The organism is Variovorax sp. 05T418, from assembly GCF_056396385.1.
On the sequence record NZ_JBFTLJ010000001.1, the window covers coordinates 438390 to 493236 of the forward strand.

The window sequence follows — 54847 nt, forward strand, 5'->3', positions numbered from 1 at the left end:
CATCGGGGCACGCAGCCGCCCGAAGCCACCAGTGGCGACCCGTTATCGCAGCGTCTTCAGGTACTTGACGAGTTCCGCAACTTCACCAGGATCGGGAACCCCCGCGAAGGGCATCCTGTTGCCCGGCACGGCTTGCTGCGGATCGCTCAGGAAGGCCGCCAGCGATTTGTCGTCCCAGGTGAGCTGTGCGTTCTTCATGGCTCGGCTGTAGCCGAACCCCGGCGACGAGCCGGCCTTTCGGCCCACCACGCCCGCAAGCGGCGGCCCGATGGCGGCTGCGCCTCGCGCCGCGTGGCATGCCGCGCATGTCGTCCAGGTCTTAGGCGGTGGCACGGCCGATTGGCCATGCGCCATGTTCAAGAAAGCCGCGGCGCAAGCGGCAAGAAGGCGTGTTCGCATGTCGGGCCCTCTCAAAGCATGCGCGGTTGCCTGGCGTAGCGCACCAGGTCGTCGCCCAGGCGCAGCGCCAGTGCCGCGAGCGGACCGGTCGGGTTGTAGCCCGCGTTGTGCGCGTACACGGATGCGCCGACCACGAAGAGGTTCTGCGCGTCCCAGTGCTGCAGGTGGGGCGAGACCACGCTCGTCGACGGGTCCGCGCCCATGACGGTGCCGCCGGTGGTGTGCGTCGTCTGGTACTGCCGTGCGTCGAAGTCGCCGCGCCGGGGTTGCGCAGCGCCGACCGTCGTGGCACCCATGGCGCGCGCGATGCCGGCGGCCTTGTTCGTGACGTATTCGCTCATGCGATGGTCGTTCTCGTGGAAGTTGAAGGTCATGCGCAACAGCGGCGAGCCATAGGCGTCGCGGTACGTCGGGTCGAGATCGAGGTAGTTCTGGCTGTGCGGGTAGTTGCTGCCGTGCACCGCGACGTTGAAGGCGTGCGCATACCAGTCGGCGTTGGCCTGCTTCCAGGCCGATCCCCAGCGCGGCGTTCCGGCCGGATGGAGCCGGGCATTGATGGGGCGCCCGTTCGTCATGTTCGAATAGATGTAGCCGCCGCCGAAGAAGCCGAGCCCGGCATGGTCGAAGTTGTCGCCGTTGAACTCGTCCACCACCATCTGCGAGGCGCCCGAGGCCATGAACGGATTGATGAAGCGGTCCTTGAAGAACACCGGCACCGACGACATCACCTGGTAGCAGAAGTTCTTGCCGACCACGCCCTTGCCCGTCTTCGGGTCGTAGGGGCGCCCGATGCCGCTCGTGAGCAGCAGCTTGGTGTTGGTCATGGTGAAGCCGGACAGCACGACGACATCGGCCGGCTGCTCGTACATTTGCGCGGTCTGCAGATCGATGAACTGCACGGCCGTCACGCGCCTGGCGTGCTTGTCGTAGACGAGGCCGGTCACCTGCGAATGGAGCCGGATCTCGAAATTGCGCTGTTTCCGCAGCAAGGGGTACAGCAACACCGCCGGACTGGCCTTGGCGTTGGCTTCGCAGAAAAAGCGCTCGCAGTGGCCGCAGTACTGGCATGGCGCAAGGCTTGCGCCATCGGGGTTGGTGTAGGCGCGCGGTGAGTTGGCCGCGGGCAGCGGGAACGGCTTGTAGCCAAGGCTTTGCGCGGCGGCCTTGAAGATGCGGCCCGACTCGAGGATCTCGAGCGGCGGCTGCGGAAAGTCGCGTTGCCGGGGCGCCTCGAAAGGGTTGCCGCCGTCGATCAGCCGTCCGCCCACATTGCCGGCCTGCCCCGCGATGCCGAAGAGCTGCTCGAACAGGTCGTGGTAGGGCTCCATCTCGGCGTAGCTGATGCCCCAGTCTTGCACCATCATCTCGCGCGGAATCGCGGCTTTGCCGTAGCGGGACTCGAGGCGGGTGCGCAGGGCCGGGTCGTACTCGGCCCAACGCCAGGTCTGGCCGTTCCAGTGGTTCGCCGCACCGCCCATGCCTTCGCCCGGGAGGAAGGCTTCCATGCGGCGCACGGGCAACGCGCTCTCGCTGGTGGCGTGGCGCAGGGTGTAGGTTTCGTTGGCCCAGTTCTGCACCAGGCCGTTGCGCACGCCCCAACGCAATTCGTCGCGCTGGTTGGGCAGTGTGGCGGCTGCGCTGCCCGCGAGATCGCCGCCGCGCTCGAGCACCAGCACGTCGATGCCGGAGTCCATCATCTGCCGCGCCGCCAGGCCCGCGGTGAGGCCTCCGCCGACGAAGACGACGGCGCGTTTGGGAAGTTTGTGAGTCATGGGTGTGGGGCCTTCAGCTGAAGTCCTCGATCGATTGCGGCTTGGCTGCGCCGGGGAAGGGCAGGCCGCGGAACTGGACCACGTTGCGTCCGTGAAAAGCGGGCAGGCCGGGGAAGCCCACGGCGCGCCAGAAAGTCTTGTCGCGGTTGCCTCCGTACATCGGGTCGGCAAAGCAGGCCTGGACGAACAGCGGATAGAAGAAGTCGTTGAACCATGCGCCGAGCGCAAAGCGCTCGTCGTCCATCTGGCCAGCTGCGACCTCCTGCAGCAGGGCGTCGAGCGGGCCGGCCTCGAGCTGCTCGACGGCCTTGCCCGTGCGTTGCCGGGCCTCGCGACGCAGCACCGCGAGGCCGGCCTTGAAGTGCTGCTCGGGGGTGAGGGGCGACTGGTAGCCGTGCTGCGGTTTGCCGGGGCGCCAGGGGCCCTGCCGATAGAGCTGGTCGCCACGCCCCCAGCCGCCAGCGAGCTGACGATCGATGTAGAGATGCAAGCCGCAGTCGACACCGTTCGGTGTCATCGCATCGGCTGGGCACATCACGTTGACGAGGGCCTCGACGCAGGCGGCTTCCTGTGGGCCCAGCGACAGGTAGCCCGAGGGGTGGGCGTCGTCGGTGGGGCGGGCTGCGCTGCCCTGCTGCGCCGAAGCGAGCGGGCTGGCGAGGCCACCGAGCAGTGCGGGCGCCGCGAGTGCGGCGACGCTGGATGCGCCGCCGATCTGGCGCAGGAAGAGCCGCCGTGCGGGCGGTTCTTGGTCATTCAAGGACATGGGGGTCTTTCTTCGGGGGGGCAGGGTTCGTGCAGGCGCGCCGCTCAGAAGGGCTCGTACTTCGCGGCACCCACTGTTTCTGTCGGCGTGATCGGCGTGAGGTCCAGGGGCTCTTGTGGCGCCGGATACGAAATATCGAGTGAGTGGAACGGGCTTGCGACCGGGGCCTCGGTGGTTGCGGCGGGAAGCGCGACAGCAATGGCCGGCTGGATCGCATAGATCGAGATCGAGGTCGCGAGACTGGTCAGCAGTGCCGCAAGAATGATTCTTTTCGTCATCAACTACTCCTGATAATTTGAGGGAGCCATCGAGCGGAAAAACCGTTGAAGGCGGATGAACAGCCAGGGCGTGCGATGAGAAAAGATGGTTCACGCGTTCTGCATCTGTCGCACTCGAATCTAGGTTCCGGCCGGCCGGTGCGGTAGGCCTGTCGAGAGAAACGCCGCAGTGAGCCAACGGCATCAATGGCGGCGCGGCGTCGCTTCAGTACGGGCGAAAGCGCGGCCTGCAAGCGCATGGCTGCGCCACCGCGGCATGGCGGGAAGCAACTCGAAATGGGATGGGAGGGGAGGGACTGCGAGGCGCAGCCATCAATGGCGAGGGAAGGCTGCGCTCCCGGCAACCATCACGCAGAAGCAGCAGGCAAGCAAGCAGCCCGCGGCATCGCCACTGGCGGTGCCGCGGGCTGCAAAGGCTCAGGAGAGGTTCGCCTTGTCCAGGCCGAAGGCCTTGTCGGACGAGCCGGGCACGGTCTGGAACGCGACGTTCACGCGGTTCCATGCGTTGATGGCCATGACGCTGAAGCTCAGGTCCGAAAGCTCCTTTTCCGACAGCTGCGTGCGCACGCGCTCGTAGATGTCGTCGGGCACGCCGTGTTCGGGCAGCCTGGTCAGCACTTCGGTCCAGGCCAGCGCCGCACGCTCGCGCGGAACGAACAGCGTCGATTCGCGCCATGCGGCCAGGTGGTGAATGCGCAGCTCGCGTTCGCCATGGATCCTGGCCTCCTTGATGTGCATGTCCAGGCAGAACGCGCAGCCGTTGATCTGCGACGCGCGGATCGCGACAAGGTCCCGGATCGATTGTTCGATGGTGCCGCTGTCCACGAGCGTGCTGAACTCGATCAGCTTCTTGAAGAGCTCGGGCGATTGCTTGATGTAGTTGAGACGGTTGGTCATGTGTGCTCCGGCCTCAGTGCGGCTGAGGTACCCGTTCGCGGAGGCCGCGAGAGAGGAGAGAGGGAAAAAAGATCCTGGGCACCGGCGATGCGGTGCGCGCTCAGAAGTCCCAGATGATCGGAACCCAGCGAAAGATGTCGCCTTCCGCCGCCACCCGGCCGATGGAGGGGAAGGGCAGGTGGGCGGCCACCAGCAGTCCGCGGCTTTGCACCAGTTCGCGGAACAGGGCGAGGCGAACGCGGGTCGCCTCCTCGGGGTCGTGTTCGAAGCCGTTCTGCCAGTCGGGGTGGTCGAATGCGACCGGGAACATGGCATCGCCCGCGAACATCAGGCGCTCGTTGCCCGACACCAGGTCGACCACGCTGTGCCCCGGGGTGTGGCCGCCGGTACGGCGGACCACCACACCCGGCGCCACCTCGCGCCGCTCCTCGAAGATCTGCAGCCGGTCGCGGTATTCGTTGTAGAAGCTCTTGGCGGTCGAACGCAGCACCTCGGGCACCGGATTCGGCATCACCGTGCGGGAGAAGTCGGGCGACATCCAGAAGTCGACTTCGGCCTTGGCCACATGGATGCGCACGTCCGGACGCAGGCGTTCCTTGATGCCGGGAACGAGCAGCCCGCCCACGTGGTCCATGTGCATGTGGGTGATGATCACGTCGGTGATGGACTCGAGCTCGATGCCGGCCGCAGCCAGCCGCTGGGGAAACTGCCCGGCCCTCGGAAAGCCCGGGAACTGGCCGCCCAGGCCCGCGTCGATCAGGATGGTCTGGTCGCCGCTGCGGGCCACCATCACGTTCAGCGGCCAGTCGTACTTGTCGGGCGGCATGAACATCTGGCCGAGCCAGTTGGCCAGGTCCGCCGGATCGGCGTTGGTGGCCATCGTCGTGGTGGGCAGCGGCAAGGGGCCGTCGCTGACCACCATCGCATCGATGTCGCCGATGCGCAGCGCGTAACGGGAGGGCACCAGGTCTTTGGGCTTCTCGCTCGTGGGTTGCAAGGTGTCATCAGTGAGGAACATGGCGGAATCTCCAAGAATGCGGCCCGGTTGCGCGGGCCAAACCAGCCGGGCGACTGGCAGCAAGTTGCCGTTCAACACCGAAGGGTTGTCGGGCTCGGATCACGGCTGAGTGCCGTATGCCATTGATCGTAGGGAGGCGGGGCGCGAGCCGGTAGGCCTGCAAAAGGACTCACGGTGGTGCCCGATATGCACCAAACGCGCGGGAGATCGAGGGGCGAGCCTTGCGTCGCAGGTCGCGCCCACGCACCTCAACGCGTATCAACCGCGAATGAGGTCGGCCGCCGTGCGATCCCTTCGATCGCGCGCCTGGAGTTTTTTGCGTAGCCGCTTGATTGGCACATCGACCAGGTGCAGGCAGATAGCGGCCAGCGGGAACGACACGAGGATCACCTCACCCAGAAGCACCCACGGGGGCAGCGAGCGTTCGAAGTCGATGATGTCGATGAACAAGAAGTGCCAGAGGTAGATGCCGTAGGAAAGGCGGCCGATGCGTGCGCTGTCGTCGGGCCGGGCACATTACGCGATGCAGTTCGACCACTACGAAGTGGCGTCCGCTCGTGAAATGGCGACGCTCTTGCAGAGCTAGTCTTGAAGGGCGCGGTCCGCGGGGATCGCGCCCTCATTTTTTTGGAGTCCGCTTTGCAGCGGTGGCTCTCGGCGGCGACCGGACGTTGAACTCACGCTCTTTGCCCCTTAATGATCATAGCGGTGCCGCGACGTCGGCGGCTCCCTTTGTACGGCGGCTTCCGCTGGCAAAGCAGGCGAGGACGAGCGAGAAAATCTCGGCACTGCTGAGATAAGTCCCTGGCATAGAGCCGTCAGTGGGCAGCAAGGGCGACTCCCTATGACAGCGCCCTGGCCGAGACGATCAACGGCCTCCGCAAGGCCGAGTTGATCCATCGCCGTGCGCCGTGGAAGACCAAGGAGGCGTGGAGTTCCAATTGCACATCTTCGATGCAGATACGGGCGAGATCCAATGGCGCCAGATCAAACGCGCGAGACTCACCGAATTCTTCGTCAAGTGCGTTCCAAGCCTGGTCGCAATGGAAGCGTGTGGCGCCTCCTGCTGGGGTAGAAAAATCGGCAACTGGGTCACAAGGTCACAAGGTCACGAGGTCACGAGGTCACGAGGTCACGAGGTCACGAGGTCACGAGGTCACGAGGTCACGAGGTCATCTGGGCAGCAGGATCACTGCAACATCAGCCAGAATGAAGGTCGCACGCCTTCCTGAATCTCGCAGTGCAAAAAGCCTGTTGCTCTTCTCGGGCGGACCACGTAGACGTTTCAGCTCGGCTTCCGGGTTAACTCCCTCATTCAGGGCTGCTTGTCCCTAAATGAAGGATGACTGCCCCTCGCAAAGGGATTAAAGTCCCTTAAAGCAGTAGTACACTCCTCGTTTAAGGGCCTTGGCGGGAACTTTATCCCTGAATGAGGGACATATCAGTATGAGTTCTGCCGACTTTTTATTCACTCCGACAGTTCAGCGCGTTCTGGCGGCCACCCTGGCCAACCCAGACCGGTCATTCCTGCTGAGTGAGCTCCTGGACCTGGCAGCAGGCGGCAGAGGCGGCGCTCAGCAGCAGATTGAGCGGCTTTTGCAAGCTGGAGTCCTCACTGAGGAGCCTCGGCGGGGGCGTCAGCGCAGCATCCGAGCTAACAAGGACTTCTTCCTGTTTGACGAGCTAAGCAGCATTGCGCGCAAGTCCTTCGGGGTCAAGGAGCCCCTGATGCGAGCTCTTGAACCGTTTGGCGATAGCATACGGGAGGCGTTCGTCTTTGGCTCTGTGGCCAAAGGCTCTGACAACGGCCGAAGCGACATCGACCTGGCCGTCATCGGGCGTGTGGCTTTACGTGAGGTGACCAATGCCCTTCTGGACCTCGAGCAGGAGCTCGGAAGGCCCATTCATCTGAGCTTGTATGACCCAGAGGAGTGGGAAGAACTGATTTCAAGTGACCAAGTCATGGCTCAGATTGCAAAAGGGCCAAAGTTGGAGCTGATTCGCAATGATGAGACCGTCTGAATACGACAACCTCATTAGGACTCGCGCGCTCGAAGAGGTCCCACAGACTCCTGGAGCCATCGAGGGCTTCCTGAAGGATGCGGCAGAGAGCCTCGAAGTGGCTCGGACCGTGGATGTGAAGCGGCCGAAACAGCGCTTCATCCTCGCTTACGAAGGCTTTTACTCGCTAGTCCAGGCAGTGCTCGAGTTCTATAGCGTCCGAACCAAGGAATCTGGCCGCAACTGGCCATTCTTCGAGCCGCAGCGGACTTGAACCTCGACGCGGACGAAATTAAGCTGGTGAGCGTCGCTCATGGCCGGCGCAACGACACCACGTATCGTTCGCCTTTCCCGCCAATCTCGCGAGCGGAAGCGCAGGCGATGATTGACATCCTTGGCAAGACTCTCCCGGTTGCCCACACGCTCACCGGTGTTCCGGCTCCGGCGGCTGGCCAAGCCTGACTGCGAATGCGTCCGCGAAGGTGAGGGCTGGGCTCGAAGTCAACGGGCGCGTCGCTAACGTCTGGGAGGTACTCTCGTATATGCCCGATTTATTTAACATAACATACATTGCTTAAATTTGGCGTGTAGCGGTAGCGGCCGAGCGAATGGTTGTCGAAGAGTTCGCGGATGCCAGCATCGCTGGCACCCGCCCAAGTCTCATCGCGACATGAAAGGCAGCCGAAGCTTGAGCAATTCGACGAAGGCGCCAATCGCCTCCGAATCCTTCGTGCCCCGCTTCGTGATGCTGTAGAACGCGAGCTCGACCTTGGGTGAGCTCAGCAGGTCTGCGTTGACCTGATGGCGCTTGCATGCGGCCATGGCGAAGGTGGGCATCACGGCCGTGCCGAAGCCTGCTTCCACCATCGAAATCAAGGTGCCGAAGAAGCTCACCGACTGGCCTTCCGGGTTCACGATGTTCAGCTTGCCGAGCTGCGCATCGATGACCTTCTGGATGGGATTGCCGGCGGGCAAGCCGATCAGCTGCGCTGACTTCAAGGCCGACCACGGCACCCGTCCCACGGCCCTTCGCGTACCTTCGGCAGCGGTCACCCGCATGAGCTGGAAGCTGGCGACTTCGGTGCGCACCAGCCCCGGCGCGGCCTTGAAGAAGAAGCCGAGCCCCAGGTCCGCCTCGTCCGCCAGCACCGCCCTTTCCACGTCTTCCAGCGCGGCATCGAGCAAGTGCACCTGAACGTGGGGCTGCGCCTGCCTGAACATCGCCAGCAATTGCGGCAGCAGCTGGGATGAAACCAGCGGCGTGGCGGCAATGCGCAGGTTCTGGCGCGCCGCATCGCCCAGGATGCCGATCTCCTGGGTCACGCTGTCGAGCTCCGCGAGCACGCGCTCGACCACCGGGGCCAGCCGCCGCCCGGCCGCCGTCAGCTGGACCGCGCGCGTCGTGCGGTCGAACAGCCGGGCACCGAGCTGCCGCTCCACTTCGCGGATGAGGATGCTCAGCCCGGCCTGGGTCATGTGCGTCAGCTCCGCCGCCCGGGTGAAGCTGCCGGTGCGAGCCACCTGCCGGAATGCCCGCATCTGCCGCGTCGTCAGGTTCATACCAAGTTCTTATAAATGCATGTCAGATCTAAATTTCCAATATTTTTGCAGATTGCGCCTAATGACGGACTCGGCATCCGCGGGCGCCACGCCGCGGGCACTTCAAGAGAATCGAACATGAGCAGCACCCACCAAGACGTCATCATCCTGGGCGCCGGCATCGGCGGCCTCACCCTGGCCCTGAGCCTGCACCAGGCCGGGATTCCCTGCCGTGTGTACGAAGCGGTCCCCGAGCTCAAGCCGATGGGCGTAGGCATCAACCTGCTGCCGCACGCGGTGCGCGAGCTCAGCGAACTGGGCCTGCTGCCCGCGCTGGATGCGATGGCAGTGCGCACCAAGGAGGCCGTCTTCTTCACCGAGCACGGCCAGCTGGTCTTCACGGAGTCGGCCGGCACCGCGGCCGGCTACGACTGGCCCCAGTTCTCGATCCACCGTGGCGACCTGCAGGCCGTGCTGCTGGCCGCGGTGCGCGAGCGGCTGGGCGATGGCAGCGTGCTGTGCGGCCACCGGTGCGTCGATGTCGACCAGGACGAGGCGGGTGTCACCGCCCATTTCGCGGATGCCTCGGGCGAGGCCGTTGCCAGCGTACGCGGCGCGGTCGCGATCGGCTGCGATGGCATCCATTCGGTGCTGCGCAAGAAGTTCTATCCGGACGAAGGCGCTCCACGCTATTCGGGCGTCAACATGTGGCGCGGCACCACGCGCTGGAAGCCGATCCTGTCGGGCGCAAGCATGATCCGGGCAGGCTGGCTTGCCGTGGGCAAGATGGTGATCTACCCGATCCGCGACGCCATCGACGCCGATGGCAACCAGCTCGTGAACTGGGTCGCTGAGATCGAAGCCGAGCAGCCGGCCGTGCGCGACTGGAGCCGCGAAGGCCGCCTGGAGGATTTCCTCCCGGCGTTCGAGAACTGGCACTTCGACTGGCTGGACGTGCCGGCGCTGATCCGCGGCGCCGACTCGATCCTGGAATACCCGATGGTCGACCAGGATCCTTTGCCGCGCTGGACGCATGGACGCATCACGCTGCTTGGCGATGCCGCGCACCCGATGGTGCCGCGCGGCTCGAACGGTGCCGGCCAGGCCATCCTCGACGCGCGCTGCCTCGCCGGCCGCCTGAAGAAGGAAGGCGTGGGCCCCGCGGCCCTGGAAAGCTACGATCAGGAACGGGTGCCGGCCACGGCCAATGTCGTGCTCACGAACCGGCGCACGCCGCCCGACGCGATCCTGCGCGAGGTCTACGAACGCTCCGGCGGCAAGCCGTTCGCCCGGATCGACGACGTGGTGCCCCGGGCCGAACTCCAGGCGATTTCCGATGCCTACAAGCGCGTGGCGGGCTACGACCCCGCGCAGCTCAAGAATCGCCCTTCCTTCGTCTGAACCCGATCCAGAAGCAACCCTGAAAACTTGAAAACTATTGAAGGAGACCTCCCATGTTCGCCAGATGGATCAAGCCACTGCTGTCCGCAACAGCGCTGTGCATTGCCGCGTCGGCGGCGTCGGCCGCATGGCAGCCGACACAGCCGGTCACGCTCGTCGTGCCCTACACGCCCGGCACGGGCATCGACCTGATCGCGCGCCAGCTCTCCGCGCACCTGCCGGGCGCGCTCGGACAGCCTGTGATCGTGGAGAACGTCGCGGGCGCCAGCGGCAACATCGGAAGCGAACGGGTGGCACGGGCCAAGCCCGATGGCCACACGCTGCTGGTCCAGGTCAACACCCTCGTCATGAACAAGAGCCTGTACAAGACCTTGTCGTATGACCCCGTCGGCGACTTCACTCCCGTTGCCCAGACCTCCTGGGGAACCCTGCTCCTGGTGGCCAACCCGAACGTGCAGAAAACCGCGACCGTGAGCGAAGTCGTGAACGCCGCGAAGGCGAAGCCCGGGCAGCTGACCTACGCCACGCCAGGCGTCGGCACGCCCCATCACCTGTCGATGGCGCTGTTTCTCCAGCGCAGCGGTGCCGAGATGCTGCATGTCCCCTACAAAGGGACGGCAGGGGCCGTCACCGACCTGCTCGGCGGGCGGATCGACTACATGTTCCTGCCGGTGCACGTCGCGCTGCAGCACATCCAGGCCGGCAAGCTGAAGGCCATTGCAACCGGCAGCGCCAAGCGGTTGCCGCAGCTTCCCGATGTTCCGACGCTCGCGGAGGCCGGCGTCACCCCGGACAACATCGACATGTGGTACGGGGTGCTGGCGCCGAAGGGAACACCCGCGGACGTGGTGGAGCGCCTGAACCTGGAGATCGGCAAGGTCCTCAGGCAGCCTGAGGTCGCGAAGTCCTTCGAATCGCAGGGCATGGTGCCGGCGGTCTCCACGCCGGCTGCCTTCGGGGCGCTGGTTGCCAAGGACGCGCAGCGCTGGGCGGAGGTGGTGAAGAAAGGCAACATCACCGCGGATTGAGGCAGAGGACGCCGCGGGCGCTACGCAGCGCCGAACCAATCGCCCGCGGATCGACCCTGGTCCGGACCGAGCATCGAAAAGCCGCCGTCCACCGGAATGTCGGCGCCGGTGACGAAGCGCGCCGCGTCCGAGCACAGGAACAGCACCACCTGCGCCACGTCGTCGCCGTCGCCCACGCGGCCCAGCGGGTGCATCGGCGCGCCAACGCGGTCGGCCCTTGCACGGTCGCCGTCCGCCATGCGCGACAGCGCGTCCGACCAGGTCCAGCCCGGCGACACCGAGTTCACTCGTACGCCCCGGGCCGCCAGCGTGGCGGCCTGGTTGCGCGTGAGTTGCAGGATGGCCGCCTTGGCCGCCGGGTACAGCGCCCGCCCCGCCGCGCCGAACTTGCCGCCGACGCTGCCCATGTTCACGATGGCGCCGCCCTGCGCGGCCAGCGCGTCGGCGCTCTTCTGCACCAGCATCGCGCCCGAGACCAGGTTGACGTTCAGCGCGCTCAGCCAGTCGGCGCGCGCGGCGCCGAGCCCCGCGTCGCCGTAGACCACGGCGTTGTTGACGAGGCAGTCGATGCGGCCTTCGGTGCGCAGCACGCCGGCCACCAGCGCATCGAGCGCATTGTCCGAGGCGATGTCGCAGGCGACGAAGCGGCAACCCTCGCCCAACCCGGCCGCCAGCGCCTCGCCGCGCACCGCGTCGATGTCGACCGCCACCACGCGCGCGCCGGCCTGCACGAAGGCCCGCGCGATGGCGTTGCCCAGCAGCGCGGCGGCGCCGGTCACGACGGCGACCTTGCCTTGCAGCGGGGTCATGGCCGGCCTCCCCTCTCCATCTGTGCCACGGCATCGTCCACGCGGACCACGTCCGCGAGCATCGACAGGGTTTCGAGGCTGGCGGCCTGCAGGTGCGCCTGCGCGGTGCTGCAGGCGTCGGCGACCACCGCCACGTCGTAGCCCAGGTCGCTCGCGTGGCGCGCGCCGTGCTCCACCACATGGTTGGTGGCGATGCCGGCCAGGTACAAGCGGCTGGCACCGGTGGCGCGCACCACCTCCTCGAGCCCGCTGGCCCAGAAGGGGTTGTTGCGCTTGTGGGTGACGACGGCTTCGCCCGGCAGCGGCGCGAGTTCGCCGTAGAACCCGGCACCCCAGCTGCCTTCCTGCACCGCGCCGCTCTCGGCCACGCGCCGGAACAGCGCGCAGTTGCGCAGGCAATCCGAGTAGTCGGGCGCGAAGGCGATGCGCACGAAGATCACCGGCACGCCGTTCGCGCGCGCAGCGGCGATCAGCCGTGCGGCCGAGGCGATGAGGCGCGGGCGTGCGGGGTCGTCGGCGGCCACGCCCACGCGCACCTTGCCGTCGACGTGCAGCACGTCGTTCTGGTAGTGCATGGCCAGCAGCGCGGCCTTCACATGAACACCTGCAAGGCTTCGTGCGGCGCGTCGCAGTTGACAAGGTCGATGCGCTTGGTCTGGATGCGCCAGCCGTCCTCGGCGCGGCGCAGGGTGTGCAACACGCTGCCGCCGAAGCTGCGCTGTTCGGTCTTGCGCCACTCCAGCAGCAGGAAGGTCGAGCGCACGGTGCAGCCCGCGTCGTCGTCGCGCGACTCGAGCGCGATGTTGCCCAGCACGTGCACGGTGCGCGTGGGCGGCTGCTGCGAATAGGCGCGGGCCTGCTCGAGCCGCCGCGCGCGCATCGAGCGCAGCAAGGCATCCTCGCAGAACAGCGAGGCGTGGTTGAGGTGATCGGCCTGGCCGTGCACCAGCGGCACCCAGTACAGCCCGTCGGGCGTGAAGAGCTTCTGCCATTCGTCCCAGCGGTGCTCGTCGAGCAGGCGCGCCTCGTGGTGCAGGAACTGCGTGAGGTCCTGCTGCTCGTTCCAGTCGCGGAAGTTCATTCGGCGCTCCCGGCGTGTTCGTTCGCGTGTTCGTTCGTCTTGACGCCCATGTAGCCGGCCCAGGCCGCGAACATGTTGCGCGATGGCATCTCGCTGTTGCCGTTGGAGGCGCGCCCGCCCGGCAGCGGCTGGTCGCGCCCCGCCGCGCGGTGCATGCTGACCCAGTCGCCGCCATTGGAGCCCAGGCCTTCCTGCACGCGGTTGTAGGCCTCCAGGTCGTCGGGCATCACGTTCGACGAAGGCGAGTTGACGATGTTGGTGTACTTGAGCGTGCGCTGGAAGGTGGCCTCCGGCGCACCCTTCAGCCGGAAGCTGAAGATCTCGACCAGCGTGCGGTCCACCGACAGCGGCCGGATCACGCGGATCTGCTGGAACGAGGTGTGCGGCGAACAGCTCGGGTACACGATGGTGTTGTGCCGGTTCACGCGCAGGATCTCTCCGGCGCGCTCGGCACCCTTCGCCGCTTCGAGCGACGCCACATACGCCAGGCTCACCGGATCGGTCGGCGGCACGAAGATGCCTTCCATGAAGCCATGGCCGTGGTCGTAGCCCTTGAGTTCGAGCTTCTCCCAGAACTCCAGCGGCTCGCCGTTGCCGTCGACGATCACCACCTCGAAGGGCTTGGGCGTGCCGGCCGGCATGGCTTCGTACTCTTCCTTGGCCGCGCGCCACGACGATTCGTGCGTGGCCACGGCGTGGATGGTGTCGTGCAGGTTCTCGAAGAAGATCTTCCAGTTGTTGCGCTGGATCACGCGCTGCACGCCGCCCGCCACCTCCACTTCGCCCTCCGGGGCGCGGTCGCAGAAGTTGTCGAGCGACGTGGCCACGCCGCCCAGGAATTCCTTCAGTTCCGGCCCGTCCGCCGACAGGCTCGCGAACACGAAGCCGCGGTGCGTGGCCACGCGCGCCACCTTGCGCACGCCGTACTGCGGGTCTTTCAGGTCGAGCGCGGTGCATTCGTAGCCGCTGCGCAGCGGCACCGACAGCAGGCTGCCGTCGCATTTGAAGGTCCAGCCGTGGTACAGGCAGCGCAAAAACTTGCCGGCGCTGCCGCTGCCGTCGGGCACGATCCTGGCGCCCTTGTGCGGGCAGCGGTTGAACATCACGTGCACCTGGCCGTCGGTGTGCCGCACCATCACCACGGGCTCGCGGCCCAGGCGGGTGGTGAAGTAGTCGCCGGGCTTGGGCACCTGGCTTTCGTGGCCGACGTAGATCCAGGCCTGGCCGAACACGCGGTCCATCTCCAGCTCGAAGATGGCGGGGTCGGTGTAGACGCGCTTGTGCACGCGGTCGGGCTGCACGAGCCCTTGCAGGTCGATGGTCATGGGGTGGGTCTCCTGGTCAGATGTCGAGCACCAGGTGCGGCGTCTTCGCGCGCGACACGCAGGTGCACAGGGTCTTGCCGTCCGCCTTCTCGCGCGGACTGAGGTTGTGGTCGCGGTGGTCGGGCACGCCCTCGACCACGTCCACCACGCACACGCCGCAGTCGCCCTGGCGGCAGTCGTACAGCGGGTCCAGGCCCGCGGCGATGAGCACGTCGAGTAGGCTCTGGCCGGGCGGCACGCTCAGCGTCTTGCCCGAGCGCAGCGTGCGCACCTCGAAGGCCGCGTCGCCCGCCTGCGCGATGGCACCGGCGAAGAGCTCGAAGTGCACGTGGTCGCCAGGCCAGCCCAGCGCGCGGGCGGTGTCGACCACGGCCTGCACCATGCCGCGCGGGCCGCACACATGCAGGTGGCGGCCCGGCACGGGCGCGGCCAGCAGCGCGTGCAGGTCGAGGCCGCGTGCCGGGTCGCCGCCGTCGTGCACCACGGTGCCGCCCAGCGCGCGCACTTCGCCGAGGTAAGCCGTGGCTTCTGCGCTGCGCGTGGCATAGACGAATTCGAAGGGCTGCCCCTCGGCCGCGAGCGAGCGCGCCATGCACAGCAGCGGCGTGATGCCGATGCCGCCCGCAAGGAGCAGCGGCGGCGCGCTGCCGGCGTGCAGCGCGAAGTCATTGCGCGGCGGGTGCGCGGCCAGCGATGCGCCGGGTTGCAGCGCATGCATCCAGGCCGAGCCGCCCTCGCCTTGTGGCTCGCACAGCACCGCGATCTCGCAGCGGTCCGAGCCGTCGTGCGGCCGGGCGAGCGAGTAGGCGCGCTGCCCCGCGCGGCCGTTGGCCTGCACCACCCGCACGCCCAGGTGCGCGCCCGGCGCGAACGGCGGCAAGGGCTCGCCGTTCGCCGATCGCAGCACGAAGGCCTTGATGCCCGGCGTGAGCGGCGTGGCCGAGTCCACGACCAGCGCGAGCATGTCGGAGTCGCCGCTCATCCCAAGGGCAGCGCCGGATCGGCGATGGTGAGCGCGGCCGATTTTTCCCAGCGCGGCATCAGCGTGTTCGACGGCTGCGTTTCGTCGACCAGCTTGCGCGCCGTCCCGGCGCCGGCCACGGGCAGGCCCTTCGGATCGAGCAGGCCGATCTGCACCAGCACGCTGGCCTGGTCCCAGTAGATGTGCTCGTGGTAGAGCTTGTCGCCGCGGAACTTCACGATGGCCACGAGCGGAATCTCCACCGGCTTGCCGGTGGGCGCGATGCCCGGGAGCAGCCAATCGATCTCGACCGTGTGGGTGAAGCTGAACAGCATCTCGTCCACGATCTGCGTCGCACCCACCGTGCGCGAGATGGGCGTGAGCCGCGTGTCGGGCGGCGTCGTCGGAATGAAGTGGTGCTTGTAGAAGCGCGACAGCTCCCTGGCGCCGACGCCGCCGGTCATGGTCGGAATGTGGTTCACATAGGGCTCGCCCACCATCGTGGCCATGGTGGCGACCACGTCGCGCGTGGCGAACTCGTACTCGCAGTGCTTGTCCCACAGCGCCGAGAGGTCGTACACCGGGCCGATCGCTTCCTTGAACAGCGCCATCGAGCGCTGGTGCGCCATGAGCGTGGAGGGCTTGTCGAAATGCTCGCCGCCGGTGCGCGCGAACGCATGGTCGACGCCCGGGTAGACATACATGTGCGCAGCGGGCTTGCCGGCGAAGGCCGCGAGCACCTGGGCGCGGGCCTCGGGCGGGCAGAACTGGTCGAGCTCGGCAAAGTGCAGCGCAATGGGGCAATCGATCTTCGGCACCAGGTCGAGCGCGCCCTCGATGCCCACGCCGTAGTAGCCCACGGCCGCGTCCACGCCCGAGTGCGCGGCGGCCAGGTAGGCCAGCTTGCCGCCGAGGCAGAAGCCCAGCGCGCCGACCTTGCCGGTGCAGGCCGGGTGCGCACGCAGCGCCTTCACGCTCGCCGTGACGTCGGCCACGCCGGCCTCGATGTCGAACTTCTGGAAGAAGCCGAAGGCGCGCTGCCAGTCCTCGGGCGAGTAGCCCAGCTCGACGCCGGGCTCCATGCGCCAGAACAGGTCGGGCGCTAGCACCACGTAGCCCTCTTCGGCGTAGAGGTCGGCCACTTCGCGCACGTAGTCGTTGATGCCGAAGATCTCCTGGCACAGCACGATGCCGGGGCCGCGCCCCGAGGCCGGCAGGGCCAGGTAGCCGCGAAAGGTCTGGGTGCCGTCGCCGGCCGGGATGTCGATGGTGTCGCTCATCGGTTCGTCTCTCGAAGTGGTGGGGTCGGCGGCGATTCTGTGGAGCGTGCCGGGCCGTTGTCTGTCCATTTCGTGCAGCGGTTTGCGCCGCACGAAACGGATAGCGAGGCGGCGCCGCCGCACAGAGACTGCGGCCTGCATTTGCTGCCCCACCCACGTTCAATGAACCCACTCCCGAGGAGACTTTCCATGCCGCAGGCCACGCCCCGATCCGTCTTGTGCGCGCTCACCGTCCTGGTGGGCGCGCTGGCACTGCCGTCACAGGCGCAGACCGTGAAGGTCGGCCTGGCGATGGACCTGTCCGGCCCGTTTGCCGTCGGCGGTGCCGAGGCCAAGGCCGGCTTCGCCGTCGCGATGAAGCAGCTGGGCGGCAAGCTCGGCGGCGTACCGGTGGAATTTGTCGAGGCCGACACGGCAGGCAACCCCGAGATGGCGCGCCAGGTGGTCGAGCGCATGCTGCTGCGCGACAAGATCGACCTGTTCACCGGGCCCGTCGGCTCGTCGGTCGCGCTGGCGGTAGGCCCGCCGCTCTTTGCGGCCAAGGTGCCCTACCTGTCGAGCAACACCGGCCCGAGCGACTATTCGGGCGCGCGCTGCAATCCGTACTTCTTCGGCGCCTCCTACCCGAACGATGCGTACTATGAATCGGCCGGCAAGTTCGCCTCGGACAAGGGCTTCAAGAAGGTCGCGATGATCGCGCCCAGCTATCCCGGCGGCAAGGACGCCATCAACGGCTTCAAGCACACCTTCAAGGGCAGCGTGAGCGACGAGCTGTACACCAAGCTCGGGCAGCTCGACTACTCGGCGGAGCTGGCGCAGATCCGCGCGTCGAAGCCCGATGCGCTGTACTTCTTTTTGCCCGGCGCCATGGGCGTGAGCTTCATCAAGCAGTTCGTCGGCGCCGGGCTGTCGAAGGACGTGGCGCTGATCTCCACCGCGTTCTCGGCCGACGAGGACATGATCCCCGCCGTCGGCGAGCCGATGCTCGGCCTGTTCAATACCGCGCACTGGTCGTTCGACCTCGACAACGCCGCCAACCAGCGCTTCGTGGCGGCTTTCCGCCAGCAGAACAACGGGCGCAATCCGTCCTTCTATGCCGGCCAGGCCTACGACGTGCTGATGGCGATGGATGCGGCCGTGCGCGACGTCGGCGGCAAGCTGGCCGACAAGCCCGCGCTGCTCAAGGCGATCAAGGCGGCCAACTACAAGTCGGTGCGCGGCGATTTCCGCTATGGCCCGAACAACTTCCCGATCCAGAACTACTACCTGCGCGTGATCGCCAAGGACGCGAACGGGCGCATCGCCAACAAGGTGATCGGCACCGTGCTGGAGCGCTACCAGGACCGGACTGCCGCCCAGTGCGCGATGAAGTCCTGAGGATGCGTGCGCTTCAGTGCCGCGCGGCCGGCAGCGGTGCGGGATCGCGGGAGGTGTCGCGCGGCAGCTGGCCGAAGCGCTCGCGGTAGCAGGCGGCAAAGCGGCTCAGGTGCGAGAAGCCGCAGCTCAGCGCCACCTCGGTGACGCTGGCACCGTCGTGCCGCGCCAGCTGCGCGTGCGCGGCGTCCAGCCGCATGTTGCGCAGCACCTCGCCGGGCGAGAGGTCGCGATAGCGCTTGAAGAGCAAGGCGAGGCTGCGGCGCGTGACGCCCGCGGCCTGCGCCACGTCTTCGAGCGACAGCAGCGTGTCGAGCCGCTCGCGCATGAACTCCTCGGCTCGCCGCAGCTGCCGCAGGCCGGCTTCCTCGCAGCCGCGCCGCACGGCGGCATGCCGTTGCAGGGCTGAATTCGGCCGGTGGCACAGCAGGTAGAGCATCAGGTTGTCTTCGCAGTGCGCCATCCACCGCGGGTCGTAGGTTCCCAGGTCGCCCGAAGGCAGCAGCGAGGCCAGGCCGGCCACCATGCGGCACCACTGCGTGCCGGCGGCGTCGTCCAGGCAAAAGGGCATCGCGAAATCGATCTCGCCCACGTCGTCGGTGCCGCGCAAGGCGAAGGCATGGCGTGCCACCTCCTGCAGCCGGCTGAGCTCGATTTTCAATATCAGCTGTTCGCAGTCGGCATGCCAGTGCAGCCGCACCGGCTTGTGGGCGGAAATGACCGCGCCCTGCCCGGGATGGATCTGCAGGGTGTGCCCGCCGGTATGGACGTCGGCATGGCCGCGAAGCGGCATCTGCACCAGCACGAAGTTGCCGAGCGCGTCGGGCTCGATGTCGACATCGCAGCCGTAGCGCAGGATGCACAACGACAGTGCGCTCAGCTCCGCGCGGCAGAAGATGGCGTCGACGTCGCCGCGGCCCCACACGCTGCGGTGCGGCTTGAGCTCGCGGGAGACACGCGCATGCGTCTCCTCTGCATCATGCGAACGGAAGAGTTCTCTCTCGTACAAGGGGGAAAGCTGCTCGTTCGACCACGCGTCCATAGGCATTTCCTCACTCAGGTTCAACGTTGAGACAGTTTTGCTCTGCGCCGCGTTGTACCGCAATTTGTGGGCCCGTTCCAGGATTACGATCGGACATCATCCGCAGGCCCTCCATGCTCCTCCACGTCGACGAAGAGATCACCTTCCGCAAGCTCGAGATCCTGCTGGCCTTCATGGAGACCGGCAATCTTGCGCGCGCGGCCGAAAAGCTCGAGATCAGCACCGTGAGCGTGCACCGCGCGCTGCATTCGCTGGAAACCGGCCTGCGCTGCGCGCTGTTCCGGCACGAGGGCCGCAACCTGCATCCGACCGATGCGGCACAGGCGCTGGCAGACGTGGCGCGCGATGTGCTGCGCACCATGTCCGAGGGCATCCGCGCGACACGGGAAGTGGCCGGCTACTCGTCCGACCGGATCCGCATCGGATCGCTCTATTCGCTGACGAGCCGCACGGTGCCGCGGCTGATCATGGGGCTGAAGCTGCGCAGGCCCGAGCTGCACACCGAGCTCGTGCTCGGCTCCAACGCCGACCTCCTGCAGAAGCTGCGCGACGGCGCGATCGATGCCGCCCTCATGGCGGTGCCCGAGGGAACGGCGGACGTCGAGTCGGAGCCGCTGTTCGAGGACGACATCCGGTTCGCCGCCCCGGTGGGCTCCCCCTATTCGGGGCAGAAGGAGATCGACCTGGCCGCCTGCGCCGGCGAGCGCTTCGTGAGCCTGAGCGAAGGCTTCGTCACCTACAGCGGCTTCGTGGAGTCGTTTCGCGTGGCCGGCTTCACGCCCAACGTGGTGATGGAGACGGGCGACATCTTTTCGCTCATGAACCTGGTGAGCGGCGGCGTCGGCTACACGCTGCTGCCGGGCCGCGTGTGGGGGGTGATGCCGCAGAACGTGCAGCTGATTCCGCTGCAGCCCCGCTACCTGATGCGCCAGACCATCGCGCTCAACTTCCTGCGCACGCGCGAGCGCGATCCCAACCTGCTCGCGCTGCTGGCGCTGTGCCGCAGCTCGAAGGCCGAACTGGCCTAGGGTTTACCCGCGATCGTTTCACGCGCCGTAAGCGTCGCCGTCCCCCGTTAATTGATCGCGCGCAGGGGCGCCGATACCGTACGTCTCCAGAACACCGCGCATCTCGCGCGGCACACAACGGAGACGCCCATGATCATTTTCGGAACCGCCCTGCTGGCCGTATGCCATCTGCTGGGCATCTTCCTGGGCGACCTGCTCGGGCAGGCGCTGGGCGTGAAGACCAACGTCGGGGGCGTCGGCATCGCGATGCTGCTGCTGATCTTCGCGCGGCTCTACATGCAGAAGCGCGACTTCCTGCCCAAGCTCACGGAGCTCGGCGTCGAGTACTGGGGCGCGATGTACATCCCCGTGGTCGTGGCCATGGCGGCGCAGCAGGACATGGTCGCGGCGCTGCGCGGCGGACCGGTGGCGCTGCTCTCGGCCATTGCCGCCGTCGCGGTCTGCGCCTGCGTGATCGCGGTGATCAATCGCGCGGAGCGGCCGCAGGTGGAAGCGCAGGGCGCGCCCAAGCTGCACGACAACCCCCTGCTGGCCGAAGCGGAGTGAACGGCATGATCGAAATCCTCGAAAAAGCCGCGCTCCAGAACGGCCTCGTGACCGCCTTTGCGGTGGTCGGCCTGGTGATCCTGCTGTCGGGCCAGATCTCGCGCCGGCTGACCTTCGGCCGCGTGCACGGCTCGGCCATCGCGATCGTGATCGGCCTGGCGCTCGCCTACTGGGGCGGCACACAGACCGGCGGCCACAAGGGCCTGGCCGACATGTCGCTGTTCGGCGGCATCGGGCTGATGGGCGGCGCGATGCTGCGCGACTTCGCGATCGTGGCCACCGCCTTCGAAGTGCAGGCCACCGAGGCGCGCAAGGCCGGGCTGATCGGCGTGGTGTCGCTGCTGCTGGGCACGGTGCTGCCCTTCATCGTGGGCGCATGCATTGCACGCGCCTTCGGCTACTCCGACGCAGTGAGCATGACCACCATCGGCGCCGGCGCGGTCACCTACATCGTCGGCCCGGTGACGGGCGCGGCCATCGGCGCGAGCCCGGACGTGATGGCGCTGAGCATTGCGACGGGGCTGGTCAAGGCCATCATCGTGATGGTGGGCACGCCCATCGCCGCGCGCTTTCTCGCACTGAAGACGCCGCGCTCGGCAATGGTGTTCGGCGGCCTCGCAGGCACCGTGAGCGGTGTTTCCGCCGGCCTTGCCGCGACCGACCGCAAGCTGGTGCCCTACGGCGCGCTCGTCGCGACCTTTCACACCGGCCTGGGCTGCCTGATGGGGCCGTCGGTGCTGTTTTTTGCCACCAAGGCATTGGTGGGTTGAGGGATCTCCATGGACCGCATGAACTGGAACACCAAGGCCGAGAATCGCGCGGCACGCCTTGCGCGGGCGGCCAACGCGCTCGGCGCCGAACTGGCGGGCAAGCGCGTCGCCACCGAGGCCATCGGCCAGCTGCTGGAGGCCGTGCTGGAGCCGGGCGACCGGGTCTGCCTCGAAGGCAACAACCAGAAGCAGGCCGACTTTCTCGCGCGTGCGCTGGTCCAGGTCGATTCCACGAAAGTGCATGGGCTGCACATGGTGCAGTCGGTGCTGGCGTTGCCGGAGCATCTGGACCTCTTCGAGAACGGCGTGGCCGCCCGGCTGGACTTCAGCTTCTCGGGTCCGCAAGGCGCGCGGCTGGCCAAGCTGGTGTCGGCCGGACGCATCGAGATCGGCGCCATCCACACCTACCTGGAGCTGTTCGCGCGCTACTTCGTCGATCTCACGCCGCAGGTGGCGCTGGTGACGGCGCACGCGGCCGATGCCCAGGGCAACCTCTACACCGGCCCCAACACCGAGGACACGCCCGTCATCGTGGAGGCCACCGCCTTCTCGGGCGGCGTCGTGATTGCCCAGGTCAACGAGCTGGTCGACGGCCACACGACGACGCTGCCGCGCATCGACATACCGGCCGACTGGGTGAACTTCGTCGTGAAGGCGCCGCGCCCCAATTTCATCGAGCCGCTGTTCACGCGCGACCCGGCGCAGATCAGCGAGGTGCAGGTGCTGATGGCGATGATGGCCATCAAGGGCATCTATGCCGAGTACGGCGTGCAGCGGCTGAACCACGGCATCGGCTTCGACACCGCGGCCATCGAGCTGCTGCTGCCGACCTATGCCGAGTCGCTCGGTCTCAAGGGCAAGATCGGCAAGCACTGGGCGCTGAACCCGCACCCGGCATTGATACCGGCCATCGAGGCGGGCTGGGTGGAGTCGGTGCATTCCTTCGGCTCCGAGCTGGGCATGGAGGACTACATCCGCGCGCGCTCCGACGTCTTCTTCACCGGCCCCGACGGCAGCCTGCGCAGCAACCGCGCGCTGTGCCAGGCGGCCGGCCACTACGCCTGCGACATGTTCATCGGCTCGACCCTGCAGATCGACCTGGACGGCAACAGCTCCACCGCGACGCTGGGCCGCATCGCCGGCTTCGGCGGCGCCCCCAACATGGGCGCCGATGCGCGCGGCCGCCGCCATGCGAGCCCGGCCTGGCTGAAGGCCGGGCGCGAAGCGCGCGACGGCCGCAGCGGCGCGGCCGGCACGCCGCGCGGGCAGAAGCTGGTGGTGCAGATGGTCGAGACCTTCCGCGAGCACATGCAGCCGGCCTTCGTCGACCGGCTCGATGCCTGGACGCTGCAGGAGCAGGCCGGCATGGCGCTGCCGCCGATCATGATCTACGGCGACGACGTCACGCACATCCTCACCGAAGAGGGCATTGCCAACCTGCTGCTGTGCCGCAGCGACGCGGAGCGCGAGCAGGCCATCCGCGGCGTGGCGGGCTACACGGCAGTGGGCCTGGCGCGCGACCAGCGCGCGGTCGAGAACCTGCGCGACCGCGGCGTGATCCGCCGGCCGCAGGACCTGGGCATCGACCCGCGCCAGGCCACGCGCAACCTGCTGGCCGCACGCAGCATGCGCGACCTGGTGCGCGCCTCCGGCGGCTTGTACCAACCGCCCAGGCGCTTCAGAAACTGGTAGCAGGAGATCCGACGATGAGCGACGTTCCCGCAGGGCTCGAAACCCTGGACTTTTCTTTCTCCGGCGGCCGGCCGGCCGGCGCCTTTGCGCCGGTGCTGGTCGGCGTGGTCGGCTCGGGCAACCTCGAGGTCATGCTCGAGCCCGCCGGCGGCGATGGCTGCGCGGTGCGCGTCGAAACCTCGGCGCGCGGTTTCGGGCCGATCTGGCAGGCCGTGATGAACGACTTCCACGCGCGCCATCCGCTGGCCGGTGTGCGCATCTCGATCAACGACATGGGTGCCACGCCCGCCGTGGTGAGCCTGCGCCTGGATCAGGCGGTGGCCGAGATCGACGGAGGCCGGCCATGATCAGCTATGCCGAATGCTCGGCGCGCGAGCGGCTGGCGCTGCTGCTCGACGCCGGCAGTTTTCACGAATGGCTGCCGCCGAGCGAGCGGGTCATGAGCCCGCACCTCGCGCAGCTTGGCGTGCCCTCGGCCTTCGATGACGGCGTGGCGATCGGCCGCGCGATGCTGGGTGGCCGCGAGGTCTTCGCGGCTGCGCAGGAAGGCGCGTTCATGGGCGGCGGCGTGGGCGAGGTGCACGGCGCCAAGCTGGTCGGCCTGCTGCAGCGCGCGCTGCGCGACCGGCCGGCCGCGGTGCTGCTGCTGGCCGAATCGGGCGGCGTGCGGTTGCACGAGGCCAACGCCGGCCTCATCGCGGTGTCGGAAGTGATGCGCGCCGTGCTCGACGTGCGCGCCGCGGGCATACCGGTCATCGTGCTGATCGGCGGCGCCAACGGTTGCTTCGGCGGCATGGGCATCGTGGCGCGCTGCGCCGACCACATCGTGATGAGCGATGTCGGGCGGCTCGCGATGTCGGGCCCGGAAGTGATCGAGGCCTCCCACGGCGTGGATGAATTCGACTCGCGCGACCGGGCGCTGGTCTGGCGCACGACCGGTGGCAAGCACCGCTGGCTGACCGGCGATTGCGATGCGCTGGTCGAGGACGACGTCGCGGAATTCCGCGCAGCCGCCATCGCGGCGCTCGAACGGCAGCAGCCGCTGACCCAGGCGGCGCTGGAGCAGGAGCACAGCCTGCTCACGCAGCGCCTGCATGCGCTGCCGGACGGCGACGCCGGCGGCGACGAAGCGACGCTGCTCTGGCGCGCGCTCGGCATTGCCGGCGCGGAAAACGTCCCGGACCTTCCGGTGGAAGCGGTGCGCGCGCTGCGCACCCTGTGAGCAAGGAGCATCAGATGCAATGGAATTCCCTGGTCACCCAGCTCTTCGGCTCCTTCCACGGCCTGCGTGCGGATGGCGATTTTCTGCAGGGCGAAGTGATCTTCGAACGCGAGCCGCTCACGGTGATCGGCACCACGAACCACGCGCCGATCGGCGTGCGGCTCGCGCTGGCGCAGGCGCGCGCGGTGCTCGACACCGTCAGGCAGCATCCGGGCCGTCCGATCCTGCTGTTGATCGACACGCAGGGCCAGCAACTGCGCCGGCGCGACGAACTGCTCGGCATCAATCGCGCGATGGCGCACCTGGGCGCGAGCATCGACCTGGCGCGGCGCCGCGGCCATCGCGTGATCGGCCTGGTGTACGACCAGGCGCTGTCGGGCGGCTTCATCACCTCGGGGCTGATCGCCGACGCCTGCTACGCGCTGCCGGAGGCCGAGATCCGTGTGATGCGCATTCCCGCGATGGCGCGCGTGACCAAGCTGCCGGAGGACCGGCTCACCGAGCTGTCGAAATCCAACCCGGTGTTCGCGCCCGGCGTGCAGAACTATGTGGCGATGGGCGGCGTGCGTGCGCTGTGGACCGGCGACCTGCAAACCCGCCTGCGCGATGCGCTGGCCCACACGCCGACAGAAGACAGGCGCGCACGCGACGGCGCCGAACGCGGTGGACGCCGGCTCGCCGCCGCGGTCGTGCAGCGCGTGCTGGACGCTGCCTGAACGCGGGCTGAGTTCGGATGACCGCCATGGTTTCGCTGCATCGCCACCAACTCGCCTGGCTCACCCGGAGCGGGTGGGCCGCCGTGCTGGGCCGGCCCTGGGACGAACAGGCGCGCGGCTGCCTCGCGCATTGGGCCTTGCATCGATTGCCGCTGGTCGTGACGCGCCAGCCGGCCCATGCCGGCGCCGATGGATGGATCGCGCTGGGTTTGCCCGCGCCTGCGTGCTGGGGCCGGCGCCGGCTTGTGCTGCAGGTGCCGCGCGCCGCGGTGGATGGCCTCGGCGAGTTCCCGCGGCTCGCCGACGTGCAGGACCTGCTGCCGCCGCCAGCATGGGATGTGCTGCGCGAACTGCTCGGCAGGCTCAGCCAATGCCACGCGGCGGCACGCGTGTTCGGCAGCTACGGCTGGCAGGCGATCAGCGGTCTCGACCATGTGCGCGCGGGCTCCGATCTGGACCTGTCGATCGCGGTCGAAGGAGCGATCCATGCGGATGCCGTGGCGCGCGCGCTCGGCTTGTTCGAGGCACCGCAGCTCCGGCTGGACGGCGAGCTCATGTTCGGCGACGGCGCAGCGGTGGCCTGGCGTGAATGGGCCGAATGGCGCGGCGGGCGTGCGCGGGCCGTGATGGCCAAGCGGCTCGACGGCGTGCACCTGCATCGCGATGCCGCCTGGTGTGGCCACACGGAGCCGATGGAGATCGCCGCATGAGGAACTTCGCGCGCTTGCCGTCACCGGATTCGCGCCTGGCACCGGCGGCGATCGGACGCGCGGCCACGCTTGCGCTCTACGACGAACTGTCGCTGTCGCCCAAGCCCGGCCTGGTCACCTTGATCGACTGCGGCAGCCACGACGACATGGACGCACACACCTTCATGCGCAGCCTGTTCTCGCTGCGCCGCTACTTCGTCCGGATCGCCGAGGCCGGCGCCGCAGGCGCGGATTTCGCAGTGCTCGAGCGCCACGGCATTGCGGCGGAGGCGCGCATGCTGGCCGCCACCGGCGGCGTCAACACGCACCGGGGCGCGATCTTCATGCTCGGCCTGCTGTGCGCCGCGGCCGGTGCCGCGTTGCGGGCGCATGGCAGTGCATGGGATCCGGCGGCACTGCGCGATGCGCTGCGCCGGCACTGGGGCGAGGCACTGGCCGGGCGCAGCCAGCGCGCGCCCGTGCTGCCGGGCGGCATCGCGGCACGGCGCCATGGCCTGCGCAGCGCATCCGAAGAGGCGGCGCTGGCGTTTCCGGTGCTGTTCGAGACGGCGCTTCCTGCGCTGAGAAAGGCATTGGCCCGCGGCCTCGCGCCCCGCCTGGCGCGGCTCGATACCTTGTTCCACATCATTGCGGTGCTGGACGACAGCAATCTTGCGCACCGCGGCGGCCTGGCCGGCCTGCGCGGCGCCCAACGCGCGGCGCAGGGCTTTCTCGATCGGGGCGGGATCGCACGGCCCGAAGGGTTGCAAGAGGCGCAAGCCATTGCAGACGATTTCGTGCGGCGCCGCCTGTCGCCCGGCGGCGCGGCAGATACGCTGGCCGCCGCGTGCTGGCTCCAGCGCGTGTGCCCAGGCTCATGAGCTTCGCACTGCTTTTCTCCGGGCAGGGCAACCAGCATCCCGCGATGCTGCCATGGCTCGCGGACGACGCACTTGTGCATGACATGTGCGCGCAACTCGGCGTCGACGACTGGCGCCGTGCCCTCGCGGATCCGCACTGGGCCGAACGCAACGACAACGCGCAGACGCTGCTGACCGGCCTTGCCCTCGCGGCCTGGGCACAGCTTGCGCCCATGGTTTCGCCGCCCGCCGCGGTCGCCGGCTACAGCGTCGGCGAACTCGCTGCCTTCAGCGCGGCCGGCGTGATCGACGCGGGCGCGGCCGCAGCACTCGCGCCGCAGCGGGCCGCGGCGATGGACCGCTGCGCCGCACGCGCGCCCGGCGGCCTGCTGGCCGTGAGCGGTTTGCCCGAGCAGAAGTGGGAGCAGTTGCGCATCGATGCGGGGCTCGAACTCGCGATTCGCAACGGCAGCGCCAGCGTGGTCCTCGGCGGTCCGATCGCGGCATTGAACGATGCCGAGCGCATGGCAATCGCAGCCGGTGCGCAGTGCACACGCCTGCGGGTCAACGTCGCGTCCCATACGCGCTGGATGCGCGAAGCGGCGGAGAGCTTTTCACTGGTGCTGGCGCAGGTGCCGTTTCAGGCGCCCCGCGCCGTGCTGTTCAGCAATGCGGGGGACCGCATCCGCGATGCACGGTCTGCCCGCACGGCATTGGCTGCCCAGATCGCCCAGACGGTTCGCTGGGACGAATGCATTGAAAACATCATGGCGCGGCAGGTGCGCTGCGTGCTGGAAGTGGGGCCGGGCCAGGCGCTCGCGCGCATGTGGAACCAGCGCTACCCCGGCGTTCCCGCGCGCGCCTGCGACGACTTCCGCAGCGCTGCAGCGGTTGCAGCCTGGCTGAACAGCCATGCGGACCCGTGAAACAGCCACCAGATCCGCGACGCCTCGCATCAAACCATCAGGAGACCCATCGTGAGCAGCAACGAAGCAGCAAGCCCTCTCATTCCAGCCCCGGACATGAAGGACGCCCATGTGTACGGCATGGACGCCTATGAAAAACTGGTGGCCGAGGCAGAGGCCGACCACAGCGGCTACTGGTCGCGGCTCGCGCGCGAGTTCCTGGGCTGGAAAACGCCGTTCACCCGGGGGCTCGACGACAGCCAGGCGCCCTTCTTCAAGTGGTTCGAGGACGGCACGCTGAACGTGTCCTGGAACTGCCTCGATCGCCAGGTCGAGCGCGGCCTGGGCGACAAGACCGCGATCATCTTCGAGGCCGACGACGGACAGGTCACGCGGGCCAGCTACCGCGAGCTGCTCGCGCGCACCTGCCGCATGGCCAATGCGCTGAAGGCGCGCGGCGTGAAGAAGGGCGACCGCGTCGTCATCTACATGTCGATGAGCATCGAAGGCGTGGTCGCGATGCAGGCCTGCGCGCGCATCGGCGCCACGCATTCGGTGGTGTTCGGCGGCTTCTCGGCGCAGAGCCTGCGCGACCGCATCCAGGATGCCGGCGCCGTGATGGTCGTCACCGCCGACGAACAGGTGCGCGGCGGCAAGCCGCTGCCGCTCAAGGCCATCGTCGACGAAGCCATCGCGCTGGGCGGCTGCGAGAGCGTGAAGAACGTCGTCGTCTACCGCCGCACCGGCGGGCCGATCGGCTGGGTGCCCTCGCGCGACCGCTGGCTGCATGAAGAGACGCAAGGCCAGCCCGAGACCTGCGAGCCCGAATGGGTGGGCGCCGAGCATCCGCTCTTCGTGCTCTACACCTCCGGCTCGACCGGCAAGCCCAAGGGCGTGCAGCATTCCAGCGGCGGCTACCTGCTGCATGCCGCGCTGACGACGAAGTGGACCTTCGACCTGAAGCCCGCCGACGTGTTCTGGTGCACCGCCGACATCGGCTGGGTCACGGGCCATACCTACATCGCCTACGGTCCGCTCGCGCTGGGCGCCACCGAAGTGGTGTTCGAGGGCGTCCCCACCTATCCCGACGCGGGCCGCTTCTGGAAGATGATCCAGGACCACAAGGTGAGCGTGTTCTACACCGCGCCCACGGCCATCCGCTCGTTGATCAAGGCGGCCGAAGGTAACCCAGAAGTGCATCCCAGGCGCTACGACCTGTCGAGCCTGCGCATCCTGGGCTCGGTCGGCGAGCCGATCAATCCGGCGGCCTGGGAGTGGTTCCACCAGCACGTCGGCGGCGGCCGCTGTCCGATCGTCGACACTTTCTGGCAGACGGAGACCGGCGGCCACATGATCACGCCGCTGCCTGGCGCCACGCCGCTGGTGCCGGGTTCCTGCACCCTGCCCTTCCCCGGCATCGCGGCGGCCATCGTCGACGAGACCGGCGCCGACGTGCCGAACGGCCAAGGCGGCATCCTCGTGGTGAAGAAGCCCTGGCCGAGCATGATCCGCACCATCTGGGGCGACCCGGAGCGCTTCAAGGCCAGCTACTACCCGCCGGAACTCAAGGGCTTCTACCTCGCGGGCGACGGCGCCATCCGCGATGCGAAGACCGGCTATTTCACGATCACCGGCCGCATCGACGACGTGCTSAAYGTCTCGGGSCAYCGCMTGGGCACGATGGAGATCGAATCGGCGCTGGTGTCGWGSACCGMSCTSGTGGCCGAGGCCGCGGTGGTSGGSCGSCCCGACGACRYSACGGGCGAGGCGRTSTGCGCCTTCGTSGTGCTCAAGCGCGSGCGCCCCACGGGAGACGAAGCGAAGAAGATCGCGAACGAGCTGCGCAACTGGGTCGCAAAAGAGATCGGTCCGATCGCCAAGCCCAAGGACATCCGCTTTGGCGACAACCTGCCCAAGACGCGCAGCGGCAAGATCATGCGCCGCCTGCTGCGCTCGGTGGCCAAGGATGAGCCGATCACGCAGGACACGTCGACGCTGGAGAACCCGGCCATCCTGGCGCAGCTGTCGGAGCGGAACTGAGGGGGCGATGCATTGGAGCATCACATCCGGTTTATGTTTTGGCGATGTAGATGCAGATATTGAGTCGAGCAGATCGCCGATGGCCATTCAGAACGACTCCCGCTCCTGGGGCGCGCTATCGGTGCGGCCACCGGCCATGAAGCCGGGAGGCATTCCGGCGAGCGCATCGAAGATCGCGGTTGCGCTCGCGGGCCGCTCACGCAAAACAATGTCGTTGCCTTGGCGAAAGATCTCCACCTGCTCGGAGGTCAATCGAAACTCCTTCGGCAAGCGCACTGCCTGGCTGTTGCCGGATTTGAAAACACGGGCGTAGATCACCGGAGCCTCCTGATGCTGCGTATGTACAAAATGTATATGCATCGAAGATGGATCCGTCAACCGGCTGCCCTGCCCTCCTTGCCCGCAGGCTTGAGCCGCACCGCCAGAAAATCCAGGAACGCGCGCTGCACCGCCGTGCTGTGCCGGCGCTGCAGATAGACGGCCGAGAGCCACATGTCGCTGCGGACGAACTCCGACAGCACGGGCACCAGCCGCCCGCTCTCGATGTAGGGATCGAGCATCACCGACGGCAGGTAGACGACGCCTGCGCCCAGCAGTGCCGCCTGGATCAGCGGGCTGGCTTCCGTGGCGTCCAGCCGGCCGCGGACCGCCACCTCGATCGGCTGGCGGTCGGCCTCGAAGCGCCACTTCGGCAGCGGATTCAGTTGGGTGCTGATCAACGCGGCGTGGTGCGCAAGCTCGTCCGGGTGGGTGGGCACGCCGTGCTTGCGCCAGTACATGGGCGCGGCGCAGACGCTGAGCGCCATCGGCATCAGTTTCCGAACGATCAGGTTCTCGTTGGCCGAGGGGGCGAAGCGAAGTGCGATGTCGACGCCCTCTTCGGTGAGGTCGACCAGGCGGTTCGAGAGCACGAGGCTGATGCTGACCTCGGGGTAGTGGCCGAGGAAGTCGTTGATCAGCGCCGGCAGCTGCGTGAGGTCCATGCCGTGCGGTGCCGAGACGCGCAGGCGCCCGCTCGGGACGCGCGCGCGGTCCTGCAGCTCGGCGCGCGTCACATCGGCCAGTTCCAGTATCGGCCTGCTCCTGTCGAGCAGCAGGAGGCCTGCGTCCGTGAGGCTGACGGCGCGATTGGTCCGGTTCAGCAGCCGCACGCCGAAGCGGTGCTCGAGGGCCGCGATGTATTTGCTGACGGTTCCCCGCGACAGCGCCAGGTGCTTGGCGGTGCGGGAGAAGCTTCCGGAAGAGGCCACCTCGCTGAAGGTGCGCAGGAGATCCAGGCTGTCCATGATGTTCTCCTTCGTTGCCGGACGGGGCGAGCGTTCAGGAGGAACCGAGCCCGAGCTTTTTCCTGAGGCTCGCGTCCACCGGTCCCGCGGGCATGAAGCGGCGCAGCTTCGTCAGCAAGGACGCCTCCCCCGGCGGCGTGCAGCGCATGCGCCAGGGGCCGAGCGCCGCCTCGACGATGGTGCCCGCCACGCCGTGCGGCTCGGGCGCACTGCCCACGCTGTCGGCCACGGAGAGCGCCACCAGGTCGCGTTCGCGGTCATAGCCTGCGATCCGCGCCTTGGTGCGCGGGGCGTTGGCATCGAGGTTGGTCCGGGTGAAGGCCGGCTGCACCAAGGTCGCGCGAATGCCGAACTGGCGCACCTCGTGGTCCAGCGACTCCGACAGCCCTTCCACCGCATGCTTGGTGGCCGCATACAGGCCCATGTACGGGGCCGGGAGCACGCCGAGCACGGAGCTGACGTTGACGATCCGCCCGCGGCGTTTCTCACGCATGTACGGCAGCACCGCGCGCGTCACGCGCAGCAGGCCGAAGACGTTGGTGTCGAACAGCTCCGCGGCCTCGGCCGTCGCGGTTTCCTCGACCGCGCCGATCATCATCATTCCCGCGTTGTTGACCAGCACGTCGATGCGCATGGCCTGCTCGATGATGGAGTCGATGGCCGCCTGGACCGAGCCTTCCTCGCGGACGTCCATCTCGACGAACTCGACGCCGGGCAGCGCGGGTGCCCTGCGCAGGTCGCGCGCTGTGCCGAACACGCGGCAGCCGCGCGCCACGAACATTTCTGCAGCGGCGCGTCCGATGCCCGAGGATCCGCCCGTCACGACAACGACTGATGAACTCGACATGGCAATTCCTTCGATCTCTTGATGAATGGTGATGCGGCGCGTCAATGCGCGGGCTGGTCGGCGTTGCCGGGTTTGATCCTGAACCAGATCGAATACATCGCCGGCAGGAACACCAGCGTGAGGATCGTCCCCGCGAAAGTGCCGCCGATCAGCGTGTACGCCAGCGCGCCCCAGAACACCGAGTGCGTCAGCGGAATGAACGCGAGGATCGCCGCCAGCGCCGTCAGGATCACGGGCCGCGCACGCTGCACGGTCGCCTCGACCACCGCATGGAAGGGATCGAGCCCCTCCTGCTGGTTGTGGTGGATCTGCCCGAGCAGGATCAGCGTGTTGCGCATCAGGATGCCCGACAGCGCGATGAGCCCCACGAGCGCATTGATGCCGAAGGGCTGCTGGAACAGCAGCAAGGTCGGCACCACGCCGATCAGCCCGAGCGGGCTCGTGAGGAACACCATGACCATCGCCGAGATCGAGCGCACCTGGAAGATGATGATGAGCAGCGTGGCCGCCAGCATGATGGGGAAGAGCGGCAGCATCGCTGCGGTTGCCTTTTCCGATTCCTCGATCGAGCCGGCCTCGGCGATGCGGTAGCCGGCCGGCAGCTTCTGCACCAGGGGTTGCAGCTTCGCGGTGATCGCGTTCGATACGTCGGGCGGCTGCAGCCCCTCGGCGATGTCGCCCTGCACCGTGATCGTGGGCATGCGGTCGCGCCGCCGCATCACGGGTTCTTCCATGCGCACCTCGACCTCGCCGACCTGCGACAGCGGAATGCGCTGGCCGCCGGCACCGGCGAGCGTGAAGTCCGCGAGCTTGGCGGGATCGAGCCGGGTGCTGCCGGCCGAACGGGCCACCACCTGCACGGTGCGGATGTCCTCGCGCACGGTGGTCACCGGCGCGCCGCTCAGGAGGAACTGCAGTTGCTGCGCCACCGCGCTGGAGCTCAGCCCGACGGCCTGCAGGCGGTCCTGCTTCAGGGTGAAGTGCAGCGTGGGCGTGCGGGTGCCCCAGTCGGTGCTGACGGTGCGCATCATCGGGCTGGCATCCATCACCTGCCGCACCTCGGCCGCGATCCGGCGCAGCTCGTTCGCATCGGGTCCGCTGACGCGGTAGGCCACGGGGAACGGCGAGTACGGCCCGAACACCAGCTGCGTCACGCGCACCCGCGCCTCGGACGCGAGGCCATCGGCAATAGCCTGGCGCAGGCGGTGCTTCAGTGCCTCGCGCTCCTCCTGGCTGGCCGTGCGCACCACGATCTTGGCGAACGAGGGGTCGGGCAGTTCCGGCCCCATCGCGAAAAAGAAGCGGGGCGCGCCCTGCCCGATGTACGACGTGACGATCTGCGCCTCGGGCTGCGTGGACAGCCAGGTCTCGACCTTGGCCGTGGCATCGCTGGTCTGCGTGATCGAACTGCCGTAGGGCATCTGCACTTCGACCAGCACCTCGGGACGGTCGGAGATCGGGAAGAACTGCTTCTTGACCACGCCCATGCCGAGGATGGCCGCCACGAAGAGCCCGACGACCGCGCCCGCCACCAGCCACTTGCGCGCGATGACGCGCGCCAGCACGCCGCGCAGCCGGTTGTAGCGCGGCGTGCCGTAGATCGCGGCATGGCCGCCTTCGATCTTCTTGAAGTTCGGCAGCAGCTTGACGCCCAGGTAAGGCGTGAACACCACCGCGACCACCCAGGACGCGATCAGCGCAATGCCGACGATCCAGAACATGTTGCTCGTGTACTCGCCCGCGGTCGACGGCGCAAAGCCGTTGGGCATGAAGCCGACGGCAGTGACCAGCGTGCCCGAGAGCATCGGCGCCGCCGTGTGGCTCCAGGCGTAGGCGGACGCGGCCACATGGCTGTAGCCCTCCTCGATCTTCACCACCATCATCTCGATGGCGATGATGGCGTCGTCCACCAGGAGGCCGAGCGCGAGGATCAGCGAGCCGAGCGTGATGCGGTCGAAGTTCTTGCCGGTCGCGGCCATCACCACGAAGACCACGGCCAGCGTCAGCGGCACCGCGGCGGCCACCACGAGGCCCGCACGCCAGCCCATGCTGAGGAAGCTCACGAGCATCACGACCAGCAGCGCCGCAAAGAACTTGACCATGAACTCGTCGACCGACGCGCTGATGTTCACCGACTGGTCCGTGACCTTGGTGAGGCGGAGGCCCAGCGGCAGCTCGGCGTTGATGGCTTGAGCTTCCACCTCCAGCGCCTTGCCCAGGTCGAGCCCGTTCCAGCCCTCGCGCATCACGACGCCGATCAGCAAGGCAGGCTCGCCGCCGTTGCGGATCATGAAGGTGGCCGGGTCTTCGTAGCCGCGCCTGACCGTGGCCACGTCCGACAGCTTCAGGGTGCGGCCCTGCGCAACCAGGGGCGTGTCGCGGATCTTCTGCAGCGTGTCGAATGCGCCGTCCAGCCGGATGAACACCTGCGGGCCGCGGGTTTCCACAGAGCCGGCCGGGCTCAGCGCGTTCTGGCCGTTGAGCGCGGCGAACACGTCCTGCGGCCCGATGCCCAGGGTGGCCAGCCGGTCGTGCGCGAACTCGACGTAGATGCGCTCCGACTGCTCGCCCGCGATGTTGACCTTCTTCACGCCCGGCACATGCAAGAGGCGCTGGCGCAGCGCCTCGGCGTCGCGCACCAGCACGCGCTGCGCTTCTCCCTTGGCCTTGAGCGCGAACAGCGCGAAGGTGACGTCCGCATACTCGTCGTTGATCATCGGCCCGATCACGCCGGCCGGCAGGCTGCCCGCTTCGTCGCCGACCTTCTTGCGCGCCTGGTAGAACTCTTCCTGGACCTTGGAGGGCGGCGTGCTGTCCTGCAACGTCAGCGTGGTGAACGCGAGGCCGGGCCGCGTGTAGGTTTCGGCGCGGTCGTAGTAGCGCAGCTCCTGCAGGCGCTTCTCGAGCTTCTCGGCCACCTGGTCCTGCATCTCCTGCGCGGTGGCGCCCGGCCAGGCCGTGATGATGGTCATCACCTTGATCGTGAAGGCCGGGTCTTCCGCGCGGCCGAGCTTGAAGAACGCGACCAGCCCCGCGAGCGAGATCAGGCCGATGAGAAACAGCGTGATGGATCGCTCGCGTACCGCCAGCGCCGACAGGTTGAAGCGGCCTTCGCTCATGGGCGCGCTCCGCCCGCCGCGGCGGGCGCGGCCGAGGCCGCGACACGCACCTTCTCGCCTTCGCGCAGCAGGTGCGCGCCCAGCGCGACCACCTGGTCGCCCTGCTTGAGCTGCCCGGCCACCAGCGCGCGCTCGCCATCCAGGCGCTCGACGGCCACCGGCTGCCAGCGCACCGTCGACGGATCGCCGCCGATGACCCACACGCCCGTCGCCTTGCCTGTATCGAACAAGGCGCTGATGGGCACCTGCACGCCTCCTGCACGGGCCGGCTTGCCGTCCGAGATGTCGACGGTCACCGTGGCGCCCAGCGGCGCATTGGCGAGCGCGCCTTCGAGCACGTAGCGCGCCTCGAAGGTGCGCGTGAGCCTGTCGGCCGCATCGGAGAGCTGCCTGAGCTTGACGGGCACGGCAACGTCTTCCTTGCCGAACAGCGTGGCCTGCCCGCCGGAGCCGACGGCCGGACGCAGCGTTTCGGGCAACTGCACCACGGCCTCCCTGCGCCCGGCCTGCGCCACGCGGACCACCGGCTGCCCGGCGTTGACGACTTGGCCGGGCTCGGCCAGCGTCTCGAGCACCGTGCCATCTGCGTCGGCAACGAGTTCCGAATAGCGATTCGAATTGCGCGCGACTTCCGATTGCGCTTCTGCCGCAGCGAGCTGGGCCTGCGCGGCATCCGCCGCCGCCTTGGCCTGGTCGTACGCCGAGGCGGAAATCGCGCCGGTGCCGCGCAGGTCGCGAAAGCGTGCTTCCTCGTCGCCGGCCTGCTTCGCGCGCGCCCGTGCGGCGCTCACGGCCTCCTGCTGCGCACGCGCCGCCAGCCTCAGGTCGACCGGGTCGATGCGCATGAGCAGCTGCCCGCGCTTGACCGCCTGACCTGCGTCGACCAGGCGCTCCTGCACTTTTCCGGAGACGCGAAAGCCCAGGTCGCTCTGGACCCGCGCGGCGACGGTGCCGGTGAACGAGCGCGATGCCGGCCCGGCGGCCTGGACCGTGGCGGCGCGCACCAGCGGCGTCTGGGTGCGTGGATCGGGCGGGGCCTTGTCGTCGCAGGCGGCCAGCGCGAACGGCAAGGCGCAGACCAAGGCGGATGTGAGGAAGCGGCGCGTGTGCATGAGGGGCCCATTGACGAATCGATCAGAGCCCGATTCTGATAACAGTGACCAATTTAGTCAATAGTCACTGGGAACTTATTCGGCTAAGGCGACAAGCTGCGCAGCACCAGGCCCGACAGCTGGGCCGGCGCCTGCTCCGTGTAACTGGAGCTGAGCTGCAGGATCACGGGGTTGACGTAGGGGTGCATGACCAGGTAGATGGCCGCCGCCGTCTCGTCGATCGGCGTCTTGCGCTCGAAGTCGCCGGACTCGCGCCCCTGCTTCAGCAGCTCGAGCAGCATCTGCCGGATGCACTCTTCATGGGCGATGGCCGACGGCCAGCGCTCGCTGGCGGCCGAGATGGCGATCTCGTAGAGCTTGCGGTCCTGGAAGAACAGCCGAAGGCCCGAATCCACGATGGCCTTGAACATGCGGCGCAGCTTCTCGGGCGGGCTGCCGGCCCCGTCGACCGCGGCGCGGATCTCCAGCTGGATCTCGCGCAGGCAGTTCGCGCAGATCATTTCGCCGATCGCCTGCTTGGACTCGAAGAACTTGTAGATGTAGGCCTTGGAGAAGCCGATGGCCTTGGCCAGGTCGGAAACCGTGGTCTTCTCGTAGCCGTACTGGCTGAAGTGCTCGGTGGCCGCCACGACGATCTGCGCGCGCACGTCGTGGTCGGCCGGCCCCCGCGCGGCCGGCGGGGAAGAGGTTGCGTTGTTCATGCCGGGAGCTTAGCGCCTGGACAAACAAACAACAACAAGTGACCAAATTGAATTATAGTCACTCACTTCTTTTGCTTTTTTCGCCCGTCGCCCGGAGCACTCCCATGTCCCCACGCACGCTTGCCCTGCCCCTGCTGTTCAGCCTCCTCGCAGGCTGCGCCGTGGGGCCCGACTATGTCCGGCCGGCCCCGGCCCTGCCCGACCGCTTCATGGGCGAGGCGGCGCTCGGCCAGCGATCGGCCACCGCCAACGCCGAGCTCGCGGCATGGTGGACCGGCTTCGGCGATGCGCAGCTGGCCGGCTATGTCGAACAGGCGTTGAAGCAGAACCTCGATCTTGCGCAGGCCGCCGCGCGCGTGTCGCAGGCCCGGGCCGGGCTCGGTGCGGCGAATGCGGCGCTGCTGCCTTCGGGCAATCTGGGCGCGCAAGCGGCCAGGGCCTACCAGTCGGTGGAAACGCCGCTGGGCCAGGTGCTGAACGCGCAGCCGGGTTTCGACCGCTACGGTAGCGCCTACGAAGCGAACCTCGGCGCCAGCTGGGAGCTGGACATCTTCGGCGGGCTGCGCCGGGGACGCGAGGCCGCGCTGGCCGACTACCAGGCCTCGGAAGCCGGCGCGGCCGCCACGCGCCTGGCCGTGGCCGCGCAGACCGCCGACATCTACATCACGCTCCGCGGCCTGCAGGCCCGCCTGGACATTGCGCGCCGGCAGGTCGCCACGCAGCAGGACCTGCTCGCGAAGATCGGCCTGCTCCACGGCAAGGGGCTGGCCACCGAGCTCCAACTGCACCAGGCCGAGGGCGCACTGGCGCAGGTTCGGGCGTCGGTGCCGGCGCTCGAGGCCGGCGAGTCCGCGGCCATGAACGCGCTCGACGTGATGCTGGGCACAGCGCCGGGCGCGCACCGCGCCGAACTGGCGGCGGCCGCGGCCATTCCCGTTGCGCCCGGCATCGGCGCCACCGGCTCGCCCGCCGAGTTGCTGCGCCGCCGGCCCGACCTGATCGCCGCCGAGCGGCGCCTGGCGGCATCGAACGCACGCATCGGCGTGGCCGTGGCCGAGTACTACCCGAAGCTGTCGCTCGCGGGAACCATCGGCAGCGCCACGTCGGTGGCCAGCGGCAACCTGTTCACCGGCGGCGCGAGCCAGGCCGCGGCCCTGCTCGGGCTGCGCTGGCGGCTGTTCGACTTCGCGCGCATCGATGCGCAGATCGAGCTCGCCAAGGGGCAGGACGCGGAGCTGCTCGCGGCCTACCGGCTCGCCGCGCTGCGTGCCACCGAAGACGTGGAGAACGCCTTCTCGGCCCTGGTCAAGCGCGAAGAGCAGGCCGCGCTGCTCGCGCAGGGTGAGGCCTCATTGGGCCGTGCGCGGGGCGCGTCGTTCGCGGCCTACCAGCGCGGCGTGGTCAGCCTGATCGAAGTGCTGCAGGCCGACGAGAGCATGCTGCGCGTGGCCGATGCCAGGGCGCAGGCGCAGACGGAATCGGCACGCGCGGCGGTCGGTGCATTCAAGGCGCTGGGCGGCGGCTGGCAGGCCGAGCCCATCCGGGCGGCGGCCATCGAACCGCGTCGGGATTGACCACCGCGTTCATTCGGCCGCCGCCGACATGATCGTCAAGCATTGGCCGACGAGCGCATGCAAGGCACCGACCTGCCGGCTCCCGATCAACCGGTGCACCTTGGCCTGTGCCAGGCTCCAGCGAGGCCGGCCCTCGGCACACTTGCCGCGGCCCGCAGCGGTGATGCACACACTGCGGGTGCGTCCGTCCAACCCGGGCCCAAGATCGACCCATCCCGCCGCGATCAGCGGCTTGAGATTGCGCGTCAGCGTCGAGGGAGAGAGCGACATGCGCTCGGCCAGGTCGCAGGGGCGCACCGGCCCATGTGCGAGGATTTCCACCAGCAGCCGGTACTGCGTGGCCCTGAGACCGATGGCGCCCAGTTCCGCGTCGTAGTGCTGCCTGACGAGGCGGGCGAGCTGATGCGCCGTGGTGTAGGTGCAGGCCGGCCGCTCGGGGCCGGCGGCATCGGCCGCCTGCGCCTGCGGTGCGGGAAGCGTTGGCATCAGCGCAGGTGCTGCAGTGGCGCGCCGGGGCAGCATCGGCTGCGGCCGTCAGGAGGCCTTGGATGGCTTCGCGGGCGCCGCGTCCAGCGCGTGCGTCTGGTCGATGAAGCGCCGGCTCGAGGCCAGGATTTCCTTGCGCGTGCGCTCGGATTCGACCGCGCGGGACAGCACCAGCGCGCCCACGCACTGGGCAATCAGCGCCCATGCGGCGTCGGGGTCGCCGATGCGCGAGCTCCAGCTTTTCTGCAGGCGCTTCAGGCCTTCTTCGACCGAGGCACGCACCTCGGGCCCGGCCCTGGCGATCTCGGGTCCCAGTGCCGGCAGCACGCAGCCGGTTTCCGGATGCAGCGCGTGGTACGAGCTCAGGTAGCTGCGCAGCCGCTTGGCGACGTGGTCGGGCGGCGAGTCGCGGTCTCCGGCCAGCATGTCGGTGCTGTTGGAGATCTCGTGTTCGAGCAGTTCGGCGAACAGCGCCTCCTTGGACGGGAAGTGTCCATAGAAGGCGCCCCCGGTCAGGCCGATGCTCGCCATCAATTCATCGACGCCGGTGGTGCCGAAGCCGCCTTTCTTGGCGATGGCGCGGGCATTCGCGAGCAGCTTCTTGCGGGTTTCCTCTTTGTGGGTGGACGGATAGCGCATGAGTGGGCCTCTGCAGATCGTGGAGGTGTTCATCATAGCATGCCACTCGTTTGATAAACGGTCGTGATTCCATTGCGCTACCTGGACTCCGCATCAAGGGTTTCCCCCTGCTGCAAACCCGCTCCAGCGTGTTGACGCTGCCGTGGGCGCAAACCTATAGTTCACTATCGTTTAACAAACGATCGTTATTTAAAGGACTGCGGACGAGGCAATGGCGATGAGGAGCTCCCGCCCGCCCTGCACCTGAACCGCGCAACCGCGGCGAGCCGCTGCGCCAACAACTTGCCTAGCCAACCCCCTGGAGTCTGACCATGAGAGAAGCCGTCATCGTTTCCACCGCACGCACGGGCATCGGCCGCGCGTTTCGCGGCGCATTGAACAACATCAAGTCGCCCACGCTGATGGGCCACGCGGTCCAGCACGCCGTGCAGCGGGCGGGCATCGATCCCGGCGAGGTGGAGGACGTGGTGATCGGCAGCGCGATGGCCGCCGGCACCGCGGGCATGAACATCGGGCGCCTCGCGGCGCTCGCGGCGGGCCTGCCGCAGTCGGTGCCGGGCCAGACGATGGACCGGCAGTGCGCCTCGGGCCTGATGGCCATCGCGACGGCGGCCAAGCAGATCATCGTCGACGGCATGGATGTGACCATGGGCGGCGGGCAGGAGAACATCTCCGCCGTGCAGAACCCCTTCGTCAAGTGGGTGGGCGAAGAGGCCGATCCGCTGCTCATCGCGCGCGTGCAGCACGCCTACATCCCGATGCTCCACACGGCCGAGATCGTCGCGAAGAAGTACGGCATCTCGCGCGAGGCGCAGGACGCGTATTCGGCCGAAGCGCAGCGCCGCACCGCGCTGGCGCAGGAGCGCCATCTGTTCGACGACGAGATCGTGCCGATCACGGCGCGCATGGCCGTGGCCGACAAGCAGACGGGCGCGATCAGCTACCGCGAGGTCACGCTCGACCGCGACGAGGGCAACCGCCCCGACACCACGCTCGAAGGCCTTGCCAGTCTCAAGCCGGTCGTCGAAGGCGGTGTCATCACGGCCGGCAACTCGAGCCAGTTGTCCGATGGCGCATCGGCCTGCGTGCTGGTGGAGCGCGCGGTTGCCGAGCGCCGCGGGCTCAAGGCGCTGGGCACGTACCGCGGCATCGCGGTGGCCGGCCTCGCGCCCGAGGAGATGGGCATCGGCCCGGTGCTGGCCGTGCCCAAGCTGCTGAAGACCCACGGGCTCAAGGTGAGCGACATCGGCCTGTGGGAACTGAACGAGGCTTTCGCCTGCCAGGTGCTGTATTCGCGCGACCGGCTGGGCATCGACCCCGAGAAGCTGAACGTCAACGGCGGCGGCATCACGATCGGCCACCCCTACGGCATGACCGGCTCGCGGCTGGTGGGACATGCGCTCATCGAGGGCAAACGGCGCGGCGCGCGCTTCGTCGTCGTGACGATGTGCGTCGGCGGCGGCATGGGTGCCGCGGGCCTGTTCGAAGTGGCCTGAGGCAAGGAGCAGCACCATGACCTACCAGATCCCGATGCGCGACATCCAGTTCGTCTTGCACGAACTGCTCCAGGTGCCGGCCATGCTGCAGGACTGCGGCCAGCCCGACCTCGACGCCGAAACCATCGACCAGGTGCTCGCCGCGGCCGGCCAGTTCGCCGCCGAGGTGATTGCGCCGCTCAACGCAGCAGGGGACGAGCACGGTTGCAGCATGCCCTCGCCGGGCGTAGTGCAGACGCCGCCGGGCTTCAAGAAGGCCTACGACGAATTCACCAAGAACGGCTGGCCCGGGCTCGCCTGCAGCCCCGAGTTCGGCGGCCAGGGCTTTCCTTCGGTCGTGGCCAACGCGGTCTACGAAGTGTTCGGCGGCGCGAACATGGCGTGGTCGTCCTATCCGGGCATGTCGCATGCCACCTACGTGAACGTGTCGGCCAACGGATCGGAGGCGCAGAAGGCGCTCTACCTGCCGAAGATCGCCTCGGGCGAGTGGGCCGGCACCATGTGCCTGACCGAGCCCAATGCGGGCACCGACCTGGGCCTGATGCGCACCCGCGCCGTGGCGCAGCCCGACGGCAGCTACCGCATCACCGGCAGCAAGATCTTCATCTCGGGCGGCGAGCAGGACCTGACCGAGAACATCATGCACCTGGTGCTCGCGCGCATGCCGGATGCGCCGCCGGGCGTGAAGGGCATCTCTCTTTTCATCGTGCCGAAGTTCATCCCCGACGCGAGCGGCGCGGCCGGCGCGCGCAATGCGGTGGTCTGCGGCTCCATCGAGCACAAGCTGGGCATCCACGGCAACTCGACCTGCACCATCAACTTCGACGGTGCGACCGGCTGGCTGCTGGGCGCGCCCCACAAGGGACTCGCGGGCATGTTCGTGCAGATGAACCACATGCGTGTGCTGGTCGGCATGATCGCCATCGGCCTGATGGAAGCGGCCTACCAGAAGGCCCTGGCCTATGGGAAGGAGCGCCTGCAGGGCCGCGCGAGCGGTGCAAGACCCTCCGGCGAAGCGGCCGATCCGATCATCGGGCACGCCGACGTGCGCCGCATGCTGCTCACGCAGAAGGCGAACATCGAGGGCGCGCGCGCCCTGGCGCTGTGGACCGCGCAGCTGAGCGATCTGCAGCGCCTTCATCCCGACCCCGCCAGGCGCAACGAGACGGCCGAACTGCTGGGCCTGCTGACCCCACTCGTGAAGGCGTTGTCCAGCGACCTCGCAGTGGAATGCACGCTGCTCGCGATGCAGGTGTTCGGCGGGCACGGCTACATCCGCGAGAACGGCGTCGAGCAGCACCTGCGCGACGTGCGCATCGTGGGCCTTTATGAGGGAACGAACGGCGTGCAGGCCATGGACCTGCTCGGGCGCAAGGTGCTGGCCGACCAGGGCCGGCAGATGGGCGCCTTCCTCGACATGGCCGGCGCATTCGCCGAGACCTGCAGCCCGCGCGAGGCGATGCGCGAATTCACGCAGCCGCTCATCGAACTGGCCGCCGAGATCAGGCAGCTCACGGGCGAGCTGGTGGCCGCGTCGGCGCAGGACCCGCATGCGGCAGGCGCGGCCGCTGCGCCCTACCTGCGCCTGGTCGGGCACCTGGCGCTTGCGTGGACCTGGGCGCGCATGGCCGAGGTGGGGTTCAAGAACGCTGGATCGAGCGACCCGATCTATGCATCGAAGATTACAACGGCCCGCTTCTATTTCCAGCGGCTGCTACCGCAGGCGGCGGGGCTCTGCCAGGAGATCCGGGCCGGGTCATCCGCATTGATGGAGCCGGCCGTCGAGCTTTTCTAGGGCAGCGCCACCGCATCGCTGCCACGGAGCCTGGCTAGGCCAGCGCAGGCTCCAGGAAACCGGCGAGCCGCTGGACGATCAGCTGCTCGGCCTCTTCCATGATGCGGTCGATCAGTTCCTGCACCGTCGGAATGTCGTTGATCAGGCCGACCACCATGCCGCAGCTCCAGGCGCCGGCATCCATCTCGCCTTCGAGCATCACGCGCGGGTAGACGCCCGCGACCTGGTCGATGATGTCCTCGAACTTGAGATCGGCGCCCTTTTCCTTCTCGATCCGGATCAGCTGCTCGACCGATGCATTGGTCAGCACGCGCTCCGTGTTGCGCAGGCCGCGCATCACCAGCCGCGTGTCCAGCTCGGTGGCCGCCACGATGGCGTCCTTCACGTTCTGGTGGATCGGCGCTTCCTGCGTGGCCACGAAGCGCGTGCCCATGTTCATGCCTTCCGCGCCCAGTGCCAGCGCCGCCACCAGGCTGCGCGCATCGGCCATGCCGCCGGAGGCGACGAACGGGATCTTCAGCTCCTCGGCCGCGCGCGGCAGCAGGATCATGTTGGGCAGGTCGTCCTCGCCCGGGTGGCCGCCGCACTCGAAACCATCCACGCTCACGGCGTCGCATCCGATCGCTTCGGCCTTCAGCGCGTGCCGCACCGAGGTGCACTTGTGGATCACCTTGATGCCCGCCTTCTTGAGCGCGGGCATGTAGGCCTCGGGACTGCGCCCTGCCGTCTCGACGATGCGAACGCCGCCTTCGGCAATGGCCGCGATGTACTCGGGGTACGGCGGCGAGGACAAGGTCGGCAGGAACGTGAGGTTCACGCCGAAGGGCTGGTCCGTCATCTCTCGGCAGCGGGCGATCTCCTTGGCCAGCAGCTCGGGCGTGCGCTGCGTGAGGCCCGTGATGAGCCCGAGTCCGCCGGCGTTGGACACGGCCGCGGCGAGCTCGGCAAAGCCGACGTAGTGCATGCCCCCCTGGATGATCGGGTGGCGGATGCCGAAGAGTTCAGTGATGCGTGTTTTCATGTGTCTTCTTTCACCAGGTTTCCATGTAGGGGCGCAGGTCCATCTCGAAGGTCCAGGCGTCCCGGGGCTGGGTGTGCAGGTACCAGTAGTTCTCCGCAATGTGCTCGGGGTTCAGGATGCCGCCCTGCTCCTTCAGCGCATAGCGTTCGGGGAAGTTGCTGCGGATGAACTCCGTGTCGATCGCGCCGTCGACCACGATGTGGGCCACGTGGATGCCGCGCGGACCGAGCTCGCGCGCCATGCTCTGGGCCAGGGCGCGCAGCGCATGCTTGGCGCCGGCAAAGGCCGCGAACTTCGCCGAGCCGCGGATGCCGGCCGTCGCGCCGGTAAAAAGAATCGTGCCGCGCCCGCGCTCGACCATCCTGCGGGCGACCTCGCGCGCATTCAGGAAGGCGCTGAAGGCGGCCATCTCCCAGATCTTCATGTACTTGCGCCCGGTCTCTTCCAGGATGCTGCTGGACACGTTGGCACCGATGTTGAACACCATCACCTCGATCGGGCCGCGCTCCTTCTCGATCTGGTCGACGAGGGCCACGACCTCCTCCTCCTTGCGCGCATCGCTGCCGTAGCCGAAGGCCTGGCCGCCGGCCGCGCGGATGCGCTCGACGGCCGGCTCCAGCTTGTCGGCCGATCGCCGCGTGAGGCACGCGACATAGCCCTCGCGGGCGAAGCGCGCGCCGATCGCGCTGCCGGTGGCGTCGCCCGCGCCGACGACGAGAGCCACGCCGCGGTGGTTGGCTGATGGGTCCATACGGTCTCCTTTAAAAAACGTTCGTTAGGTCATTGCACGTTAATCAATGAACGTTCGTTTGTCAATTGAGGGCAAGGCCCAAGGAAACCCCGTTGACGAAGGCCGCTCAATCACATAGCTTCCGTTTACCAAACGTCCGTTAACTTAAAGGAGCTTGAATGAGCAAGTCAGTCGATTTCTTCTTCGATGTCGGAAGCCCGTCGTCGTACCTGGCATGGACGCAGCTGCCTGCCCTGTGCGCAAGCCACGGCGCCGAGCTCGTCTACCGGCCGATGCTGCTGGGCGGCGTCTACCAGGCCACCGGCAACGCCTCGCCGGCCACCATTCCCGTCAAGGGCCGCTATACGCAGATGGACTACGAGCGCCATGCGCGCCGCTATGGCGTGCCGTTCCAGGGCAATCCGCACTTCCCGGTCATCACGCTGTTCCTCATGCGTGCGGTCACCGGCATTCAACTGCGCCGGCCCGAACAGCTGCAGCAGCTGCTGGGCTGCGTGTTCAAGGCGCTGTGGATCGATGCGCTCAACCTGAACGATGCGCAGCTCACGGCCCGCACGCTGGCCGAAGGCGGGTTCGACCCCGCCGAGATCGAGCGCCTGGCGCAGGACGCCGAGACCAAGGCCGCATTGAAGGCAACCACGCAAGAGGCGGTCGAGCGCGGCGTGTTCGGCGCACCCACGCTCTTCGTCGGCGACCAGATGTTCTTCGGCCAGGACCGGATGGACTTCGTTCGCGAAGCGCTGTCCTGACCAGACCCCTCAAGAAAAAAGGAGACAACGTGGATCAAAGAATCTGGCATGCGTCCTACCCGGCAGGACTGCCCCGCGACCTCGTGTACGGCGAGCACGACACCCTCGCCACCCTGTTCGAAGGTGCCTTCGCTCGCAACGCCAGCCGGCCGGCCGTGACCTGCAACGGCGAATCGCTGAGCTTCGCCGAGCTCGAACAAGCATCGGCTCGCTTTGCGGCATTCCTGCAGTCGGCAGGCCTGCAGCCCGGCGACCGCGTGGCGCTGCTGCTGCCGAACCACCTTCTCTATCCGGTTGCCCTGGCCGCGATTGCACGCGCAGGCTTCGTGGGGGTGACGATGAACCCGCTCTACACAGCCCGCGAGGTGGCCTACCAGCTGGCGGATTCCGGCGCGGTGGCGCTGGTGGTTGCCGATCCGTTCGCGGGACTCGCGGCCGAAGCCATCGAGCGGACGGAAGTGCGGCACGTCGTCACCGTGCCGATGCAGGAGCTGAGGCGGTCGCTGCTCGCGCCCGCCGGCGATCGGCCGGTGCGGGCGCGCGGCTCCGACGTGCATCTCGTCCCGCTGCACGCCGCCATCGCATCGGTGCAGGCTGCCGGCTTCAGCGCCCCACAGGTGCGCCCTTCCGACCTCGCATTCCTGCAATACACGGGCGGCACGACCGGCGTGTCGAAGGGCGCCTGCCTCACGCATCGCAACGTCCTGGTGAGTGTGCTGCAGATGCAGTCCTGGCTGCGGCTGAACCTCGAGATCCAGAACTTCGAGCTGGTCACGCCGCTGCCGCTGTACCACATCTTCCCGCTCGGCATGGCGCTGATGGCGCTGGCGAGCGGCGGACACAACCGGCTCGTCATGAATCCGCGCGACATCCAGGCGCTGTGCGCCGAATTGCGGCGAGCGCCTTTCGACGTGCTGATCGGCGTCAACACCATGTTCAACGGCATGGTGAACCTGCCCGAACTGTCGTCGGTCGATTTCTCGCGTTGCGGCATGGTCATCGGCGCCGGCGCCTCGATCCAGGCGGCGGTCGCGCGCAGGTGGGAGGCGGCCGGCGGCCCGCCGATCACCGAGGCCTACGGGCTCACGGAAACGTCGCCCAGCGCCACCTTCAATGCGCCGGGCTGCAACGGCACCATCGGCGTTCCGGTGCCCTCCACCGACGTGATGATCGTCGACGACGCGGGCGGGCCGGTGGCGCAGGGCGCGCCCGGCGAGCTGCTCATCAAGGGGCCGCAGGTGTTTGCCGGCTACTGGAAGCGCGAGGAAGAAACGCGCCTGGCATTCACCAGCGATGGCTGGTTCCGCACGGGCGATGTCGTCACCATGGATGCACAGGGGCTGATGACCATCGTCGACCGCAAGAAGGACATGATCCTGGTGTCCGGATTCAACGTGTATCCGAACGAGATCGAGGGCGTGGTCGCGCTGCATCCGGACGTGCTGGAGTGCGCCTGCGTCGGCGTACCCGACGAGCGCTCCGGCGAAGTCCCCCACCTGTTCGTCGTGCGCCGCTCGCCGGGCCTGCAGGCGGACCAGGTCGAATCGCACTGCCGCGAGCTCCTGGCGCCCTACAAGGTGCCTCGGCGCATCACCTTTCTCGAGGCACTGCCCAAATCGACCGTGGGCAAGATCCTGCGCAAGGAACTGCGGGCCCCAGCGGCGGCCTGAGGGTGTGGATGGGGCTTCAGCCCGCGGCGCTGCGCAGGCGCTCCATCCCCATGTCGCGTATGCCGAGCGCCTCGAGCTTTCGAAGCGTGGCATCGAAATACTCGCGGCAGCTGCCGAGGCTGCCCGCTCCCGTGTTGATCATCCGGGCCATCTCATGCGGGGAGAGCGCCTTCGTGTAGCGGGGATGGGACCGGTCGACCGCAAAGGTGATCGCGCGCACCGGCCGGCCCTCCACATGGGCGGTCACCCACCGGGCCTGGTACACCTCGGTCAGCATCTCCCTTCGCCAGAGCACCCGCAGCTCATCGCGCACCTTGCGCGGCTCGATCTGCAGCAGCACGCCCTGGCACGCGCCGCCCCGGTCGAGGGCGAGCATCAACCCGGGGCGCTCCTGCGAGCCTCGCCCGACGACCGAGCGCAGGCAGAAGGCGCGGTGCCAACCGTGGACTTTCGCCGGATGCATGGCTGTGTGCTCCACCGCGGGGTTCCACATCAGCGATCCATATCCGAACACATGAACGGCCGCATGGCCATCGTGCCGCGACAGGATGCCTTCGATGGAGGCTTCCAGCTCCTCTGCGCTGCGCAGCCGCACGCCCGCCGGGAGCTGCGCGTAGACCTGCGCCATGAAGGCGTCGTCGAGCAGCCCTTCGCGGGTGACCCGCACGGGCTCGGCCGCTGCCTTCGATCCAGCTCGGTCGTTCTCGCGCGGGCCGGGATAACGCATGGGCGGGCCTCTCGGGATCCTGTGGGAAAGACCCGATGATAGCATTGAGATCGTTTAGTGAACGATCGTGAATTCACTGGAGAGCTTCAGCCGGGCGCACCTTCCCCGTGAAGCCGCACGATCAAGGCGCGCAGCCACGCCACGGCGGGGTCCCGGTGATAGCGGCCGTGCCAGAACAGGCTGATCGCAATCTCGGGCAGCCGGGCCGGATGGCGCACATAGGACAGGTCGAACGGCTCGGCCAGGGCCTGCGCGAGCCGTTCGGGCACCGTCGCCACCAGGTCGGAGCCATGCAGGATATGGCCGACCGCCACGTAGTGCGGCACGGTCAGCACGACCTTGCGCACGATCTTCTTGCGGCCGAGAAGCTCGTCCGCCTTGCCGTGGCCGGTTCCTTCCGACACCACGACCACATGATCGGCCTTCGAGAACTCGGCCAGCGAGATCTGCCGCTTGTCGAGCGCATGCCCGCGGCGGAACATGCAGACGTAGTGCTGCTTGAACAGCCGGCGCTGGAAGTAGCCGCTTTTCAGCTGCGGCAGCAGGCCGATGGCCAGCGCGACGTGGCCGGATTCCATCTCGTCCTGGAGATTGACCGCCGTGTTGCGGACGGTGCTGATCGACAGGCCCGGCGCCACGCGCGCCAGCTCCTGCATCAGCTTGGGCAGGAAATAGATCTCCCCGATGTCGGTCATGCCGATGGTGAAGGCGCGCGCCGAGGTGGCCGGATCGAACGAGCTGCGCTGGTTGATGGCGGCATGGATCGTCTGCAGCGCGCTCGCGGTCGGCGCGGCCAGCTGCTCGGCGAAAGGCGTGGGCTCCATGCCCTTGGGTGTTCTGAGAAACAGCGGGTCGTCGGTGAGCTTGCGAAGGCGCGCCAGCGCGTTGCTCACGCCCGGCTGCGAAAGGCCGAGATTCGCCGCCACCTTCGACACCCGCCGGTCGATCAGCAGCTGGTTGAACACCACCAGCAGGTTGAGGTCGATGTCCTTGAGCTCCACGGCATCCCCATTCGCGAAATCTATATGAACTATTCGGCACATTCTATTGAACGATAGCCTCGAACGGCCGATCATCGGGCACCACGAGACGAGCGGCCCGGGCGACGCGGCCGCACAGGAGACAAGAAATGGACGACACATCCGCCGTCTTTCCGCAGCAGATCCGCTGGGAAGACAAGGGCACGAGCCGCATCCCCTTCATGGCCTACACCGACGCCGACCAGCACCGGCGCGAGCTCGAGCGCCTCTTCTACCGGGGCCACTGGTGCTACGTGGGCCTGGAGGCCGAGATTCCGGAGGTCGGCGATTTCAAGCGCACGGTGATCGGCGAGCGCTCGGTGATCATGGTCCGCGATGCCGAGGATTCCATCAGCGTGGTGGAGAACGTGTGCGCGCACCGGGGCATGCAGTTCTGCCGCGAGCGGCACGGCAACCGCAAGGCCGGCGGCTTCACCTGCCCGTACCACCAGTGGAACTATTCGCTCGGCGGCGACCTGCAGGGCGTGCCTTTCCGCCGCGGCGTCAAGCAGGACGGCAAGGTCAACGGCGGGATGCCGGCCGACTTCAAGCCGGCCGAGCACGGCCTCAACAAGCTCAGGGTTGCGACACGCGGCGGCGTCGTGTTCGCGTCCTTCGATGCAGAGGTGGAACCGCTCGAGGACTTCATGGGCCCGGAGATCCTGGGCTACTTCGACCGGCTCTTCAACGGCCGCAAGCTCACGATCCTCGGCTACAACCGCCAGCGCATTCCCGGCAACTGGAAGCTGATGCAGGAGAACATCAAGGACCCCTACCACCCGGGCCTGCTGCACACGTGGTTCGTCACCTTCGGCCTCTGGCGCGCGGACAACAAGTCGGAGCTGAAGATGGACCGCCATCACCGCCACGCCGCCATGATCTCGACCCGCGGCGCGAGCGGCAAGGCGGACCAGGTCACCCAGGTGTCGAGCTTCAAGGAAAGCATGAAGCTCAACGACGACCGCTTCCTGGACATCGTGCCCGAGCCGTGGTGGCGCGGCCCGACGGCGGTGATGATGACGCTGTTCCCGAGCGTGATCTTCCAGCAGCAGGTCAACAGCGTCTCGACCCGGCACATCCAGCCGAGCGGCCCCGGCGCCTTCGATTTCGTCTGGACGCACTTCGGCTTCGAGGACGACGACGAGGCCATGACGCTTCGGCGGCTGCGCCAGGCCAACCTCTTCGGGCCGGCGGGCTTCGTCTCGGCCGACGATGGCGAGGTGATCGAGCTCTCGCAGAAAGGCTTCGAGCAGAAGCCTTTCCACCGCACGCTCGCCGAGCTCGGCGGCCGCGAGGTCGGCGACACGGACCATATGGTCACCGAGACCCTGATCCGCGGCATGTACGAATACTGGCGCAAGGTGATGGAGGTTTGAAATGAACTTCCAGGACTACTTCGAGCTGACCCAGCTCTACGCCCGCTACGCCCAGGCGGTGAGCTCCGGCCAATGGGAACTCTGGCCGGAATTCTTCACGGAAGACTGCAGCTACCGCCTGCAGCCGCGCGAGAACCACGAACGCGGCTTTCCGCTGGCCACGCTGTCGTTCGAGAGCAAGGGCATGCTGAAGGACCGCGTCTACGGCATCCACGAGACCCTGTTCCACGACCCCTACTACCAGCGCCACGTGGTCGGGACGCCGCTCGTGCTGAAGGCCGAGGCGGACCGCTTCGAGTGCGAGGCCAACTACGCGGTGTTCCGCACCAAGCTCTCGGAACTGTCGAGCGTGTTCAACGTGGGCCGCTACATCGACGTGGTCGTGCGCACCCCGGAGGGGCTGAAGTTCGCCTCGCGCCAGGTCATCTACGACAGCGAAATGATCCCCAACTCCGTCATCTATCCCCTCTGAGGCCAGCCATGAGCGATTCCCAATGGACCGAGGCCGCAGCGGTCGACGAAGTGCCCGCCGACGATGTCGTCGGCATGCAGGTCGGCGGGCGCGACATTGCGCTGTACAACGTGGACGGCCAGATCTACGCGACCGACAACGTGTGCACCCATGGCCATGCGCGCCTGTGCGAGGGCTTCCTCGAAGGGCACGAGATCGAATGCCCGCTGCACCAGGGCAAGTTCGACGTGCGCAACGGCAAGCCGATCTGCGCGCCGGTGACCGAGGCGATCCGCTCCTACCCCGTGAGGATCGAGGCGGGCCGCGTGTTCCTCTCGCTCGACTGAAGCCATGAGCAGCGGGACCATCGCCATCGTGGGCGCCGGCCAGGCCGGCGGCTGGGCCGCGCAAACGCTGCGCAGCGAGGGTTTCGCGGGCCGCGTGGTGCTGGTCGGCGACGAGCCCCATCGTCCCTACGAACGCCCGCCGCTGTCCAAGGCGGTGCTCGCCGGGGACGCGCCTGCGGACACCACGCATCTGCTGAAACCGGAGGCCTTCGATGCGCTCGACATCGACTGGCGGCCGAATGTCGGCGCGACCTTCATCGACCGGGCGGCGAAGCAGCTCCACCTGACGCAGGGAGAACATGTTCCGTACGACAAGCTGATCCTCTGCAGCGGCGGCCGGGCGCGCCGTCTGAATATTCCGGGTGCGGATCTGCCCGGCGTCTTCAGCCTGCGCAGCATCGAGGATGCGGCGGCGCTCGGTGCCGCGCTGTCGGCCGGCAGGCGGCTGCTCGTGGTCGGGGGCGGCTGGATCGGGCTCGAGGTGGCCGCGACGGCGCGGAAGAAGGGCCTGGGTGTGACCGTCGTCGAAGCGACGGGCCGGCTCTGCGAGCGCACCGTTCCGCCGGAAATTTCCGGCTACCTGCTGCAGCTCCACGCCGCGCATGGCGTCGATGTCCGGCTCGGCACCGGCATCGAGCGCCTGGCGCAGAGCGCGCAAGGTGGCCTCACGGCGTCATTCACCGATGGACGCGCGCTCGAATGCGACGCGGTCCTCGTCGGTGTCGGCCTGGTCCCCAACGACGAGCTCGCGCGCGAGGCGGGCCTGGCGTGCGATGGCGGCGTGCGGGTCGATTCGCAATGCCGCTCATCCGATCCCGACATCCTGGCCGCGGGCGACGTGGCCACGTGGCACTGCGAATGGGCGGGGCGGCGGATGCGGCTCGAATCGTGGCAGAACGCCCAGGAGCAAGGCATTGCCGCCGCGCGCGCCGCGCTCGGCATCGCGGTGAACCATCAGCCGCTGCCCTGGTTCTGGTCGGACCAGTACGAGGTCAACCTGCAGATCTTCGGCATGCCCACGCCGGCGCACGATGTGGTGGTGCGCGGCGACCGGAATTCCAGCAGCTTCGTGATGTTCTTCCTGGATGCCGGCAAGGTCGTTGCGGCGCTGGGCCCCAATGCCGCGCGCGACCTGCGCGTTGCGCGGCGGCTGATCGAGCGCCGCACCCGCGTCGATGCGGCGCAGCTCGCCGACCTGCAGGTGCCGCTCGCCAAGCTGTGAGTCAGCAGGTCACTGGGCCTTGAACTCCTCCGCCGCGATGCCGAGCTTGCGCAGCTTGTCGTGCAGCGTCTGCCGCGCGATGGCCAGCGCGGCGGCCGTGGCCGGCTGGTCGCCCTGGTGCTTGCGCAGCGCCTCGACGATCACCGCACGCTCGAAGGATTCGACCTGCTGCGGCAGCGCGCGCGGCAGCGCTGGCGAGCCCTCGCCGGTGCCGCGGGTCTGCGTCAGCCGCTCGCCGAGCAGGCCCAGCACGAAGCGGTCGGCCACGTTGCGCAGCTCGCGCACGTTGCCCGGCCACGCATAGGCCATCAGGTCGGCCAGCTGAGCGTTGGTGGGCAGCGGCGCCGCACGTTCGTAGCGGCTCGCGGCCAGCAGCGTGAAGTGCTCGAACAGCAGGGGAATGTCTTCGCGCCGTTCGCGCAGCGGCGGCAGCTCGATGAAGGCGACGCCGAGCCGGTAGTACAGGTCGGCCCTGAACTTCTGGCGGTCGCTCATTTCCTTCAGGTCGTCCTTGCTTGCGGCCACCACGCGGCAGTCGAAGGGAATGGCCTTGTTGGAGCCGATGCGCTCGATGCAGCGTTCCTGCAGCGCGCGCAGCAGCTTGATCTGCACCGCCACCGGCATGCTCTCGATCTCGTCGAGGAAGAGCGTGCCGCCGTTGGCATATTCGAACTTTCCCACGCGCACGCGGTTGGCGCTGGTGAAGGCGCCGGCCTCGTGGCCGAACAGCTCGCTCTCGGCCAGCGCCTCGGGCAGGCCGCCGCAATTGAGCGGAACGAAATGCTGGCGGCGGCGCTCGCTGTGGTCGTGCAGGCAGCGCGCGACCAGTTCCTTGCCGGTGCCGGTCTCGCCGTAGATCAGCACATCGGCCGAGGTTTCGGCCAGCGTCATCACGTTGCGGCGCACCAGCTGCATCTGGGCCGACCGGCCGATCAGCACCGACTGGATGCCGTTCCAGTTTTCCAATGCATCGCGCAGCGCGCGCACCTGCAGCGAGAGCTGCCGGCGCTCGACGGCATGGCGCACGATGGCCACCAGCCGCTCGGAACCGAAAGGCTTCTCGATGAAGTCGTAGGCGCCCTCGCGCATGGCCTGCACCGCCATCGCGATATGGCCGTGGCCGGTGACCAGGATCACGGGCAGCTCGGCATCGATGCCGTGCAGCTCGGGCAGCCATTCGGCGCCGCTCAGGCCCGGCAGGCGCACGTCGCAGACCACGATGGCCGGCACGCCGAAGCGGATGTGGCCGCGTGCGCGTTCGACGCTTGCAAAGGACTCGACCTCGAAACCGGCCAGGGTCAGCACCTGCGTCGTGCTGATGCGGACGTCTTCGTCGTCCTCGACCAGCATCACCCGGATGGCGGGGCTTTCGCTCACTTGTTGATCACTCCTGTAAGGGCGGGAATAGGGATGGCGTAAACGGCGGCGGGCAGGTCGGCGACAAAGCAGGCACCGCCTTCCGGCAGGTTGGCCGCACGCAGCGTGCCGTCCATGGCCCGCACCAATTGTGCCGAGATCGCGAGCCCGAGCCCGAGGCCCGCGCCCGCCGGCTTGCTGGAGACGAAGGGCTCGAACAGGCGCGGCAGGATGTCGGGTGGAATGCCCGGCCCGGTGTCGCTCACGCGCAGGATCACCCGGCCCTCCTGCGGCCGCGCCTCGAGCCGCAGCCTGCGCCGGGGCGAAGCCTGCATGGCGTCGATGGCGTTGCGCATCAGGTTGACGAGCACGCTGCCCAGCGCGGCCTCTTCGGCCATCACGCTCAGGCTCGCGGGCTGCACGTCGACCTCGATGGCGACGCCGTTCTTCTTCGTGGCCTCGGCCACGATGGCCTGCGCGTCGGCCACGGCTCGCGCCATCAGCACTGCCGCGAGCGGAAGCTCGTTCTTGTGCGCGAAGGTCTTGAGCTGCGAGGTCAGGCGCGCCAGGCGGTCGACCATGCCCCGGATGCGCTGCAGGTTGCCGCGCACGTCGTCCAGGCGGTTCTTGTCGAGCAGGATGGCGGCGCTCTCCGAGAGCGTGCGCATCGCGGTGAGCGGCTGGTTCAGCTCGTGCACCACGCCGGCCGACATCTGGCCCAGCGCCGCCATCTTGCCGGCATGCACCAGCTCGCCCTGGGCGGCGCGCAGCTGCGCGGTGCGCGCCACCACGGTCGATTCGAGCGTGTCGTGCGCCGCCTGCAGCGCAGCCTGGTTGGCCAGCTTCTGCCGCACGGCGCGGCGGCGCTGCCACAGCGTGACGGCCATCAGCAGCAGCACCGCCATTGCCAGGCTCGCGGTGATGGCCGCGTTGCGCGCGCCCACGCGCACCGGCGCCAGGTCGTCGAGCGCCATCAGCTGCCACGGCGCACCGCGCAGCGAACGCGTCGAGGCCAGCTGGTCGACGCCGTCGAGCGCGATCACCTTCACATCGCGCGCCAGCGTCTGCTTCAGCGTCCATTGCAGCGGCTGCAGGCCGGCCTCGCCGTAGGGGCGCGAGCGCTGCACCTCGGCCCGCTGCACGGCGTCGAGCGGCAGCAGCGGCCGGAACTTGAGCTCTTCGCGGGTGGCGAGGATCACCACGCCGCGCTGGTCGATCAGCGCCACGTCGCCCGGCAGCTTGCGCCAGGCGCGTTCGGTTTCTTCCAGGTTGACCTTCACGGCGACCACGCCGCGCGTGGGCTGGCCGCGGCGCAAGGCATACGAGAGGTAGTAGCCGGGCTTGCGGCTGGTGATGCCGACGCCGTAGAAGCGGCCCTTGCCCTGCCCCAGCGCATCGATCACGTAGGGCCGGAACGACAGGTCCTGGCCGACGGTGGTGCCGGGCCGGTTCCAGTCGGAAGCCGCCAGCGAGGTGCCGGCGGCATCCAGCACGTAGAGCATCTCCGCGCCGGCGGCGGCGTTGACGCCGTCGAGGTAGCGGTTGACCGCATCGCGCAGCGACGCGTCCGAGGGCGTGCCGAGCAGCCCGGGGACGATGGGCGTCATCTCCAGCAGCGCCGGCAGGTACTCGAAACGGGCCAGGTCGGCATCGAGCCCGGTGGC

At 68.0% G+C, this 54847-nt stretch carries 54 protein-coding genes and 1 pseudogene (1 of these 55 running past the window's edge); 26 read left to right on the plus strand and 29 right to left on the minus strand.

The features are described from left to right. Nucleotides 1-42: 42 nt before the first annotated feature. The 7 genes from AC1DMS_RS02190 to AC1DMS_RS02220 all read right to left on the minus strand — a co-directional run bounded on the left by AC1DMS_RS02190 (nucleotide 43) and on the right by AC1DMS_RS02220 (nucleotide 5580). A complete protein-coding gene (locus AC1DMS_RS02190) occupies nucleotides 43-399 on the minus strand; it encodes a c-type cytochrome (RefSeq protein ID WP_041945769.1) in 357 nt (118 codons plus the stop codon). Between the two features lie 11 nt (nucleotides 400-410). Then, complete coding sequence (locus AC1DMS_RS02195; protein WP_436046376.1) at nucleotides 411-1904, minus strand: GMC family oxidoreductase; 1494 nt, start codon at nucleotides 1902-1904, stop codon at nucleotides 411-413. 280 nt (nucleotides 1905-2184) lie between these two features. Continuing rightward, nucleotides 2185-2937: a gluconate 2-dehydrogenase subunit 3 family protein gene (locus AC1DMS_RS02200; protein WP_015865457.1), complete on the minus strand. Its 753-nt coding sequence runs from the start codon at nucleotides 2935-2937 to the stop codon at nucleotides 2185-2187. 44 nt (nucleotides 2938-2981) lie between these two features. Further along, nucleotides 2982-3215 (minus strand): hypothetical protein, encoded by a 234-nt coding sequence (locus AC1DMS_RS02205; RefSeq protein WP_015865456.1) that lies wholly within the window; start codon nucleotides 3213-3215, stop codon nucleotides 2982-2984. A 417-nt stretch (nucleotides 3216-3632) separates the two neighbouring features. Continuing rightward, nucleotides 3633-4112 carry a carboxymuconolactone decarboxylase family protein gene (locus AC1DMS_RS02210; protein ID WP_015865455.1) on the minus strand — a complete coding sequence of 160 codons (480 nt, stop codon included), beginning with the start codon at nucleotides 4110-4112 and terminating at the stop codon, nucleotides 3633-3635. A gap of 100 nt (nucleotides 4113-4212) precedes the next feature. Continuing rightward, nucleotides 4213-5130 (minus strand): MBL fold metallo-hydrolase, encoded by a 918-nt coding sequence (locus tag AC1DMS_RS02215; protein ID WP_015865454.1) that lies wholly within the window; start codon nucleotides 5128-5130, stop codon nucleotides 4213-4215. 258 nt (nucleotides 5131-5388) lie between these two features. Then, entirely contained in the window at nucleotides 5389-5580 is a 192-nt protein-coding gene (locus AC1DMS_RS02220; RefSeq protein WP_041945768.1) for a hypothetical protein, read from the minus strand. Nucleotides 5581-5936: 356 nt separating this feature from the next. On the opposite strand from AC1DMS_RS02220, the pseudogene AC1DMS_RS02225 reads away from it, so the two are divergent. The 3 genes and pseudogenes from AC1DMS_RS02225 to AC1DMS_RS02235 form a co-directional block, all read left to right on the plus strand. Next, nucleotides 5937-6060 (plus strand): annotated as a pseudogene (locus AC1DMS_RS02225) (IS3 family transposase); the annotation flags it as partial. A gap of 516 nt (nucleotides 6061-6576) precedes the next feature. Then, complete coding sequence (locus AC1DMS_RS02230; protein ID WP_015865453.1) at nucleotides 6577-7152, plus strand: nucleotidyltransferase domain-containing protein; 576 nt, start codon at nucleotides 6577-6579, stop codon at nucleotides 7150-7152. Nucleotides 7153-7401: 249 nt separating this feature from the next. Further along, nucleotides 7402-7593, plus strand: coding sequence for a hypothetical protein (locus tag AC1DMS_RS02235; protein ID WP_478180630.1), 192 nt, complete (start codon nucleotides 7402-7404; stop codon nucleotides 7591-7593). 198 nt (nucleotides 7594-7791) lie between these two features. On the opposite strand, the gene AC1DMS_RS02240 is transcribed toward AC1DMS_RS02235, so the two are convergent. Beyond that, complete coding sequence (locus AC1DMS_RS02240) at nucleotides 7792-8691, minus strand: LysR family transcriptional regulator (RefSeq protein WP_062364590.1); 900 nt, start codon at nucleotides 8689-8691, stop codon at nucleotides 7792-7794. A 117-nt stretch (nucleotides 8692-8808) separates the two neighbouring features. Between AC1DMS_RS02240 and AC1DMS_RS02245 the strand changes: the two genes are divergently transcribed. Both AC1DMS_RS02245 and AC1DMS_RS02250 read left to right on the plus strand, forming a co-directional pair. Continuing rightward, complete coding sequence (locus AC1DMS_RS02245) at nucleotides 8809-10071, plus strand: flavin-dependent oxidoreductase (RefSeq protein WP_307595987.1); 1263 nt, start codon at nucleotides 8809-8811, stop codon at nucleotides 10069-10071. Nucleotides 10072-10124: 53 nt separating this feature from the next. Next, complete coding sequence (locus tag AC1DMS_RS02250) at nucleotides 10125-11099, plus strand: Bug family tripartite tricarboxylate transporter substrate binding protein (RefSeq protein ID WP_278876692.1); 975 nt, start codon at nucleotides 10125-10127, stop codon at nucleotides 11097-11099. A 20-nt stretch (nucleotides 11100-11119) separates the two neighbouring features. Here the strand turns inward: AC1DMS_RS02250 and AC1DMS_RS02255 are convergent, their stop codons facing one another. The 6 genes from AC1DMS_RS02255 to AC1DMS_RS02280 are packed head-to-tail and all read right to left on the minus strand — an operon-like array spanning nucleotide 11120 to nucleotide 16555. After that, the gene (locus tag AC1DMS_RS02255) at nucleotides 11120-11908 is read right to left on the minus strand and encodes an SDR family oxidoreductase (protein ID WP_307595989.1); all 789 of its coding nucleotides are present in this window, start codon (nucleotides 11906-11908) and stop codon (nucleotides 11120-11122) included. Then, nucleotides 11905-12504 (minus strand): cysteine hydrolase family protein, encoded by a 600-nt coding sequence (locus tag AC1DMS_RS02260; protein ID WP_307595991.1) that lies wholly within the window; start codon nucleotides 12502-12504, stop codon nucleotides 11905-11907. Before AC1DMS_RS02260 ends, AC1DMS_RS02255 begins: the two co-directional genes overlap by 4 nt. After that, the gene (locus AC1DMS_RS02265; RefSeq protein ID WP_015865446.1) at nucleotides 12501-12989 is read right to left on the minus strand and encodes an aromatic-ring-hydroxylating dioxygenase subunit beta; all 489 of its coding nucleotides are present in this window, start codon (nucleotides 12987-12989) and stop codon (nucleotides 12501-12503) included. Before AC1DMS_RS02265 ends, AC1DMS_RS02260 begins: the two co-directional genes overlap by 4 nt. Beyond that, on the minus strand, nucleotides 12986-14314 hold the full coding sequence (locus tag AC1DMS_RS02270) for an aromatic ring-hydroxylating dioxygenase subunit alpha (protein ID WP_369664588.1): 1329 nt from the start codon (nucleotides 14312-14314) through the stop codon (nucleotides 12986-12988). The genes AC1DMS_RS02265 and AC1DMS_RS02270 overlap by 4 nt, the downstream gene beginning before the upstream one ends. 16 nt (nucleotides 14315-14330) lie before the next feature. Continuing rightward, nucleotides 14331-15296, minus strand: a complete 966-nt coding sequence (locus tag AC1DMS_RS02275) for a PDR/VanB family oxidoreductase (RefSeq protein ID WP_369664589.1) — start codon at nucleotides 15294-15296, stop codon at nucleotides 14331-14333. Further along, complete coding sequence (locus AC1DMS_RS02280) at nucleotides 15293-16555, minus strand: dienelactone hydrolase family protein (RefSeq protein ID WP_278876686.1); 1263 nt, start codon at nucleotides 16553-16555, stop codon at nucleotides 15293-15295. The genes AC1DMS_RS02275 and AC1DMS_RS02280 overlap by 4 nt, the downstream gene beginning before the upstream one ends. Before the next feature lie 189 nt (nucleotides 16556-16744). Here AC1DMS_RS02280 and AC1DMS_RS02285 point away from each other — a divergent pair, with 189 nt between their 5' ends. Then, nucleotides 16745-17932, plus strand: a complete 1188-nt coding sequence (locus tag AC1DMS_RS02285; RefSeq protein ID WP_018904211.1) for an ABC transporter substrate-binding protein — start codon at nucleotides 16745-16747, stop codon at nucleotides 17930-17932. A 13-nt stretch (nucleotides 17933-17945) separates the two neighbouring features. Here AC1DMS_RS02285 and AC1DMS_RS02290 read toward each other — a convergent pair whose 3' ends face one another. Then, nucleotides 17946-18971 (minus strand): AraC family transcriptional regulator, encoded by a 1026-nt coding sequence (locus AC1DMS_RS02290; protein ID WP_062364572.1) that lies wholly within the window; start codon nucleotides 18969-18971, stop codon nucleotides 17946-17948. A gap of 113 nt (nucleotides 18972-19084) precedes the next feature. On the opposite strand from AC1DMS_RS02290, the gene AC1DMS_RS02295 reads away from it, so the two are divergent. From AC1DMS_RS02295 to acs, 11 genes are all read left to right on the plus strand, one after another. Beyond that, nucleotides 19085-19999 (plus strand): LysR family transcriptional regulator, encoded by a 915-nt coding sequence (locus AC1DMS_RS02295; RefSeq protein WP_278876681.1) that lies wholly within the window; start codon nucleotides 19085-19087, stop codon nucleotides 19997-19999. Between the two features lie 129 nt (nucleotides 20000-20128). After that, a complete protein-coding gene (gene madL / locus AC1DMS_RS02300; RefSeq protein ID WP_015865439.1) occupies nucleotides 20129-20545 on the plus strand; it encodes a malonate transporter subunit MadL in 417 nt (138 codons plus the stop codon). Nucleotides 20546-20550: 5 nt separating this feature from the next. Further along, entirely contained in the window at nucleotides 20551-21315 is a 765-nt protein-coding gene (madM, locus tag AC1DMS_RS02305) for a malonate transporter subunit MadM (protein WP_015865438.1), read from the plus strand. A gap of 9 nt (nucleotides 21316-21324) precedes the next feature. Continuing rightward, a complete protein-coding gene (gene mdcA / locus AC1DMS_RS02310) occupies nucleotides 21325-23007 on the plus strand; it encodes a malonate decarboxylase subunit alpha (protein WP_278876680.1) in 1683 nt (560 codons plus the stop codon). A 14-nt stretch (nucleotides 23008-23021) separates the two neighbouring features. Continuing rightward, the gene (gene mdcC / locus AC1DMS_RS02315; protein WP_018904208.1) at nucleotides 23022-23354 is read left to right on the plus strand and encodes a malonate decarboxylase acyl carrier protein; all 333 of its coding nucleotides are present in this window, start codon (nucleotides 23022-23024) and stop codon (nucleotides 23352-23354) included. Continuing rightward, nucleotides 23351-24229 carry a biotin-independent malonate decarboxylase subunit beta gene (locus AC1DMS_RS02320; RefSeq protein ID WP_018904207.1) on the plus strand — a complete coding sequence of 293 codons (879 nt, stop codon included), beginning with the start codon at nucleotides 23351-23353 and terminating at the stop codon, nucleotides 24227-24229. The genes mdcC and AC1DMS_RS02320 overlap by 4 nt, the downstream gene beginning before the upstream one ends. A gap of 14 nt (nucleotides 24230-24243) precedes the next feature. After that, nucleotides 24244-24945: a biotin-independent malonate decarboxylase subunit gamma gene (gene mdcE / locus AC1DMS_RS02325; RefSeq protein ID WP_015865434.1), complete on the plus strand. Its 702-nt coding sequence runs from the start codon at nucleotides 24244-24246 to the stop codon at nucleotides 24943-24945. Nucleotides 24946-24962: 17 nt separating this feature from the next. Then, nucleotides 24963-25655, plus strand: a complete 693-nt coding sequence (mdcG, locus tag AC1DMS_RS02330; RefSeq protein WP_369664590.1) for a malonate decarboxylase holo-[acyl-carrier-protein] synthase — start codon at nucleotides 24963-24965, stop codon at nucleotides 25653-25655. Further along, a complete protein-coding gene (mdcB, locus tag AC1DMS_RS02335; RefSeq protein ID WP_018904205.1) occupies nucleotides 25652-26515 on the plus strand; it encodes a triphosphoribosyl-dephospho-CoA synthase MdcB in 864 nt (287 codons plus the stop codon). The genes mdcG and mdcB overlap by 4 nt, the downstream gene beginning before the upstream one ends. Continuing rightward, nucleotides 26512-27420, plus strand: coding sequence for an acyltransferase domain-containing protein (locus tag AC1DMS_RS02340; RefSeq protein WP_018904204.1), 909 nt, complete (start codon nucleotides 26512-26514; stop codon nucleotides 27418-27420). The genes mdcB and AC1DMS_RS02340 overlap by 4 nt, the downstream gene beginning before the upstream one ends. A gap of 96 nt (nucleotides 27421-27516) precedes the next feature. Further along, a complete protein-coding gene (gene acs / locus AC1DMS_RS02345) occupies nucleotides 27517-29439 on the plus strand; it encodes an acetate--CoA ligase (protein ID WP_478180641.1) in 1923 nt (640 codons plus the stop codon). An 87-nt stretch (nucleotides 29440-29526) separates the two neighbouring features. On the opposite strand, the gene AC1DMS_RS02350 is transcribed toward acs, so the two are convergent. The 6 genes from AC1DMS_RS02350 to AC1DMS_RS02375 all read right to left on the minus strand — a co-directional run bounded on the left by AC1DMS_RS02350 (nucleotide 29527) and on the right by AC1DMS_RS02375 (nucleotide 36504). Further along, nucleotides 29527-29757 carry an antitoxin gene (locus AC1DMS_RS02350; RefSeq protein ID WP_015865429.1) on the minus strand — a complete coding sequence of 77 codons (231 nt, stop codon included), beginning with the start codon at nucleotides 29755-29757 and terminating at the stop codon, nucleotides 29527-29529. A gap of 56 nt (nucleotides 29758-29813) precedes the next feature. After that, nucleotides 29814-30725 (minus strand): LysR family transcriptional regulator, encoded by a 912-nt coding sequence (locus AC1DMS_RS02355; protein WP_018904201.1) that lies wholly within the window; start codon nucleotides 30723-30725, stop codon nucleotides 29814-29816. 34 nt (nucleotides 30726-30759) lie between these two features. Continuing rightward, the gene (locus AC1DMS_RS02360; protein WP_026283942.1) at nucleotides 30760-31572 is read right to left on the minus strand and encodes an oxidoreductase; all 813 of its coding nucleotides are present in this window, start codon (nucleotides 31570-31572) and stop codon (nucleotides 30760-30762) included. A 41-nt stretch (nucleotides 31573-31613) separates the two neighbouring features. After that, entirely contained in the window at nucleotides 31614-34691 is a 3078-nt protein-coding gene (locus AC1DMS_RS02365; protein ID WP_018904199.1) for an efflux RND transporter permease subunit, read from the minus strand. Next, on the minus strand, nucleotides 34688-35803 hold the full coding sequence (locus tag AC1DMS_RS02370; RefSeq protein ID WP_018904198.1) for an efflux RND transporter periplasmic adaptor subunit: 1116 nt from the start codon (nucleotides 35801-35803) through the stop codon (nucleotides 34688-34690). The genes AC1DMS_RS02365 and AC1DMS_RS02370 overlap by 4 nt, the downstream gene beginning before the upstream one ends. Before the next feature lie 83 nt (nucleotides 35804-35886). Then, nucleotides 35887-36504 carry a TetR/AcrR family transcriptional regulator gene (locus AC1DMS_RS02375; protein WP_018904197.1) on the minus strand — a complete coding sequence of 206 codons (618 nt, stop codon included), beginning with the start codon at nucleotides 36502-36504 and terminating at the stop codon, nucleotides 35887-35889. Nucleotides 36505-36608: 104 nt separating this feature from the next. On the opposite strand from AC1DMS_RS02375, the gene AC1DMS_RS02380 reads away from it, so the two are divergent. After that, nucleotides 36609-38078 (plus strand): efflux transporter outer membrane subunit, encoded by a 1470-nt coding sequence (locus tag AC1DMS_RS02380; protein WP_018904196.1) that lies wholly within the window; start codon nucleotides 36609-36611, stop codon nucleotides 38076-38078. 9 nt (nucleotides 38079-38087) lie between these two features. Here AC1DMS_RS02380 and AC1DMS_RS02385 read toward each other — a convergent pair whose 3' ends face one another. Continuing rightward, complete coding sequence (locus AC1DMS_RS02385; RefSeq protein WP_018904195.1) at nucleotides 38088-38564, minus strand: MarR family winged helix-turn-helix transcriptional regulator; 477 nt, start codon at nucleotides 38562-38564, stop codon at nucleotides 38088-38090. 48 nt (nucleotides 38565-38612) lie between these two features. After that, on the minus strand, nucleotides 38613-39203 hold the full coding sequence (locus AC1DMS_RS02390) for a TetR/AcrR family transcriptional regulator (RefSeq protein WP_012748773.1): 591 nt from the start codon (nucleotides 39201-39203) through the stop codon (nucleotides 38613-38615). Between the two features lie 311 nt (nucleotides 39204-39514). Here AC1DMS_RS02390 and AC1DMS_RS02395 point away from each other — a divergent pair, with 311 nt between their 5' ends. Both AC1DMS_RS02395 and AC1DMS_RS02400 read left to right on the plus strand, forming a co-directional pair. Next, on the plus strand, nucleotides 39515-40699 hold the full coding sequence (locus tag AC1DMS_RS02395; protein WP_018904194.1) for an acetyl-CoA C-acyltransferase: 1185 nt from the start codon (nucleotides 39515-39517) through the stop codon (nucleotides 40697-40699). Nucleotides 40700-40715: 16 nt separating this feature from the next. Next, entirely contained in the window at nucleotides 40716-42494 is a 1779-nt protein-coding gene (locus AC1DMS_RS02400) for an acyl-CoA dehydrogenase C-terminal domain-containing protein (protein ID WP_018904193.1), read from the plus strand. A gap of 34 nt (nucleotides 42495-42528) precedes the next feature. On the opposite strand, the gene AC1DMS_RS02405 is transcribed toward AC1DMS_RS02400, so the two are convergent. Further along, nucleotides 42529-43515 carry an NAD(P)H-dependent flavin oxidoreductase gene (locus AC1DMS_RS02405; RefSeq protein WP_018904192.1) on the minus strand — a complete coding sequence of 329 codons (987 nt, stop codon included), beginning with the start codon at nucleotides 43513-43515 and terminating at the stop codon, nucleotides 42529-42531. Nucleotides 43516-43525: 10 nt separating this feature from the next. Then, a complete protein-coding gene (locus AC1DMS_RS02410; RefSeq protein WP_018904191.1) occupies nucleotides 43526-44266 on the minus strand; it encodes an SDR family oxidoreductase in 741 nt (246 codons plus the stop codon). A gap of 158 nt (nucleotides 44267-44424) precedes the next feature. Between AC1DMS_RS02410 and AC1DMS_RS02415 the strand changes: the two genes are divergently transcribed. Continuing rightward, complete coding sequence (locus AC1DMS_RS02415) at nucleotides 44425-45015, plus strand: 2-hydroxychromene-2-carboxylate isomerase (protein ID WP_018904190.1); 591 nt, start codon at nucleotides 44425-44427, stop codon at nucleotides 45013-45015. Between the two features lie 29 nt (nucleotides 45016-45044). Continuing rightward, nucleotides 45045-46685 carry an AMP-binding protein gene (locus AC1DMS_RS02420; protein WP_018904189.1) on the plus strand — a complete coding sequence of 547 codons (1641 nt, stop codon included), beginning with the start codon at nucleotides 45045-45047 and terminating at the stop codon, nucleotides 46683-46685. A 16-nt stretch (nucleotides 46686-46701) separates the two neighbouring features. Here the strand turns inward: AC1DMS_RS02420 and AC1DMS_RS02425 are convergent, their stop codons facing one another. Together AC1DMS_RS02425 and AC1DMS_RS02430 are read right to left on the minus strand one after the other, a co-directional pair. After that, complete coding sequence (locus AC1DMS_RS02425) at nucleotides 46702-47412, minus strand: gamma-glutamylcyclotransferase (RefSeq protein WP_307596024.1); 711 nt, start codon at nucleotides 47410-47412, stop codon at nucleotides 46702-46704. 86 nt (nucleotides 47413-47498) lie between these two features. After that, nucleotides 47499-48413 carry a LysR family transcriptional regulator gene (locus tag AC1DMS_RS02430; protein ID WP_369664591.1) on the minus strand — a complete coding sequence of 305 codons (915 nt, stop codon included), beginning with the start codon at nucleotides 48411-48413 and terminating at the stop codon, nucleotides 47499-47501. A gap of 128 nt (nucleotides 48414-48541) precedes the next feature. On the opposite strand from AC1DMS_RS02430, the gene AC1DMS_RS02435 reads away from it, so the two are divergent. The 4 genes from AC1DMS_RS02435 to AC1DMS_RS02450 are packed head-to-tail and all read left to right on the plus strand — an operon-like array spanning nucleotide 48542 to nucleotide 51827. Then, on the plus strand, nucleotides 48542-49807 hold the full coding sequence (locus AC1DMS_RS02435; protein ID WP_369664592.1) for an aromatic ring-hydroxylating dioxygenase subunit alpha: 1266 nt from the start codon (nucleotides 48542-48544) through the stop codon (nucleotides 49805-49807). Between the two features lies 1 nt (nucleotide 49808). Continuing rightward, nucleotides 49809-50279 carry an aromatic-ring-hydroxylating dioxygenase subunit beta gene (locus AC1DMS_RS02440; protein WP_369664593.1) on the plus strand — a complete coding sequence of 157 codons (471 nt, stop codon included), beginning with the start codon at nucleotides 49809-49811 and terminating at the stop codon, nucleotides 50277-50279. A gap of 8 nt (nucleotides 50280-50287) precedes the next feature. Next, nucleotides 50288-50605, plus strand: coding sequence for a non-heme iron oxygenase ferredoxin subunit (locus AC1DMS_RS02445; protein ID WP_278877494.1), 318 nt, complete (start codon nucleotides 50288-50290; stop codon nucleotides 50603-50605). A 4-nt stretch (nucleotides 50606-50609) separates the two neighbouring features. Next, entirely contained in the window at nucleotides 50610-51827 is a 1218-nt protein-coding gene (locus AC1DMS_RS02450; RefSeq protein WP_278877497.1) for an NAD(P)/FAD-dependent oxidoreductase, read from the plus strand. A gap of 9 nt (nucleotides 51828-51836) precedes the next feature. Here the strand turns inward: AC1DMS_RS02450 and AC1DMS_RS02455 are convergent, their stop codons facing one another. Together AC1DMS_RS02455 and AC1DMS_RS02460 are read right to left on the minus strand one after the other, a co-directional pair. Then, nucleotides 51837-53204 carry a sigma-54-dependent transcriptional regulator gene (locus AC1DMS_RS02455; protein WP_012748760.1) on the minus strand — a complete coding sequence of 456 codons (1368 nt, stop codon included), beginning with the start codon at nucleotides 53202-53204 and terminating at the stop codon, nucleotides 51837-51839. Beyond that, on the minus strand, nucleotides 53201-54847 hold the 3' portion of the coding sequence (locus tag AC1DMS_RS02460; RefSeq protein WP_018904181.1) for a sensor histidine kinase. 189 nt of this gene lie beyond the right edge of the window; only the last 1647 of its 1836 coding nucleotides appear in the window; the start codon falls outside the window, past its right edge; it ends in the stop codon at nucleotides 53201-53203. Before AC1DMS_RS02460 ends, AC1DMS_RS02455 begins: the two co-directional genes overlap by 4 nt.

What these genes read in the sequence shown, in the direction of transcription:
- AC1DMS_RS02190 (WP_041945769.1), bottom strand. Translation starts at nt 399, where the DNA reads ATGCGAACACGCCTTCTTGCCGCTTGCGCCGCGGCTTTCTTGAACATG.
- AC1DMS_RS02195 (WP_436046376.1), bottom strand. Translation starts at nt 1,904, where the DNA reads ATGGAAGCCTTCCTCCCGGGCGAAGGCATGGGCGGTGCGGCGAACCAC.
- AC1DMS_RS02200 (WP_015865457.1), bottom strand. Translation starts at nt 2,937, where the DNA reads ATGTCCTTGAATGACCAAGAACCGCCCGCACGGCGGCTCTTCCTGCGC.
- AC1DMS_RS02205 (WP_015865456.1), bottom strand. Translation starts at nt 3,215, where the DNA reads ATGACGAAAAGAATCATTCTTGCGGCACTGCTGACCAGTCTCGCGACC.
- AC1DMS_RS02210 (WP_015865455.1), bottom strand. Translation starts at nt 4,112, where the DNA reads ATGACCAACCGTCTCAACTACATCAAGCAATCGCCCGAGCTCTTCAAG.
- AC1DMS_RS02215 (WP_015865454.1), bottom strand. Translation starts at nt 5,130, where the DNA reads ATGTTCCTCACTGATGACACCTTGCAACCCACGAGCGAGAAGCCCAAA.
- AC1DMS_RS02230 (WP_015865453.1), top strand. Translation starts at nt 6,577, where the DNA reads ATGAGTTCTGCCGACTTTTTATTCACTCCGACAGTTCAGCGCGTTCTG.
- AC1DMS_RS02240 (WP_062364590.1), bottom strand. Translation starts at nt 8,691, where the DNA reads ATGAACCTGACGACGCGGCAGATGCGGGCATTCCGGCAGGTGGCTCGC.
- AC1DMS_RS02245 (WP_307595987.1), top strand. Translation starts at nt 8,809, where the DNA reads ATGAGCAGCACCCACCAAGACGTCATCATCCTGGGCGCCGGCATCGGC.
- AC1DMS_RS02250 (WP_278876692.1), top strand. Translation starts at nt 10,125, where the DNA reads ATGTTCGCCAGATGGATCAAGCCACTGCTGTCCGCAACAGCGCTGTGC.
- AC1DMS_RS02255 (WP_307595989.1), bottom strand. Translation starts at nt 11,908, where the DNA reads ATGACCCCGCTGCAAGGCAAGGTCGCCGTCGTGACCGGCGCCGCCGCG.
- AC1DMS_RS02265 (WP_015865446.1), bottom strand. Translation starts at nt 12,989, where the DNA reads ATGAACTTCCGCGACTGGAACGAGCAGCAGGACCTCACGCAGTTCCTG.
- AC1DMS_RS02270 (WP_369664588.1), bottom strand. Translation starts at nt 14,314, where the DNA reads ATGACCATCGACCTGCAAGGGCTCGTGCAGCCCGACCGCGTGCACAAG.
- AC1DMS_RS02275 (WP_369664589.1), bottom strand. Translation starts at nt 15,296, where the DNA reads ATGAGCGGCGACTCCGACATGCTCGCGCTGGTCGTGGACTCGGCCACG.
- AC1DMS_RS02280 (WP_278876686.1), bottom strand. Translation starts at nt 16,555, where the DNA reads ATGAGCGACACCATCGACATCCCGGCCGGCGACGGCACCCAGACCTTT.
- AC1DMS_RS02285 (WP_018904211.1), top strand. Translation starts at nt 16,745, where the DNA reads ATGCCGCAGGCCACGCCCCGATCCGTCTTGTGCGCGCTCACCGTCCTG.
- AC1DMS_RS02290 (WP_062364572.1), bottom strand. Translation starts at nt 18,971, where the DNA reads ATGGACGCGTGGTCGAACGAGCAGCTTTCCCCCTTGTACGAGAGAGAA.
- AC1DMS_RS02295 (WP_278876681.1), top strand. Translation starts at nt 19,085, where the DNA reads ATGCTCCTCCACGTCGACGAAGAGATCACCTTCCGCAAGCTCGAGATC.
- madL (WP_015865439.1), top strand. Translation starts at nt 20,129, where the DNA reads ATGATCATTTTCGGAACCGCCCTGCTGGCCGTATGCCATCTGCTGGGC.
- madM (WP_015865438.1), top strand. Translation starts at nt 20,551, where the DNA reads ATGATCGAAATCCTCGAAAAAGCCGCGCTCCAGAACGGCCTCGTGACC.
- mdcA (WP_278876680.1), top strand. Translation starts at nt 21,325, where the DNA reads ATGGACCGCATGAACTGGAACACCAAGGCCGAGAATCGCGCGGCACGC.
- mdcC (WP_018904208.1), top strand. Translation starts at nt 23,022, where the DNA reads ATGAGCGACGTTCCCGCAGGGCTCGAAACCCTGGACTTTTCTTTCTCC.
- AC1DMS_RS02320 (WP_018904207.1), top strand. Translation starts at nt 23,351, where the DNA reads ATGATCAGCTATGCCGAATGCTCGGCGCGCGAGCGGCTGGCGCTGCTG.
- mdcE (WP_015865434.1), top strand. Translation starts at nt 24,244, where the DNA reads ATGCAATGGAATTCCCTGGTCACCCAGCTCTTCGGCTCCTTCCACGGC.
- mdcG (WP_369664590.1), top strand. Translation starts at nt 24,963, where the DNA reads ATGACCGCCATGGTTTCGCTGCATCGCCACCAACTCGCCTGGCTCACC.
- mdcB (WP_018904205.1), top strand. Translation starts at nt 25,652, where the DNA reads ATGAGGAACTTCGCGCGCTTGCCGTCACCGGATTCGCGCCTGGCACCG.
- AC1DMS_RS02340 (WP_018904204.1), top strand. Translation starts at nt 26,512, where the DNA reads ATGAGCTTCGCACTGCTTTTCTCCGGGCAGGGCAACCAGCATCCCGCG.
- AC1DMS_RS02355 (WP_018904201.1), bottom strand. Translation starts at nt 30,725, where the DNA reads ATGGACAGCCTGGATCTCCTGCGCACCTTCAGCGAGGTGGCCTCTTCC.
- AC1DMS_RS02360 (WP_026283942.1), bottom strand. Translation starts at nt 31,572, where the DNA reads ATGTCGAGTTCATCAGTCGTTGTCGTGACGGGCGGATCCTCGGGCATC.
- AC1DMS_RS02365 (WP_018904199.1), bottom strand. Translation starts at nt 34,691, where the DNA reads ATGAGCGAAGGCCGCTTCAACCTGTCGGCGCTGGCGGTACGCGAGCGA.
- AC1DMS_RS02370 (WP_018904198.1), bottom strand. Translation starts at nt 35,803, where the DNA reads ATGCACACGCGCCGCTTCCTCACATCCGCCTTGGTCTGCGCCTTGCCG.
- AC1DMS_RS02375 (WP_018904197.1), bottom strand. Translation starts at nt 36,504, where the DNA reads ATGAACAACGCAACCTCTTCCCCGCCGGCCGCGCGGGGGCCGGCCGAC.
- AC1DMS_RS02380 (WP_018904196.1), top strand. Translation starts at nt 36,609, where the DNA reads ATGTCCCCACGCACGCTTGCCCTGCCCCTGCTGTTCAGCCTCCTCGCA.
- AC1DMS_RS02385 (WP_018904195.1), bottom strand. Translation starts at nt 38,564, where the DNA reads ATGCCAACGCTTCCCGCACCGCAGGCGCAGGCGGCCGATGCCGCCGGC.
- AC1DMS_RS02390 (WP_012748773.1), bottom strand. Translation starts at nt 39,203, where the DNA reads ATGCGCTATCCGTCCACCCACAAAGAGGAAACCCGCAAGAAGCTGCTC.
- AC1DMS_RS02395 (WP_018904194.1), top strand. Translation starts at nt 39,515, where the DNA reads ATGAGAGAAGCCGTCATCGTTTCCACCGCACGCACGGGCATCGGCCGC.
- AC1DMS_RS02400 (WP_018904193.1), top strand. Translation starts at nt 40,716, where the DNA reads ATGACCTACCAGATCCCGATGCGCGACATCCAGTTCGTCTTGCACGAA.
- AC1DMS_RS02405 (WP_018904192.1), bottom strand. Translation starts at nt 43,515, where the DNA reads ATGAAAACACGCATCACTGAACTCTTCGGCATCCGCCACCCGATCATC.
- AC1DMS_RS02410 (WP_018904191.1), bottom strand. Translation starts at nt 44,266, where the DNA reads ATGGACCCATCAGCCAACCACCGCGGCGTGGCTCTCGTCGTCGGCGCG.
- AC1DMS_RS02415 (WP_018904190.1), top strand. Translation starts at nt 44,425, where the DNA reads ATGAGCAAGTCAGTCGATTTCTTCTTCGATGTCGGAAGCCCGTCGTCG.
- AC1DMS_RS02425 (WP_307596024.1), bottom strand. Translation starts at nt 47,412, where the DNA reads ATGCGTTATCCCGGCCCGCGCGAGAACGACCGAGCTGGATCGAAGGCA.
- AC1DMS_RS02435 (WP_369664592.1), top strand. Translation starts at nt 48,542, where the DNA reads ATGGACGACACATCCGCCGTCTTTCCGCAGCAGATCCGCTGGGAAGAC.
- AC1DMS_RS02440 (WP_369664593.1), top strand. Translation starts at nt 49,809, where the DNA reads ATGAACTTCCAGGACTACTTCGAGCTGACCCAGCTCTACGCCCGCTAC.
- AC1DMS_RS02445 (WP_278877494.1), top strand. Translation starts at nt 50,288, where the DNA reads ATGAGCGATTCCCAATGGACCGAGGCCGCAGCGGTCGACGAAGTGCCC.
- AC1DMS_RS02450 (WP_278877497.1), top strand. Translation starts at nt 50,610, where the DNA reads ATGAGCAGCGGGACCATCGCCATCGTGGGCGCCGGCCAGGCCGGCGGC.